Source organism: Streptomyces sp. NPDC058195, from assembly GCF_042883525.1.
Taxonomy (GTDB): Bacteria; Actinomycetota; Actinomycetes; order Streptomycetales; family Streptomycetaceae; genus Streptomyces.
In genome coordinates this window covers 120975-178027 of record NZ_JBHVVM010000008.1, presented here as the reverse complement: position 1 = coordinate 178027, position 57053 = coordinate 120975, and the positions used below count along the sequence as shown (strand labels likewise).

At 71.7% G+C, this 57053-nt stretch carries 51 protein-coding genes and 1 pseudogene (2 of these 52 cut by a window edge); 24 read left to right on the top strand and 28 right to left on the bottom strand.

Going from position 1 to position 57053, the window contains the following annotated elements:
- From ACFVWY_RS13110 to ACFVWY_RS13090, 5 genes are all read left to right on the top strand, one after another.
- Positions 1–685, top strand: the 3' portion of a protein-coding gene (locus ACFVWY_RS13110; RefSeq protein ID WP_389870679.1) for a zinc-binding alcohol dehydrogenase family protein. Its footprint begins 320 nt before the window's first position; the window shows 685 of its 1005 coding nt (coding positions 321–1005); its start codon lies off the left edge, out of view; the stop codon is at positions 683–685.
- Positions 682–1896, top strand: a complete 1215-nt coding sequence (locus ACFVWY_RS13105) for a class I SAM-dependent methyltransferase (protein WP_389870676.1) — start codon at positions 682–684, stop codon at positions 1894–1896. The genes ACFVWY_RS13110 and ACFVWY_RS13105 overlap by 4 nt, the downstream gene beginning before the upstream one ends.
- A gap of 16 nt (positions 1897–1912) precedes the next feature.
- On the top strand, positions 1913–2470 hold the full coding sequence (locus ACFVWY_RS13100; RefSeq protein ID WP_389870673.1) for an AAA family ATPase: 558 nt from the start codon (positions 1913–1915) through the stop codon (positions 2468–2470).
- 64 nt (positions 2471–2534) lie between these two features.
- Complete coding sequence (locus ACFVWY_RS13095; protein WP_389870670.1) at positions 2535–3158, top strand: hypothetical protein; 624 nt, start codon at positions 2535–2537, stop codon at positions 3156–3158.
- Positions 3159–3342: 184 nt separating this feature from the next.
- Positions 3343–4890, top strand: coding sequence for an SDR family oxidoreductase (locus ACFVWY_RS13090; protein ID WP_389870668.1), 1548 nt, complete (start codon positions 3343–3345; stop codon positions 4888–4890).
- A 63-nt stretch (positions 4891–4953) separates the two neighbouring features.
- Here ACFVWY_RS13090 and ACFVWY_RS13085 read toward each other — a convergent pair whose 3' ends face one another.
- Genes ACFVWY_RS13085 through ACFVWY_RS13070 form a run of 4 tightly spaced genes read right to left on the bottom strand, consistent with a single transcriptional unit; the run spans position 4954 to position 8847 of the window.
- Positions 4954–6216 (bottom strand): FAD-dependent monooxygenase, encoded by a 1263-nt coding sequence (locus ACFVWY_RS13085; protein WP_389870666.1) that lies wholly within the window; start codon positions 6214–6216, stop codon positions 4954–4956.
- An 11-nt stretch (positions 6217–6227) separates the two neighbouring features.
- Entirely contained in the window at positions 6228–6860 is a 633-nt protein-coding gene (locus tag ACFVWY_RS13080; protein ID WP_389870664.1) for a maleylpyruvate isomerase family mycothiol-dependent enzyme, read from the bottom strand.
- Positions 6857–7684 (bottom strand): fumarylacetoacetate hydrolase family protein, encoded by an 828-nt coding sequence (locus ACFVWY_RS13075; protein WP_389870661.1) that lies wholly within the window; start codon positions 7682–7684, stop codon positions 6857–6859. The genes ACFVWY_RS13080 and ACFVWY_RS13075 overlap by 4 nt, the downstream gene beginning before the upstream one ends.
- A gap of 2 nt (positions 7685–7686) precedes the next feature.
- Positions 7687–8847: a cupin domain-containing protein gene (locus tag ACFVWY_RS13070; protein WP_389870658.1), complete on the bottom strand. Its 1161-nt coding sequence runs from the start codon at positions 8845–8847 to the stop codon at positions 7687–7689.
- A gap of 68 nt (positions 8848–8915) precedes the next feature.
- On the opposite strand from ACFVWY_RS13070, the gene ACFVWY_RS13065 reads away from it, so the two are divergent.
- Positions 8916–9689 (top strand): IclR family transcriptional regulator, encoded by a 774-nt coding sequence (locus ACFVWY_RS13065; RefSeq protein WP_389870656.1) that lies wholly within the window; start codon positions 8916–8918, stop codon positions 9687–9689.
- 83 nt (positions 9690–9772) lie between these two features.
- Here the strand turns inward: ACFVWY_RS13065 and ACFVWY_RS13060 are convergent, their stop codons facing one another.
- Complete coding sequence (locus tag ACFVWY_RS13060) at positions 9773–10432, bottom strand: TetR/AcrR family transcriptional regulator (protein ID WP_389870653.1); 660 nt, start codon at positions 10430–10432, stop codon at positions 9773–9775.
- A 184-nt stretch (positions 10433–10616) separates the two neighbouring features.
- On the opposite strand from ACFVWY_RS13060, the gene ACFVWY_RS13055 reads away from it, so the two are divergent.
- The 11 genes and pseudogenes from ACFVWY_RS13055 to ACFVWY_RS13005 all read left to right on the top strand — a co-directional run.
- Positions 10617–12164, top strand: a complete 1548-nt coding sequence (locus ACFVWY_RS13055; RefSeq protein WP_389870650.1) for a bifunctional 3-(3-hydroxy-phenyl)propionate/3-hydroxycinnamic acid hydroxylase — start codon at positions 10617–10619, stop codon at positions 12162–12164.
- A 35-nt stretch (positions 12165–12199) separates the two neighbouring features.
- Complete coding sequence (locus tag ACFVWY_RS13050) at positions 12200–13141, top strand: VOC family protein (RefSeq protein ID WP_389870647.1); 942 nt, start codon at positions 12200–12202, stop codon at positions 13139–13141.
- A complete protein-coding gene (locus tag ACFVWY_RS13045) occupies positions 13141–13998 on the top strand; it encodes an alpha/beta fold hydrolase (RefSeq protein WP_389870644.1) in 858 nt (285 codons plus the stop codon). Before ACFVWY_RS13050 ends, ACFVWY_RS13045 begins: the two co-directional genes overlap by 1 nt.
- A gap of 662 nt (positions 13999–14660) precedes the next feature.
- A complete protein-coding gene (locus tag ACFVWY_RS13040) occupies positions 14661–14933 on the top strand; it encodes a hypothetical protein (RefSeq protein WP_389870642.1) in 273 nt (90 codons plus the stop codon).
- Positions 14934–15632: 699 nt separating this feature from the next.
- Positions 15633–16616 (top strand): alpha/beta hydrolase, encoded by a 984-nt coding sequence (locus ACFVWY_RS13035; protein ID WP_389870640.1) that lies wholly within the window; start codon positions 15633–15635, stop codon positions 16614–16616.
- 11 nt (positions 16617–16627) lie between these two features.
- On the top strand, positions 16628–18139 hold the full coding sequence (locus tag ACFVWY_RS13030; RefSeq protein ID WP_389870638.1) for a peptidoglycan DD-metalloendopeptidase family protein: 1512 nt from the start codon (positions 16628–16630) through the stop codon (positions 18137–18139).
- Between the two features lie 110 nt (positions 18140–18249).
- Positions 18250–19632 carry a hypothetical protein gene (locus ACFVWY_RS13025; RefSeq protein ID WP_389870930.1) on the top strand — a complete coding sequence of 461 codons (1383 nt, stop codon included), beginning with the start codon at positions 18250–18252 and terminating at the stop codon, positions 19630–19632.
- A 29-nt stretch (positions 19633–19661) separates the two neighbouring features.
- Positions 19662–21689 (top strand): family 43 glycosylhydrolase, encoded by a 2028-nt coding sequence (locus ACFVWY_RS13020; protein WP_389870636.1) that lies wholly within the window; start codon positions 19662–19664, stop codon positions 21687–21689.
- Positions 21690–22004: 315 nt separating this feature from the next.
- Entirely contained in the window at positions 22005–22784 is a 780-nt protein-coding gene (locus ACFVWY_RS13015; protein ID WP_389870634.1) for a serine/threonine protein kinase, read from the top strand.
- Positions 22785–22793: 9 nt separating this feature from the next.
- Entirely contained in the window at positions 22794–24500 is a 1707-nt protein-coding gene (locus ACFVWY_RS13010) for a serine/threonine-protein kinase (RefSeq protein WP_389870632.1), read from the top strand.
- A gap of 265 nt (positions 24501–24765) precedes the next feature.
- A pseudogene (locus ACFVWY_RS13005) lies at positions 24766–25401 on the top strand (lipase family protein); the annotation flags it as partial.
- 239 nt (positions 25402–25640) lie between these two features.
- On the opposite strand, the gene ACFVWY_RS13000 reads toward ACFVWY_RS13005, so the two are convergent.
- The 4 genes from ACFVWY_RS13000 to ACFVWY_RS12985 all read right to left on the bottom strand — a co-directional run bounded on the left by ACFVWY_RS13000 (position 25641) and on the right by ACFVWY_RS12985 (position 31387).
- The gene (locus ACFVWY_RS13000; RefSeq protein WP_389870629.1) at positions 25641–26969 is read right to left on the bottom strand and encodes a class I SAM-dependent RNA methyltransferase; all 1329 of its coding nucleotides are present in this window, start codon (positions 26967–26969) and stop codon (positions 25641–25643) included.
- Between the two features lie 114 nt (positions 26970–27083).
- The gene (locus ACFVWY_RS12995; protein WP_389870627.1) at positions 27084–29132 is read right to left on the bottom strand and encodes an APC family permease; all 2049 of its coding nucleotides are present in this window, start codon (positions 29130–29132) and stop codon (positions 27084–27086) included.
- A gap of 208 nt (positions 29133–29340) precedes the next feature.
- Positions 29341–30369, bottom strand: coding sequence for a 1-aminocyclopropane-1-carboxylate deaminase (locus tag ACFVWY_RS12990; RefSeq protein ID WP_389870928.1), 1029 nt, complete (start codon positions 30367–30369; stop codon positions 29341–29343).
- 352 nt (positions 30370–30721) lie between these two features.
- Positions 30722–31387 (bottom strand): GntR family transcriptional regulator, encoded by a 666-nt coding sequence (locus ACFVWY_RS12985; RefSeq protein WP_389870624.1) that lies wholly within the window; start codon positions 31385–31387, stop codon positions 30722–30724.
- Positions 31388–31651: 264 nt separating this feature from the next.
- Here ACFVWY_RS12985 and ACFVWY_RS12980 point away from each other — a divergent pair, with 264 nt between their 5' ends.
- Both ACFVWY_RS12980 and ACFVWY_RS12975 read left to right on the top strand, forming a co-directional pair.
- The gene (locus ACFVWY_RS12980; RefSeq protein WP_389870622.1) at positions 31652–32320 is read left to right on the top strand and encodes a potassium channel family protein; all 669 of its coding nucleotides are present in this window, start codon (positions 31652–31654) and stop codon (positions 32318–32320) included.
- Positions 32320–32997 carry a potassium channel family protein gene (locus ACFVWY_RS12975; RefSeq protein WP_389870619.1) on the top strand — a complete coding sequence of 226 codons (678 nt, stop codon included), beginning with the start codon at positions 32320–32322 and terminating at the stop codon, positions 32995–32997. The genes ACFVWY_RS12980 and ACFVWY_RS12975 overlap by 1 nt, the downstream gene beginning before the upstream one ends.
- Before the next feature lie 76 nt (positions 32998–33073).
- Here ACFVWY_RS12975 and ACFVWY_RS12970 read toward each other — a convergent pair whose 3' ends face one another.
- From ACFVWY_RS12970 to ACFVWY_RS12915, 12 genes are all read right to left on the bottom strand, one after another.
- Entirely contained in the window at positions 33074–33829 is a 756-nt protein-coding gene (locus ACFVWY_RS12970) for a DUF3159 domain-containing protein (protein WP_389870617.1), read from the bottom strand.
- A gap of 3 nt (positions 33830–33832) precedes the next feature.
- Positions 33833–34249 carry an OB-fold nucleic acid binding domain-containing protein gene (locus tag ACFVWY_RS12965; RefSeq protein ID WP_389870614.1) on the bottom strand — a complete coding sequence of 139 codons (417 nt, stop codon included), beginning with the start codon at positions 34247–34249 and terminating at the stop codon, positions 33833–33835.
- A gap of 120 nt (positions 34250–34369) precedes the next feature.
- Entirely contained in the window at positions 34370–35062 is a 693-nt protein-coding gene (locus ACFVWY_RS12960) for a response regulator (protein ID WP_389870613.1), read from the bottom strand.
- A 99-nt stretch (positions 35063–35161) separates the two neighbouring features.
- The gene (locus ACFVWY_RS12955; RefSeq protein ID WP_389870610.1) at positions 35162–37705 is read right to left on the bottom strand and encodes an ATP-binding protein; all 2544 of its coding nucleotides are present in this window, start codon (positions 37703–37705) and stop codon (positions 35162–35164) included.
- Between the two features lie 251 nt (positions 37706–37956).
- Positions 37957–38706, bottom strand: a complete 750-nt coding sequence (locus ACFVWY_RS12950) for an ABC transporter ATP-binding protein (RefSeq protein ID WP_389870608.1) — start codon at positions 38704–38706, stop codon at positions 37957–37959.
- 135 nt (positions 38707–38841) lie between these two features.
- Entirely contained in the window at positions 38842–39510 is a 669-nt protein-coding gene (locus ACFVWY_RS12945; RefSeq protein ID WP_389870605.1) for a potassium-transporting ATPase subunit C, read from the bottom strand.
- A gap of 23 nt (positions 39511–39533) precedes the next feature.
- Complete coding sequence (gene kdpB / locus ACFVWY_RS12940) at positions 39534–41660, bottom strand: potassium-transporting ATPase subunit KdpB (RefSeq protein WP_389870603.1); 2127 nt, start codon at positions 41658–41660, stop codon at positions 39534–39536.
- Positions 41657–43321: a potassium-transporting ATPase subunit KdpA gene (gene kdpA / locus ACFVWY_RS12935; RefSeq protein WP_389870601.1), complete on the bottom strand. Its 1665-nt coding sequence runs from the start codon at positions 43319–43321 to the stop codon at positions 41657–41659. The genes kdpB and kdpA overlap by 4 nt, the downstream gene beginning before the upstream one ends.
- Positions 43322–43328: 7 nt before the next feature.
- Positions 43329–43418: a K(+)-transporting ATPase subunit F gene (gene kdpF / locus ACFVWY_RS12930; protein ID WP_078075662.1), complete on the bottom strand. Its 90-nt coding sequence runs from the start codon at positions 43416–43418 to the stop codon at positions 43329–43331.
- 397 nt (positions 43419–43815) lie between these two features.
- Entirely contained in the window at positions 43816–44583 is a 768-nt protein-coding gene (locus tag ACFVWY_RS12925; RefSeq protein WP_389870599.1) for a DUF3710 domain-containing protein, read from the bottom strand.
- Between the two features lies 1 nt (position 44584).
- Positions 44585–45118, bottom strand: a complete 534-nt coding sequence (dut, locus tag ACFVWY_RS12920) for a dUTP diphosphatase (RefSeq protein WP_389870596.1) — start codon at positions 45116–45118, stop codon at positions 44585–44587.
- The gene (locus ACFVWY_RS12915) at positions 45118–45702 is read right to left on the bottom strand and encodes a PaaI family thioesterase (protein ID WP_389870594.1); all 585 of its coding nucleotides are present in this window, start codon (positions 45700–45702) and stop codon (positions 45118–45120) included. The genes dut and ACFVWY_RS12915 overlap by 1 nt, the downstream gene beginning before the upstream one ends.
- A 57-nt stretch (positions 45703–45759) precedes the next feature.
- On the opposite strand from ACFVWY_RS12915, the gene ACFVWY_RS12910 reads away from it, so the two are divergent.
- A complete protein-coding gene (locus tag ACFVWY_RS12910; protein ID WP_389870591.1) occupies positions 45760–46215 on the top strand; it encodes a DUF3093 domain-containing protein in 456 nt (151 codons plus the stop codon).
- A 185-nt stretch (positions 46216–46400) separates the two neighbouring features.
- Here the strand turns inward: ACFVWY_RS12910 and ACFVWY_RS12905 are convergent, their stop codons facing one another.
- The 4 genes from ACFVWY_RS12905 to ACFVWY_RS12890 all read right to left on the bottom strand — a co-directional run bounded on the left by ACFVWY_RS12905 (position 46401) and on the right by ACFVWY_RS12890 (position 50024).
- Positions 46401–47420, bottom strand: coding sequence for a hypothetical protein (locus ACFVWY_RS12905; RefSeq protein ID WP_389870589.1), 1020 nt, complete (start codon positions 47418–47420; stop codon positions 46401–46403).
- 12 nt (positions 47421–47432) lie between these two features.
- Entirely contained in the window at positions 47433–47729 is a 297-nt protein-coding gene (locus ACFVWY_RS12900) for a DUF4193 domain-containing protein (protein ID WP_003965732.1), read from the bottom strand.
- 405 nt (positions 47730–48134) lie between these two features.
- Entirely contained in the window at positions 48135–49364 is a 1230-nt protein-coding gene (locus tag ACFVWY_RS12895; protein WP_389870586.1) for a sensor histidine kinase, read from the bottom strand.
- 6 nt (positions 49365–49370) lie between these two features.
- Positions 49371–50024, bottom strand: coding sequence for a response regulator transcription factor (locus ACFVWY_RS12890; protein WP_389870583.1), 654 nt, complete (start codon positions 50022–50024; stop codon positions 49371–49373).
- 343 nt (positions 50025–50367) lie between these two features.
- Here ACFVWY_RS12890 and ACFVWY_RS12885 point away from each other — a divergent pair, with 343 nt between their 5' ends.
- Positions 50368–50556 (top strand): hypothetical protein, encoded by a 189-nt coding sequence (locus ACFVWY_RS12885; RefSeq protein ID WP_389870947.1) that lies wholly within the window; start codon positions 50368–50370, stop codon positions 50554–50556.
- 239 nt (positions 50557–50795) lie between these two features.
- On the opposite strand, the gene ACFVWY_RS12880 is transcribed toward ACFVWY_RS12885, so the two are convergent.
- Both ACFVWY_RS12880 and ACFVWY_RS12875 read right to left on the bottom strand, forming a co-directional pair.
- Positions 50796–51614 carry an inositol monophosphatase family protein gene (locus ACFVWY_RS12880; RefSeq protein ID WP_389870581.1) on the bottom strand — a complete coding sequence of 273 codons (819 nt, stop codon included), beginning with the start codon at positions 51612–51614 and terminating at the stop codon, positions 50796–50798.
- Between the two features lie 23 nt (positions 51615–51637).
- A complete protein-coding gene (locus ACFVWY_RS12875; RefSeq protein ID WP_389870579.1) occupies positions 51638–52765 on the bottom strand; it encodes a ferrochelatase in 1128 nt (375 codons plus the stop codon).
- Between the two features lie 152 nt (positions 52766–52917).
- On the opposite strand from ACFVWY_RS12875, the gene ACFVWY_RS12870 reads away from it, so the two are divergent.
- Together ACFVWY_RS12870 and ACFVWY_RS12865 are read left to right on the top strand one after the other, a co-directional pair.
- Positions 52918–54159 carry an MFS transporter gene (locus tag ACFVWY_RS12870; protein WP_389870925.1) on the top strand — a complete coding sequence of 414 codons (1242 nt, stop codon included), beginning with the start codon at positions 52918–52920 and terminating at the stop codon, positions 54157–54159.
- Positions 54122–55438, top strand: coding sequence for a D-arabinono-1,4-lactone oxidase (locus ACFVWY_RS12865; protein WP_389870576.1), 1317 nt, complete (start codon positions 54122–54124; stop codon positions 55436–55438). Before ACFVWY_RS12870 ends, ACFVWY_RS12865 begins: the two co-directional genes overlap by 38 nt.
- 6 nt (positions 55439–55444) lie before the next feature.
- Here ACFVWY_RS12865 and ACFVWY_RS12860 read toward each other — a convergent pair whose 3' ends face one another.
- Positions 55445–56296: a hypothetical protein gene (locus tag ACFVWY_RS12860; RefSeq protein ID WP_389870573.1), complete on the bottom strand. Its 852-nt coding sequence runs from the start codon at positions 56294–56296 to the stop codon at positions 55445–55447.
- 496 nt (positions 56297–56792) lie between these two features.
- Here ACFVWY_RS12860 and sepH point away from each other — a divergent pair, with 496 nt between their 5' ends.
- Positions 56793–57053: the 5' portion of a septation protein SepH gene (gene sepH, locus ACFVWY_RS12855; protein ID WP_389870569.1), read on the top strand. The gene runs 789 nt beyond the window's last position; 261 of the gene's 1050 nt are visible here — the first part of the coding sequence; it begins with the start codon at positions 56793–56795; its stop codon lies beyond the right edge, outside the window.

The window sequence follows — 57053 nt, the reverse complement described above, 5'->3', positions numbered from 1 at the left end:
TGGCACCCTCGCCGAGTACTTCGCCGCTCCTGCGGAGAGCCTGCTGCCCGTCCCTGACCATCTGTCCTGGGAGGAGGCGGCGTGCCTGGTGTGCACCTGGCTTCCCGCCTACCGGATGCTGTTCACGAAGGCGGCGCTGCGCCCCGGGGACACCGTGCTCGTCCAGGGCGCCGCGGGCGGCCTGTCCACCGCGCTGATCAGCCTGGCCTCGGCGAGCGGGGTGCGTACGTGGGTGACCGGCCGGTCCGCCGCGAAACGGGCCCTGGCCCGTCGCCTGGGCGCGAGCGCAGCCTACGGGCCGGGGGCCACGCTGCCCGAGCCGGTCGACGCGGTGATCGACAGCGTGGGCAGGGAGACGTGGACGCACACCCTGCGCAGCGTCCGGCACGGCGGCACGGTGGTGGTCGCGGGCGCGACGACGGGCGATGTGCCGCCCGCCCGGCTGCACCGGATCTACTTCCACCAGATCAACGTCGTCGGCTCGTTCAGCGGGACGCGGGAGGAGTACGGGCGGATGCTCACGCTGATGCGCGCCACCGGCATCCGGCCCCTGGTGGACGACGTGCTGCCGGTCCAGGAGGCGCGCGCGGCGCTCAAACGGCTCGCGGACGGCGATGTACGCGGCAATCTCGTCCTCACCTGGCCGGATCACACCGGTCCGGCCGACGGCGGGGCCGCCCGGTGAGCGCCGCGATCGAGATCGTGCGCGAGGCGGGCGACGGCGCCGCCGTCCCGCCGTGCGACCGCCGGTTCCACTACGTCCCGCCGTGGCGGGCCGCGACGCTGACGGCACTCGCCCGGCAGATCCTGCCCCCGGTCGCCGAGGTGGCGGCCCGGTACGCCTCCGGCGCCCGGCCGGACGCCCCGGTCACCGCGAAGGAGACGGCGACGCTGATCGCGGCGTGCGCGTACGTACGGCTGCGGGGCGCGCGCGACGGCTGCGCCCTCGCGTTCGGCGGGCTGCCCCCGGAGCTGGCGGGGTACGCCCGCACCGAACGGATGACGGTGCGGGCGGCGCTGGAGTGCGTCGCCTGGTTCAACGCCAACCAGCGCCCCCTGACCCGGGTGGACCTCGCTGCGGACGGCCTCGCCGGGGCGCCGCTCACGGACGGCGCGCTCTACGGGCCGGAGCTGGCACGGCGGTACGCCCCGGCACGGCCGGTGACCGAGCGGTTCAACGCCGTGCTGCGCGGCTTCGCCACGGACTTCCTGGGCTCGCTGCGCGTGCTGGAACTGGGTACGGGCACGGGCAGGCTGGGCCGTAACGTGGCGCCGTTCGCGGGCTCCTACACCGGGATCGAGGCGTCGCGCGCGATGATCGACGCGGGGCGCAGGGACGGTCTGGACGTGCGGCACGGCGACATGATGGCGATGCCGTTCGCGACGGGGTCGTTCGACGCGGTCGTCGAGCACGAGAGCATCGACTTCTGCACGGAGCCGTTGCTGGCGGCCGCCGAGGTCGCCCGGGTCCTGGCGCTGGGCGGCAGGTTCTACCGCGTCGAGCTGGAGACCTCGCCCGCCGCCGGGATCGGCCGCCTCCAGGAGGCGGTCACCGCCCGGCTGGCGGACGTGTCCGGCGGGGTCTTCCCGTACTGGACCAAGGGGCAGCGGCAGCGGCTGCACGGGTGGCTGCTGCGCCGCGGCTTCGTGCACCGCAGGATCGAGCTGGCGCGCTGGGAGGAGACCCGGACGCTGAGCGGCTGGCTGCAGGGCCTGGTGAACGCCAGTTACCCGTCCTTCTCCGGCATCGACGAGCGGACGGCGCGGTCCGTCTGCGTGGAGCTGGCGCACACCGCCGCGCTGGGAGACCTGGACAGCCGGTGGCCGGGACGCGCCGGTGTGGTCCTGCACGTATACGAGCCCATCGACCGCTGCTGCCCGAAGCACCTCCCGTAACAGGCAGGAGAGAAGCATGCTGGTATGGATCAACGGCCCGTTCGGCGCCGGTAAATCGAGCGTCACCGAGCAGCTGACACGGCTCGCCGACCGCGTCATCGTCTTCGATCCGGAAGAGGCCGGCTTCCACCTCCGCGCCTGGGTGCCGATGCCGGAATCGGGGGACTTCCAGGACCTGGCGTGCTGGCGCGACGTCGTGGCCCGGTCGTGCGCGGCGTTCGTCCGGCACTACCCCGACCACCTTCTCGTCGTCCCGATGACCGTGCTGAACGACGCCTACCGGCGGGAGATCTTCGACATCGTCCGCGAGGACACCGACGACCTCCTGCACGTCTGGCTGTCGGTCGGCCGGGAGCTCCTCGCGCGACGCATCACCGCCCAGGTCGTCCACCCGGACGACCCGGTGCGCGACGCCGGGGTGCGGGCCTGGCGGCTCGCCCGGATCGACAGCGCGATGGCCTGCGAGGAGCGCCTGGCCACGGATACGGGCACGGTCGTCCTGCCGACCGACGACGCGAGCCCCCGGCAACTGGCCGAACGGATGATGCACCCGGAGATCACGTGCTGGATATGACAGGATCGGGCGCTGTGAGGACGCTCCCCGTTCAGTCCGCCGCAGCCCCCCTTACCGCCGCCCGATGACCAGCGAAGACCCCGCGCGCGAGATCGACGCGGGGCAGTTGCCCGAGGACGTCGTGGCGCTCGTCGACGCCCTCGGCCCCGGCGAGGACCTGGTGATCACCCGGGACGGCGCACCCTTCGCGCGGATCTCCGCCCTCACCAGGAACGTCCTCGTCGGCACCGTCATCCCCCCGTCGGACGCCCCCGGGACCGAACCACCGCCCGACGGCCCGTCGGTCACGGTCGTCGTCACGGCCATGGAGCTCTCCGAGTCGGCCCGCAACGCGCTCTCCGACCAGCTCGGCCCGGACTACATCGTCCTCGACATACACGCCGCTCCCCGGTCGGCCGATGTCCTCCTGGTCCCCCCGATCAGCCCCCAGCTGATCGGATCCCTGCGCTCGGCGTTCCCCGACGCCCGGGTCGTCGTCACCGAGATCGAGGATCCCGAGCTGGGGGTCGACTACCAGGGCCCCGTCCGCCGCCTCCTCGACGCCGGTGCCGAGGCCTACCTCCCTCCGGCCACCGTCCCCCGTCTGGCCCAGCATCTGGCCCACACCCTCACCCACCAGCCCCGCTCCCCCGCCCCTTCCCTCGGCCCCTCCGCCACCGGGGAACTCGGCCCCGCCGAAGAGCCCTGAGCCCGGAGCACCGCCGGGCGAAGCCGCACCGCGACACCGCGCGCACCGCGCGACCCGCCCGCCCCGCCCGGCGCGCGCACCCGCACGCGAGTGCGCAGTATCGGTCGAAGGCGGGAAGTCACCGGCGCGGCACGCGCGGCCGTCCGGTGCGACGGCCGGACAGCCGGAGGGAGGAGTCGGAGTCATGGAGAGGACGGCGGACCGGCCCCTGTGCCTGGTGACCGGGGCCAGCGGGTACATCGGCGGGCGGCTCGTGCCCGAACTGCTGGCCGCCGGGTACCGGGTGCGCTGTATGGCCCGCTCCCCCGGGAAGCTGCGTGACTACCCCTGGGCCGGGGAGGTGGAGGTGGTCCGGGGCGATGTCACCGACCCCGTCTCGGTCGGGGCCGCGATGCGGGAGACCACCGTGGCCTACTACCTGGTGCACGCGCTCGGCACCGGACGCGGCTTCGAGGAGACCGACCGCGAGAGCGCCCGTGTCTTCGGCGCGCAGGCCGCCGAAGCCGGTGTGCGCCGCATCGTGTACCTGGGCGGGCTGACCCCGTCCGGGGTGCCCGAGCGCGAACTGTCGCCGCACCTGCGCTCCCGGGCCGAGGTCGGGCACATCCTGCTGGAGAGCGGGGTGCCCACCACGGTGCTGCGCGCCGCAGTGATCATCGGCTCGGGTTCGGCCTCCTTCGAGATGCTGCGCTACCTGACCGAGCGGCTGCCGGTGATGGTCACGCCGAGCTGGGTGCGCACCCGCATCCAGCCGACAGCGGTCCGCGACGTGCTGCGCCTGCTGGTGAGCAGTGCGCGGATGCCCGCGGAGGTGAACCGCGCCTTCGACATCGGCGGGCCCGACGTACTGACGTACCGGGACATGATGCTGCGCTACGCGGCGGTCGCCGGGCTTCCCCGGCGCGTGATCCTGCCGGTGCCGGTGCTCACGCCCGGTCTGTCCAGCCACTGGGTCGGCCTGGTCACCCCGGTCCCCTCGTCCATCGCCCGGCCGCTGACGGAGTCGCTGCGCTACGAGGTGGTGTGCCGGGAGAACGACATCACCCGCTACGCCCCCGACCCGCCCGGCCACCCCATCGGTTTCGACGAGGCGGTACGGCTGGCCCTCAAGCGCGTGCGCGACGCCGAGGTCGCCACCCGCTGGTCCTCCGCCTCGGTGCCCGGCGCCCCCAGCGACCCCCTGCCCACCGACCCCTCCTGGGCGGGCGGCAGCCTCTACACCGACCGGCGGGACCGCCCGGTCGACGCCCCTCCCGAGACCCTGTGGCGGGTCATCGAGGGCATCGGCGGGGAGAACGGCTGGTACTCCTTCCCCCTGGCCTGGTCCGTCCGCGGCTTCGCCGACCGGCTCATGGGGGGTGTGGGACTGCGCCGCGGACGCCGCGACGCGCACCGGCTGCGCGTGGGCGACTCGGTCGACTTCTGGCGGGTGGAGGACATCGAGCCCGGCCGGCTGCTGCGGCTGCGCGCCGAAATGCGCCTGCCCGGACTGGCCTGGCTGGAGCTGCGCGCCGACACGGACGACACCGGCCGCACCCGCTACCGTCAGCGCGCCCTGTTCCACCCGCACGGACTGCTGGGCCACGCCTACTGGTGGAGCGTCTCCCCCTTCCACGCCGTCGTCTTCGGCGGAATGGCCCGCAACATCGCCCGCACGGCCGAACAGACCGCCCGCCGCCCCGGGAAGAGCGGTACCCGCCGGGCCGCCCCGGACTCCCCCGACGGGCCGTAGGCCCTGTCTCCGGACCGCGCCGACGGGGGTGCGGCGCGGTCCGGACGGCGGGGCGGGCGGCGATCAGGCCGCGCCGGTCTCCGGGGCCCCGGCGTACAGCGGGGGCAGGGGGACCGGTGTGAACATGGGCGGTTCCTGGTCCGGTGTCAGGGCGGTCGGGCCGTACAGCCAGTCGACGAACGCGTAGTCGTAGGTGTCGCGGGCGCGCAGCAGGGCGTTGCGCCGCTCGCGCTCCGGGCCGTCGAGGTGCCACAGCTCGCCCCAGGCGCGGGAGGTGGTGAGGACGCGGCGGCAGTGCTCCGGGCGGACGGCCTCGTAGGCGGTGAAGACGGCGGTCCAGTCGACCGTGCCGTCGGCGGAGCGGTTGCGGGCGACGTGTTCGGCGAGCACCCAGCCGTCCTCGATCGCCATGATCGCGCCCTGCGCGATGTACTGGAGCGGCGGGTGCGCGGAGTCACCCAGCAGTGCGATCCGGCCGTGGACCCAGTTCATGACCGGGTTGCGGTCGAACATGCGCCACCACTTGTCCCGCCACATGAACGGCAGGCCGTCCTGGACGAAGTCGCAGGTCCCGGCGAAGGCGGCGTCGAGTTCGTCGGGCGTGCCCCAGTCCTGCTGTCCGGCCAGCGCCTTGGGCGACTCGAAGACGGCGACCTGGTTGACGAGCTCGCCCCCGCGCAGGGCGTAGTGGACGAAGTGGCAGGCGGGCCCCACGTGGACCACGACCTCGCTGAGATCGGCCGACCGCGCCCGCGGCAGCTCGGCGGGCACGGTGCCGCGGTAGGCGACGTACGCGGAGGAGACGGGCTCGTCGTCGACGAGCAGCGTGCGGGCGACGGAGTTCAGCCCGTCGGCCGCGATCACGACACCGGCCTCGTGGGTCTCGCCCGAGGCGAGGGTCACACGGGCACCGCCGTCGGTGTTCTCGTACGCGACCGCCTCCGCGCCGGTGATCAGCTCGACACCGGCCCGTTCGCAGGCGCGCAGCAGCAGGCCGTGCAGGTCGCTGCGGTGGATGACCAGGTACGGGTAGCCGTAGCGCTTCTCCAGGTCCCGCAGGTCGAGCCGGGTCAGCTCGTCGCCGTCGACGGCGTCGCGCATGACCATCGCGTCCGGGACGACACCGAGGCGCCGGGCCTCTTCGAGAAGGCCGTAGTCGTCGAGGATGCGGGTGCAGTTGGGGGCGAGCTGGATGCCCGCGCCGACCTCGCCGAAGGCCGGGGCGCGCTCCAGCAGGCGGACGCTCAGGCCCTGGCGGGTCAGGGCGAACGCGGCGCCGAGGCCGCCGAGGCCGCCGCCGACGACGATCACATCAGGGTGGGACATGAGTCGACTCCTCAGAGCCACGGGCCGAGCGCGGGGGCCTCGGCGATCGGGTGCGGGCGGCCGGAGAGCCAGGCCGCGAGCTCCGGCAGGGGGCGGCCGGGCAGGCCGGTCAGTGCGCGCTTGTCGCGGATCTCGTCGACCAGTGCGGCCAGGAAGCCTTCCGGCAGGTCGGCGAAGGTGGCGCCGGTGGCCAGGTCCACGGCGTGGACGCACACCTCGCGGGCCCGCATCCACGGCAGTTCGGCGGCGGGGACCGTGCGGCCCTGGGCGGTGACGACCTCGTGCCGCCACTGCTCGTCGGTGAGCCCGTCGAACCCCTCGGCGAGCCGGTGCGCGGAGGCGGTGAGCCAGGACCGCAGCTCGTCGGCCGAGAGGGCCGGGCCTCTGGCGATGCCCTCGGCGCGCTCCTCGGCGGAGGCGTACATGGGGGTCTCCTCACCGGTGACCGCCCAGTGCACGAGGTTGCCCAGGGCGTCGGCGTTCGCCGCGACATGCGCGGCGACGTGGGCCCGGGTCCATCCGGGGAGCGCGGTGCTGGCCGAGAAGCCGGTCCCGTCGAGGTCCGCGACGGCGTCGAGCATCAGCTCCGTGCCCGTGCGGGCCCAGGCACGGGCGTCGGCGACGGTCCGTACGGTGCCGGTCATGCCTCGACCACCCTGTTGGTGCAGGTGCCCAGGCCGGAGATCTCGGTGACCACGGTGTTCCCGGGGCGCAGGAAGACCTTGGGGTCGCGGGCGTTGCCCACACCGGCGGGGGTGCCGGTGGCGATGATGTCGCCGGGGCGCAGGGTGGTCACGGTGGAGATGTACTGCACCAGGAACACCGGGTCGAACAGCAGCGTGCCGGTGTCGTCGTGCTGCATGACCTGCCCGTCCACGACCGTCCGCACCTCCAGCGAGGGCCGGACGCCGCCGACTTCGTCGGGCGTGACGACGTAGGGACCGACCGGGGTGGAGGCCTCCCAGATCTTGCCCTGGGTCCATTCGATGGTGCGGAACTGCCAGTCGCGCGCCGAGATGTCGTTCATGACGGTGAAACCGGCGATGGCGTCGGCGGCCCGCTGTTCGTCGGCGCGGCGTACCGCCCGGCCGATCACGACGGCCAGCTCGACCTCCCAGTCGAGCGCGTCGGTCTCGGCCGGCTTGACGATGTCGTCTCCGGCGCCGAGCAGGGTGTCGGCGAACTTCGGGAAGAGGGTCGGGTAGTCGGGCAGTTCCCGGCCCATCTCCTTGATGTGGTTGGTGTAGTTGTGCCCCACGCAGATGATCTTGGAGGGGTTGGGGACGACCGGCGCGAAGTCGGCGCCCTCGACGGGGCGGGAGGCGCCGGACGCGGCGGCGGCCCTGTCCTGCCAGTCGGCCTCGGCGAACAGTTCGCCCAGGTCGGCGTACCCGAGGTCGACCAGGCGATCCCCGTCGAGACGCACCGCCCGGGTGCCGTCGGTGGTGCGGATGGTGGCGAGCTTCATGGTCAGACGTCCTTACGGGTGCGGTGGAGCCGGAGCGCCTCGAAGACGGGCGCGTCGGAGAAGCGGAAGAGGTCGAGGGATCCCTCGTCGGAGTCGGTCGTACCGGCCTCGGACCTGGCGGTGAACGGCTGCCAGGACGGGACGGCGAACAGGTCGCCGCGGGCCACCGTCCAGGACGTGTCGCCGACGGTCACCACACCGGAGCCGTCGAAGACCTGGTACACCGACGAGCCCGTCTCGCGCACCGGCGCCGTCTCGGCGCCCCGGGCGACGCGGTGGAACTCGGCGCGGAGCGTGGGCAGGACGTCGGAGCCGTCGTACGGGCTGGTGTAGCGCACCGCTGCGTGGCCGGGCTCCACGGTGCCGCCGAAGCCCTCCTTCTCCAGCAGCAGCTGGTCGCGGAGAGCGGCGTTGGTGTGTTCCCACTTGTACGACAGCAGCGGACTGCCCGGGGCGGACGGGGCGGCCGAGAGCGGGCGCAGGCCGGGGTGGCCCCACAGCCGCTCGGAGCGCGACCGCTCCGGGGTGATCCGCTCGGCGTCGCTGATCGAGTCGCGGCCGAACTCGAAGAACTGCGCCTCGGTGACGTACTGGAAGGGAATGTCCAGGCCGTCGATCCAGGCCATCGGCTCGGCGGCGGCGTTGTGGTGGGCGTGCCAGTTCCAGCCGGCCTGCGGGAGGAAGTCGCCCCGGTTCATGGGCACCGGGTCGCCGCCGACGACCGTCCACACGCCCGAGCCCTCGACGACGAAGCGGAAGGCGTGCTGGGTGTGCCGGTGCTCGGGGGCGTCCTCACCGGGCATGAGGTACTGGATGGCCGCCCACAGGGTCGGGGTGGCGAAGGGCCGCCCGCCGAGTGCGGGATTGGCCAGCGCGATGGCCCGGCGCTCGCCGCCGCGGCCGACGGGGACCAGGTCCCCGGCCTGTTCCGCCAGCCTTCGCAGCCGTTCCCAGCGCCACAGGTGCGGCACGGCGTGCGAGCGCGGGTGGGACGGCATCAGGTCGCCGATCTCGGTCCACAGAGGGACGAGCAGTTCCTGCTCGAACCCCCGGTAGAGCTCTTCGAGTGCCGGGGTGACCTCGGGCTGCCCCTCCGCGGCAACAGCCCGGAGGCGGACCGGGGTACCCGTGACGGCGTCGTGGGAAAAGGAGATCTCAGTCACGGACTCAGCGTGCGGCGGGTCTGCCGGGTGAACATGGAGATTCTGGAGAGCAGAATCAGAGGACCGTCATGGACAAACCGCTGAAGACACCGCCGCCCTACCCGGTCGCCAGCGTGGACCACGCGCTGCGCGCGGCCGCCATCCTGCAGCTGGAGGGCGGCTCGACCGTCTCGCAGATCGCCGAACGGCTGGGCGTCGCCCGGTCCACCGCCCACCGGATCCTGGCGATGCTGGTGTACCGGGACTTCGCCGTGCAGGACGAGGACCGCCTCTACCGGGCGGGACCGGTGCTGGAGCTCGCCGCGCACTCCCAGTCCCTGGTCTCACGGCTGCGCGCGGCGGCCATGCCCCATCTGCACCAGGTCGTCGGCCTGCTCGACGAGACCGCGAACCTGACGGTGCGCACCGGCGGCACGGTCCGGTTCATCGCCAGCGTCGAATGCCGGCAGGCCCTGCGGGTCGGCTCCCGGGAGGGCATGGTGTTCCCGGCCCACCGCACCACGGCGGGGCTGCTCCTGCTCGCCGACCTCCCCGACGAGGAGCTGGACGAGCTGTACGCGCCCGAGCGCCGTGACCATCCGGCCGACGGACCCGACCTCGCCCGCCTGCGCACCGAGGTGAAGCGGCTGCGGCGCAACGGCTTCGCCGTCAACAAGGAGCGGTCCGAGCGGGGCCTGATCGCCGTCGGCGTACCGGTGCGTGACCAGGACGGCACCGCCCTGGCCGGCCTGTCGGTGTCGATGCCCAGCGTGCGCTACGACCCGCACCGGCTCCCGTCCCTGGTCACAGCTCTGAACGCCACGGCGCGCGCCCTGGCGGACGACCTCGCCGAGCGCCGCTGACCCGGCCCGCACCACGACGGGCTCCGCCACCGCGCGGCCCGGTCCGGCCGCGCGGGAACGCCCCGGCGGCCGTACCGCCCGCCTCAGGAACGCAGACGCGCCGCGACGGACGCGCCGAGGGCCGCGACCGCGTCGGTGAGCAGTTCCATCGCCTCCTCCATCGAGCGGGAGGGATCGGCCTGCCAGGCGACGAAGGCCCCGTCGAACCCCGCGATGGCGAAGTAGTCCAGCTGGTCGGCCACGGCCTGCGCTGCCTCGGGCCCGTACGCGGCGAACGAGTCGGCGATCATGTGGTTCATGTGCGCACGGCCGTCCCGCCGCACCCGTTCGAGGATCCGGTCGATCTCCTCGGCCTCCGAGTCGTGAGCGGCCTCGGCGTTCATCACCAGGATGAAGTGCAGCCGCAGGAAGTCCGGGTTGGCGAGAAAAACCTCCCCGGTGCGCTGGAGGTACCAGCCGAGCCGTTCCCGTACGTCCTGCCGCGGCGGCGGATGCTCCTGCGCGCGCGCCATGTCCCGGAAGAAGGCGTAGGCGCCGTGCTCCATCACCGCGCAGAGCAGCCCGCCCTTGGACCGGAAGTGGTGGTAGACCGCGCTCTTGGGCAGCCCCGACTCCCGGCTGAGCTCCGACAACGTGGTCGCCGCGTATCCGCGTTCGGCCATCAGGCGTGAGGCGACCTCAAGGATCTCGTCCCGGGAGCGCCGCCCTCTGCGGTTGCCGGTCATGTCGCGCCTGGGTTCCACGCCCTGAAGCATACCCGCGCACGGCCGAGTGGATCTTAGGCGGCCCGAGGCGGAACAGCGGCTGATTCTGCTGTGCGGAATCCGCGTTGCACCCTCTTGACCTGCATTTTCAGTCGTGTGACAGTCCGCACTATTGGACTGAACGACCGGTCCAAAACTTGGCACGACCGGCAAGGAGGCCGCCATGCCCCAGAACTTCGACGCGGACGTCGCCGTCATCGGCTACGGCCCCACGGGCGTCGTCGGTGCTCTGACCCTCGCCCAGCAGGGCGCGCGAGTGATCGCCTTCGAACGGGACCGGGACATCTACCCCCGGGCCCGCGCGGTCACGGTCAACGACTGGACCATGCGGATCTTCCAGAGCCTGGGCATCGGCGAGCGCGTCGAGAAGGTGATCGACCCGCAGCGCGCGCTGCGCTGGGTGACGTACGACGGGCACGAGGTGATGCGCATCGAGCATCCGCCGTCGACACTCGGGGCGGGACCGCGCTTCTACAACATCTACCAGCCGATCATGGAGGCTGAGCTGCGCTCGTGCGCGCAGGAGCGCGAGGACGCGATCTCGGTGCGCTACGGCGCCGAGGTGACCGAGATCGAGCAGGACGACTCCGGGGTCACGATCACCACCACCGACACGGCCACCGGCGAGGTGAGCCGCTACCGCACCCGGTACGCGATCGCCGCGGACGGCGGCAGCAGCGCCACCCGGCAGCGCCTCGGCATCGAACTGCTCGGCGACACCAACGAGGTCACCTGGGTGGTCATCGACTGCCGGGTCAAGCGCTGGTGGCCCGACCGCAACTTCCTCACCTTCTGGACCGACGCCGAGCGGCCGGTCGTCGACATCGCGCTGTCGGCTGGCAACCACCGCTGGGAGATCCCGCTCAAGCCGCACGAGACCGAGGCCGACTTCCCCACCAGCGCCGAGGTGTGGCCCCTGCTCAAGGCGCTGGGCGTGAGCGAGGACGACGTCGAGATCCACCAGCACGCCTTCTACCGGCACCACGTACGGTCGGCCCGGACCTGGCGCTCCGGACGGGTCTTCCTGGCCGGTGACGCCGCGCATCTGATGCCGCCGTGGGCCGGGGCCGGGATGCAGACCGGAATGCGCGACGCGCACAACCTGGGCTGGAAGCTCGGCCGGGTACTGGCCGGACAGCTGCCCGAGTCCTGGCTCGACACCTACGAGGCCGAGCGCCGCCCCAACGCCGACTTCTACACCGGCCTCGCGGTGCAGCTCGGCCGGGTGATCAAGCAGGAGGCGTCCGAGGAGGAGCGGGCCGCGCTGTCCGCCCCGCCGCCGGAGGGACGCGTCACCCCCTTCGAGCCGCCGCTGATCGCGCCGCCGGTGCTGGAGGCAGGCTGGCTGCGCGGCCCGCTCGGCGACGCCAGCATCGTCGGCCGGATGGTGCCGCAGCCCGTGGTCGGCGACACCGTCGGCCGGATGGCGCGGCTGGACGAGCTGCTCGGCGACGCCTTCGTCCTGCTGGGCGACGATGTCGATCCCTCGACGCTGCTGACCGAGGAGGAGCGCGGTCAGTGGGACGCGCTCGGCGCCCGCTACCTCGCGGTCCGTCCGCAGAACGCCTACACCCAGGGGCCCGACGAACTCGTCGACCTGGAGGGCGTGCTCGGCTCCTGGCTGCGCCGGTACGGCGTGCGCGCGGTGGCCCTGCGCCCCGACCGCTTCGTGGCCGCCGCCGACACCAGCGGCCTCGGCGTCCCCGCCTGACCGCCCGTCCATCTGTCTTCAAGGAGGGATCTCCCATGAGCGGAGTCAAAGAACTCGCCTACGTCGTCTACGAGGTCGGCGATCTCGCCGACTGGGAGCGCTTCGGAGTCGAGCTGCTCGGCATGCAGCCCGGCGAGCGGGGTGACGACTGGTTCAGTCTGCGCCTGGACGAGAAGGCGCACCGCTGGATCGTGACCCGGGGCCCGGCCGACGACCTGGCCGCCAGCGGGTACGAGATCGGGAGCGACGCGGAACTCGACGCGCTGGTCGAGCGGTTGCGGGCCGCGGGGCTCCAGGTCGACGAGGGGGACGCGGCGCTCGCCGCGGCCCGCCGGGTGGAGCGGCTCTTCGCCACCACCGACCCCATGGGCAACCGCGTCGAACTGGTCACCGGCCTGGCCGACGCCCCCACCCCGTTCGCCTCCCCGGGCCTGCTCGGCGAGTTCGTCACCGGGGCCGGTGGCGCCGGACACCAGGTGCTGCTGGCCCACGGGGTGAGCCGCGAGGAGTACCTGGGCTTCTACCGCGACCTGCTCGGCTTCCGGATCAGCGACATCATCGTCGAGGAGCTGGCCCCCGGCATCGTCGCCGACCTGATCTTCCTGCACTGCAACGGCCGCCACCACACCGTCGCGTTCGGCGACATGCCCTCCCCCAAGCGCACCCACCACTTCATGGTCGAGGTCACCGACATCCGGGACGTGGGCCTGGCCTACGACCGCTGCATGGACGCCGGGCAGCCGTTCGAGATGACGCTGGGGATGCATCCCAACGACCACATGTTCAGCTTCTACGTCTTCACCCCCTCCGGCTTCTCCGTCGAGTACGGCTGGGGCGGGCTCATCATCGACGACGCCACCTGGCAGGTGCGCACCCTCGACCGCCTGCACAGCTGGGGCCACCGCCCGCCGGGCGTGGTGGCCGGGCTGCTGGCCGCCGCGCCGTCCCCGCTGGATTCCGAAGGAGGAGAGGGCTGATGGCACTCGACAAGGAACAGATCACGCGCTCGGTCCAGACCCGCGACTGGTCGCTGCGCTACTACGAGGCCGGCTCCGGCCACCCGCTGGTGCTGCTGCACGGCAGCGGCCCGGGGGCGACCGGCTGGAGCAACTTCAGCGGCAACATCGAGGCACTCGCCGAGCACTTCCACGTGTACGCCGTCGACATGCCCGGCTGGGGCGAGTCCGACCCGGCCACGGTCGACCGGCTCGACCACGTCGACGCCGCGATCCAGTTCCTCGACGCGCTGGGCATCTCCCGGGCCGCGTTCGTGGGGAACTCGATGGGCGGCCAGACCTCTCTGCGCCTGGCCACCGAGCACCCGGAGCGGATCAGCCACCTGGTGACCATGGGGCCGCCGGTCGGGCGCATGCCGAGCCTGTTCGGGGCCGGTGACGGGCCGTCCGAGGGCCTGAAGGTCCTCATCGAGGCCTACCAGGACGCGAGCCCGGAGAACATGCGGCGACTCGTCGAGATCATGTGCTACGACAAGGCGCGCTTCGCGACGCCCGAGCTGTGCGAGGCCCGCTCGCAGGCGGCCCTCGCCCGGCCCGAGCACCTGTCCAACTACGTGGCGGGGCTGCCGCAGGGGGCACCGCTGCCGCGCTGGGTGGACCCGGCCCGGCTGAGCGGCATCACGGTGCCCACGCTGCTCATCCACGGCCGCGACGACCGGGTGGTCCCCTTCGAGAACTCCCTGTTCCTGCTGGCGAACATCACGGACTCCCGGCTGGTCCTGCTCAACCGGTGCGGGCACTGGGCGATGATCGAGCACGCCGAGGAGTTCAACCGGCTGGTCATCGACTTCGTCCGCGGCAACTCCGGCGCACACTGACGACGCGCTCTTCGCACGGAAGGAACTCCCGTGCGAAGAGCGCGGACTCGCGCGGACGCCCTACTTCACCGGCGCCAGGATGGCGACGCACTCCACGTGATGCGTCATCGGAAAGGTGTCGGCCTGGACGGCTGTACACGAAACAGCAGGTCAGGCAAGGGTCAGCCGGTACAGGGTCCGCGACCGCCCGACCCGCCGGGCGAGGCGCACCGTCCGGGGCGGCCATGCCTGCGCGGGGCCCGCTCCAGCAGGTCGCCGGGGAGCCGTCTGGCCGTCACGGCCCCGGCGGGCCAGCCCGCCACCGCCAGCAACCGGCCCAGACTGCCCAGACGGGCCGCCGCACACCACCGGCCGCCTCCGCCACGGGCACCGGCTCGCCCACCTCGGCCCCTACCCACGGGCGGGCCCAGAACGGCTCGGCCGATCCGGTCGTACGCGGTTCCACGAGCCGGGCCCGCTGAACGACGGCTCCCCGCAGCACGACCCGGATGACCATCCCGGCCGTCTGGCCGACCGGCCGTCTGACCGGCCGACCGGTCAGACGGCCAGACGCGGCCCCAGCGACACGTGCGGGCGGTCCAGCGTCAGACCGTCGCGGTCCTCACCGGGCTCCTCCATCGGCAGGCCACCGGCATCGCCATGCCGTCACCGCCGTGGGCCGCGTGGCTGGCGTGTCCGGCGTGGTCGCCACGGCTGGTCTGGTTCCCGCGGCCTGCCTGGCCGTCGTGACCGGTGTGGTCAGACTGGCCGGTGTGATCGGGATCGCCCTCATGACCGGTGTGGTCAGACTGGCCGGTGTGATCGGGACCGCCCTCACGACCGGTGTGGCCTCCGTGTTCTGTGTGATCCTCCTGGTCCTCCTGACCCGCATGGATTCCAGGGTCCGCATGGCTGGTGTGGCCGTCGTGACCAGCACGGCCGGAACGGTCCACTGACCGGTGGCGTCGATGGGATGTTCCGTCACGGCCAGCCGCGCGCGGCCGGTCTCCAGGACCGTGGCCACCTTCCCGGCCATCGCCGCGGACAGGCGTGCGCGAGGGCGGGGCACGTCCGCCCACAGCCGGTCCGGCGCCGCTCCCAGCTCCCGGCGCTCAGGGCCAACGACCAGTGCGGCTCACGGCAGAGGGAGCGTGATTCCGGCAGCCGGCGTCCGCTCGTCCCGGCCCCTGCTCCACCCGTGCCATCCGCCGCCCTTCCCTTCCCGTCGCGCACACCGCTCCCGTGACATCACGTACACCGCTCCCGTCACACCGCGTACGCCGCGTACGCCGCGCGCCCGCCGGGGATACGCGGAATCCGACGGGTCACCGGAGGGCCGTCGCCCGGCGGCGCCCGGGGGCCCGTTGGCCGCTACGGCCACGGTGGCCGAGTCTCGCGCGTCGGCACGACAGCGGGCGGCGGCAGACGGGCGCGGGCGGCAGACGGGTGAAACACGCCGGTCGCGGCCGAGACGGCCGTGGCCGAACACGTGACGCAAGGATCGATCCCGTTCGTCTTGTACCGCGGCCGGGCCGTGCCTGTCAGTCCGTAAGGTTCCGGGTTCTCCGCCGGGGAGACGCATCGCTAGCTTCCGAACCGCCTGTCACGCGGCCGTCGGACAATCCGGCGCGGCGTCTTTTCCCCAGGAGGCTACGTTGACCTCGCACCAGCCCACCCGCAGAAACATCCTCAAGACCGCTGGCGGCGCCACCGCCGCCCTGGCCCTGGGCGCCGGAGGCGTGCTCGCGGGGGCATCGTCCGCCGCGGCCGTCGGAGACGGCTTCGGCCTGCACATCGTGGAGCGCGACGAGAGAGACCCCCGGATGCGGTACTTCCGGTTCCAGACCAGCGCGATCGGCTGGAACCCCGGTGTCAACGTGCTGCTGCCGGACGACTACCACTGGAGCGGCCGTACCTACCCCGTCCTCTACCTCTTCCACGGCGGGCTCCAGGACTTCGTCACCTTCGACCACGAGGGCGTCCGCGCCTGGACCGCCGGCAAGCCCCTCATCGTCGTCATGCCTGACGGCGGCCACACCGGCTGGTACTGCAACCCCGTCAGTTCCAACGTCGGTCCCCGCAACTGGGAGTACTTCCACATCAACCAGTTGCTGCCGTGGGTCGAGGCCAACTTCCGTACCTACGCCGAGTACAACGGCCGGGCCGTGTCCGGATTCTCCATGGGCGGCTTCGGCGCGCTCAAGTACGCGGCCAAGTACTACGGTCACTTCGCCTCGGTCAGCGCCCACTCCGGCCCGGCCAGCCTGCGCCGCAACTTCGGCCTGGTCACCCACTGGGCCAACGCGACCTCCGCCGCCGTCGACCTGGCCGGCGGCACCGTCTACGGCGCGCCGCTGTGGGACGAGGCCAGGGTCTCCGCAGACAACCCGGTCCAGCGCATCGAGAGCTACCGCAACAAGCGGATCTTCCTCGTCGCCGGCACCAGCCCCGAACCGATCGACTGGTACCAATCCGTCACCGAGGGGGAGGTACTCGCAGGACAGCGTGAGTTCCGCGGGCTGCTTTCCCAGGCCGGCATCCCTCATGAGTATCGCGAGGTGGACGGCGGGCATAAAATCCGCGCCAACCAGATGCAGGATGACATCAACGGCATCATCGCCCGCCTGCGCAAGGCGTGAAAGGGCGTCACATGTCGTTCCCTCTCCCCCGACGCGCGCTGCGCGTCCTGCTCGCCGCGGCCGCGGCCGTGGCACCCGGACTGCTCCTGGCCTCTCCGGCCGCCGCCCAGGCCACCGGTTTCACCGCGGCATGCCCGGCCGCCGGCTACGTGTCCCAGCACTACGGCAACGGCCACAACGGCGTCGACATCGCCAACGCCATCGGCACTCCGATCTACGCCGTGGGCGACGGCGAGGTGATCGACTCCGGCCCCGCCCAGGGCTACGGCCAGTGGATCCGCATCCGGCACCCCGACGGAACGATCTCCGAGTACGGGCACATGTACCAGCGTGACGTGTTCGTCGGCGACCACGTCGTGGCCGGTCAGCGGATCGCCCTGATGGGCACCGAGGGCGAGTCGACCGGTCCGCACCTCCATCTGCGCATCTGGGGGTACCCGTCCACCCCGTACGGCATCGATCCGGAGCCCTACCTCGCGGAACGCGGCGTGGTACTGCCCTGCACCCCCGGCTCCGGGCCCCGTCCCACCCCGCTGGTGTATCCGGCGGAGTCGGGCCGGGTGGTGTCGGCGCGGGGCGCGGACGGACGCCTGGAGGTCTTCGCGGCCGGGCCCGACGGCGTCCACCACGCCTGGCAGACCAGCGTCAACGGAGGCTGGTCCGACTGGGAATCCCTCGGCGGCCCCGGCGGCGCGGAACTGGCGATCGGCCCGAACCAGGACGGACGCCTCGAACTCTTCGCCCTCAACGGCAACGTCTTCCAGCACCTCTACCAGCTCTCACCCTCGGGTAAATGGTCGGGCTGGGAGAACTTCGGCACCGGCGGCAAGGACATCGCCGTCGGCGCCAACGGCGACGGACGCCTCGAAGTCTTCGCCTCCGGACCCGTCGGAATCTTCCACAAGTACCAGACCGCCCCCAACGGCGGCTGGTCCGACTGGGAACCCACCGGCGGCGGCCCCGCCAACAGCCGGATCGAAATGGAGAAGTCCCCCGACGGACGCCTCGAAGTCTTCGCCCTCAACAACGACACCTTCCAGCACCTCTTCCAGACAGCGGTCAACGGCACCTGGTCACCCTGGGAGAACTTCGGCGGCGGAGGCCGCGACCTGACCCTCGACCACAACCAGGACGGACGCCTCGAAGTCTTCGCCTCCGGACCCACGGGCGTCTTCCACAAGTACCAGACCAATGCCACCAGCTGGTCCGCATGGGAACCCACCGGCGGCCCCGCCGACTCCCAGCTCACCAGCCAGCGCACCGCCGACGGCCGGGTCGAAGTCTTCGCGATCAACAACAACACGGCCCAGCACATCTGGCAGAACGGAGTCAACGCCCCCTACGGCCCATGGGAGAACTTCGGCACCGGCGGCACAGAAATCACCGCCACCGCCAACGCCGACGGCCGCATCGAAGTCTTCGGCACCAACAACACCGGCACCTACCACAAATGGCAGACCGGCTTCACAACCTGGTCCGACTGGGCCTGGCTCAACACCACCTCCGGCCCACCCGTCAACTGAGGAGACAGCAGGTGACCAGTGAAAAGGTGAGCACCGTGCGGCGGGCCCGAAGAGCGCCCCACCGCGTCGTCCTGTCGACACTGGCCTCGTTGCTGCTGACCGCGGGGGCCATGCTCGGCGCCTCGCCGGCCCACGCCGCTTCGAGTGACCTGTGCGCCGAGGTCGGCTACAACGCGGGCTTCCGCGGCGACGGCCTGGTGACCGCCATCGCCGTCGCGCTCGCGGAGTCCGGCTGCGATCCGTCGGTGACCAACACCCAGAACAACACGCCCCCGTCCCGGGACCGCGGCCTGTGGCAGATCAACGACTACTGGCACCCCGAGGTCAACGACGCCTGCGCCTACAACGCCCAGTGCAACGCCAATGCCGCCTTCGCGATCTCCTCCGGCGGAACGGACTGGCAGCCCTGGTCCACCTACAACGCGGGCCTGCACTGGAGGCACATGGATGCGGCGCGGGCCGCGGTGGACCGGCTCGGCCACCACGAGCCCGGCCCCGGACCACTGGTGTATCCGGCGGAGTCGGGCCGGGTGGTGTCGGCGCGGGGCGCGGACGGACGCCTGGAGGTCTTCGCGGCCGGGCCCGACGGCGTCCACCACGCCTGGCAGACCAGCGTCAACGGAGGCTGGTCCGACTGGGAATCCCTCGGCGGCCCCGGCGGCGCGGAACTGGCGATCGGCCCGAACCAGGACGGACGCCTCGAACTCTTCGCCCTCAACGGCAACGTCTTCCAGCACCTCTACCAGCTCTCACCCTCGGGTAAATGGTCGGGCTGGGAGAACTTCGGCACCGGCGGCAAGGACATCGCCGTCGGCGCCAACGGCGACGGACGCCTCGAAGTCTTCGCCTCCGGACCCGTCGGAATCTTCCACAAGTACCAGACCGCCCCCAACGGCGGCTGGTCCGACTGGGAACCCACCGGCGGCGGCCCCGCCAACAGCCGGATCGAAATGGAGAAGTCCCCCGACGGACGCCTCGAAGTCTTCGCCCTCAACAACGACACCTTCCAGCACCTCTTCCAGACAGCGGTCAACGGCACCTGGTCACCCTGGGAGAACTTCGGCGGCGGAGGCCGCGACCTGACCCTCGACCACAACCAGGACGGACGCCTCGAAGTCTTCGCCTCCGGACCCACGGGCGTCTTCCACAAGTACCAGACCAATGCCACCAGCTGGTCCGCATGGGAACCCACCGGCGGCCCCGCCGACTCCCAGCTCACCAGCCAGCGCACCGCCGACGGCCGGGTCGAAGTCTTCGCGATCAACAACAACACGGCCCAGCACATCTGGCAGAACGGAGTCAACGCCCCCTACGGCCCATGGGAGAACTTCGGCACCGGCGGCACAGAAATCACCGCCACCGCCAACGCCGACGGCCGCATCGAAGTCTTCGGCACCAACAACACCGGCACCTACCACAAATGGCAGACCGGCTTCACAACCTGGTCCGACTGGGCCTGGCTCAACACCACCTCCGGCCCACCCGTCAACTGACCCGCCCGGGTCTCCTCCGAAGAGGCGTCATGCATCCGATCAGCAGGCGGCACCTGCTGCGTACGGCCGGAGCGGGAGCGCTCGCGCTCCCGCTCCTGGGCCGTGGCGCCGCCTTCGCCGCCCCCCTCCCGCCCCACCAGTGGATCGGCTCCGGCCCGTTCGCCCCCGTGTACGACCCGTCCGTCCCCGGCCGGCGCCGCTACCTCAACGACCACACCCTGATCCGGACGAACGGCAGCTGGCACCTGTTCTCCATCGTCGGCGACAGCGCCGCGCCCGGCGAGGCCCCGGACAGCGCCGCCGAGGCCGCCTTCGCGCACGCCTCCGCCCCCGGCCTGCACGGTCCCTGGACCACCCATGCCGACGCGCTGACCGTTGATCCGGCGTACCACGGTGAGGAACACCTCTGGGCGCCGCACGTCATCGAGGCGAACGGCACCTACTGGATGTTCTACGCCGCGGGCGGCCGCGACGGGGCCGCGATCAACCTGGCCACCTCCACCGACCTGTTCACCTGGACCCGGCTTCCGTCCGGTCCCCTGTTCCGGGGCCCCGCGGCGCGCGACCCCATGGTGGCGCGGATCGGCACCGAGTGGGTCATGTACTACACCGAGCAGTCCGCCGTCGACGGGCGCCACCTCGTCTGCCACCGCCGCTCCACCGACCTGCTGAACTGGAGCGCGCCCGGTATCGCGTTCGCCGACGAGAGCACCACCGCCGACGGCGTGTCCGTCACCGAGTCGCCGTACGTCGTCGAACGGGAGGGCTGGTACTACCTGTTCATCGGGCCGCGCGGTGGCTATCAGGGCACCGACGTGCTCGCCTCCCGCGATCCCTTCCGCTTCGCCCTCGACGGGTACGCGGGCCACCTGCCGGGTCACGCGGTCGAACCGGTCACCGACGGACAGGACTGGTACGCGAGCGCCGCCGGCTGGTTCTGCCGCGGGCTCTCGCTGGCGCCCCTGCACTGGCAGGACACCCCACCCGTGTGGCAGAGCCCGGACAACCCGGTCGCCGCCCTGGACGTCCACGACCGCCTGACCGTGTTCGCGCTCGACGCCGTGGACCGCTCGATGCTGCGGCGGGTCCAGCTCGACCCGGACACCGACACCTGGTCGGAATGGGAGCCGTTCGGCGGCCCGGCGGGCGCCGTCCCCACGCTCGGCCGCAACACCAGCGGCCGTCTGGAGGTGTTCTCGCTCGCCCCTGGCGGTGTCCATCTGCGTCACAGGGTCCAGCGGCCGGACGGCAGCTGGTACGACTGGGAGGAGTTCGGCGGCCCGGCCGGCGCCGCGCCCGCCGTCGTCCGCAACGCCGACGGCCGCCTGGAGGTCTTCGCGACGAGCCCCGGCGGCGCCCTCGTCACGCGCCGCCGCCAGTGGTCGCCCGGCTCGCTGACCTGGGATCCGTGGGACGCGGGCTTCGGCGGCCCGGTCGGCGCACCGCCGGTCGTCGGGGTCAACGCGGACGGGCGCCTCGAGGTCTTCGCTCTCGCGCCCGGCGGTGCCGCGCTCCTGCACCGCTGGCAGGGGACGCCGAGCGGCAGCTGGGCCCCGTGGAACCGTTTCGGCACCCCGGCCGGCGCGGCCCCGCGCGTGACCCGCGACGGCAGCGGGCGGCTCACCGTCTCCGTGATCGCTCCCTCCGGCGTGGCCGCCTTCCACCGGCGCCAGTCGGTCCCGAGCGGCGGGTGGGACGACTGGCAGCCGCTGTTCGGCTGGTCGACGGCGGCCCCGCTGCTCGTCCCCAGCGCCGACGGCCGACTGGAGGGCTTCACGCTCGCCCCCGGCGGCGAGCGGCTCGACCACCGCTGGCAGCTCGCGCCGGGCGGCACCTGGAGCGCCGGGGAGGACTTCACCGAGCCCGGCGTCGTGCTCGCCGCCAGCCCGTCAGCCGCGGCCGACGCCACCGGCCGTCTCCACCTGTTCGCGGTCACCGCCGACGGGCGGGTGCGCACCCGCGTCCAGGAACAGCCCAGCGGCGCCTGGCGGCCCTGGACGGCGTTCGGCGGGCGCGCCGTCGCGGCCGTCTTCTCCGGCGCCCGGGCCCGGCCCTGACCACTCCCCGCCGTCCGTTCTCCGCCGTTCGTCTCCCGTCCCTGCCCCGGTCTCGCCGAAGCGAAGGAGAGCCGTCCACCCTGACCCAGCGTCATCCGAGACCCCGCCACGGCGCGGCACCCGCCCGCCACCAGGCGCGAGGGGAGCATGAGAGATCGTCGCGGGCAGACCGGCGCCTGCCGCCCCGCTGATCCGGCTCCGCCTCCGTCCCCGGCTCCCGCGGAGTGGCCCGGGCAACTTCGTGAATCACCGCGCACACAGGGGTAACGTTCGACCGTTGAGCAACGGTGGTCGGCGCGCGGGATGGGGAAGACAATGGGTGGAATTGTCGTGCACCTGCCGGAAGGGGACGGCGGCGGTGCGGTGACCCTGCGGCTCGGCCCCGGGGAGCGTGTCCGGTTCGGCCGCGGATCGGCGCACACACCGGTCGAACTCCGCCTCGCCGACGAGGCGGTGTCCCGGCTGGCCGGGGAGATCCGCGCCACGGACGACCACTGGCAGCTCAGCAATCTCAGCACCACCCACGGCTACCTGGTGGAGAACCCGGAGGGCGCGGGCGAGTACCTGCGCGTCCCGCCGCGCCGGGTCGGAGCGCCCATCCCGTTCGAGCTCTCCCGGGTGGTGCTGCCGTCCCGCAGCGACACCCCGGTTCTCTTCCAGGTGTTCGCGCCCGACCACGTCTACCTGGACCCGCAGGCGATCGGCGACGGATCGTGGGAGAGCCGTACCCTCACGGCCTACTCCCTGAACGAGACCGCCACCTACTTCCTGGTTCTGGTCGCGCTCTGCGAGCCCTGGCTGCGTGATCGTTCGCCGGTCGCCGTGCCGACCACGCCGGAGGTCGTCGAGCGGCTCCGGGGCCATGCCGGCTGCGCCAGGCTGACGGCCCGCGCGGTCAGTGCGCACATCGACTACCTCGCCGACGAGAAGCTGCGGATCGGCGCTCCCTCCGCCACGGACGGGGCGGCCCGCGCCGACCGCCGCAACGGCAAGCGCGAGGCCGTCGTCGGGATCGCGCTGAAGTTCGGGCTCGCACGGGAGGAGCACCTCGCCCTCCTGCCGCCGCGCGCCGAGCCGGCCAAGCGCGACCGGTAGGGCGGAGCGGTGACGGTGCACGACCGGCCTGCGCCGGGGAACAGTGGCGGACCGGAACTCCTGCCGCAGGGCCACCGGATCGGCCCCTGGGTCGTCGGCGAGCCGATCGGTGCGGGCGGCTGGGCCACCGTCTACGCCGGACGCGCGGCGGACCGGACGACGGACCGCGCCACCGACGGGCCTGCGGACGAGGCAGACCCTGCGGCCGACCGGCCGACGCACCCGGCGGACGGGGACGAGGTCGCGCTCAAGGTCATGCCGACCGCCGGACTCGCGCCCCGACAGGCCCGCAGCGTGGCCGAGGCCGCCCGCCGGGAGATCGATCTCAGCCGCAGGGCCGGCCATCCCCGGCTCGTCCGGCTCCTCGACTCCCTGGTCCTCAGCGCTCCCGACCAGCCGTCCTTCGACCACGCGATCGTCCTCGTCATGGAGCGGGCCCGGTGCAGCCTGCGCGAGCTGCTCGCCACCGGCATCACCGAGGACGAGGGCACCCGGCTCGTCACCGGCATCGTGGAGGGCCTCGCCCATCTGCACCGCAGCGGCTGGGTGCACACCGACCTCAAGCCCGAGAACATCCTCATCGGGCGGGACGGCAAGGTACGGCTCTCGGACTTCGGCCTCGCCATCGAACTGACCGGCACCCACGGCTGGTCCGGCCCGATGGGCACCCTCGACTACCTCCCGCCCGAGCGGTGGCGGGAGCCCCTCGCGGAGCGCGGCGTCCAAGTGCGGACCAGTGCCGACATCTGGGCGTTCGGCGTCATCGTCCACGAGGTGTTCGCGCACGGCGCCTTGCCGTTCCCCGGCGCCACGCCGACGGCGCGCAGGGCCGCCGTGCAGGAGTACGCCGCAGGCGGGGCGCCCCTGCGGATGGACAGCGCCGTCCCCGCCTTCTGGCGCGCCCTCGCCGCCGACTGCCTGGCCCCCAGCCACACAGCCCGCGCCCCGCACACCGCCGAACACCTCCTCGAACGCGTCCGGGCCCACGAGGCCGGTCTCCCGACTCGCCGCCCCGGCCCCCGTATCCGTCTCCGCGACCGCCTCCGCGACCGCTCCGGTGCCCGCCTTCGGGCGCGCGCCCTCGTGCTCGCCCTCACCGGGTGCGCGGCCGCCGCCGCGCTCTGGGCCTACGCGGTGAGGAAAGAAACCGGCCAGGATCCCGCGGCCTTCCATGACCTCCCCGAAAACCCCGCCCGGGTCCGGGTGTTCAATGCCGAGCGGGACTGCCAGGACCGCCGCGACCGCGACCTCCGCTGCAGTCTGGGCCTCGCGATCGACCCGCGGCGGCCCTACACCACCGAGAACGTCGTGGACACCCGGGTGTGGCACGGCGACATCCTGACGGCGGAATGCCGACTGGCCTCCGGGCTGCCGATCCTCGACGAAGAAGACCGCCGGTCCACAGTCTGGTTCCGGATCCGCGTCCCCGGCACGAAGGTCTTGGCCACGGCCTGGCTGCCCGCCGTCCGTACGAAGGACCACCCGGCTCTCCCCGACTGCGGCCCGCCGCAGTCCAGCGAACCGCGCGCGGCCGGGCGGCACTCCCCCAGGGGGCAGCGGGGCAGGCCCTCCGAAGCCGCGCACAGCACGGCGGGCTCTTCCCGGACGACGCACACAGACGCCTTGTCACTGACCGCCCCACAGACCTACGCCGCCGCACGTGCCCGGCACGTAACCATGCGGTTCCGCGCAACACCTGGCGCGCATCGCCCCTGACGGACGAGTTCGGGCGGCATCGGTCACCAAGGACCTGTCCCGCCTGGGCAGTTCGGACGACCACATCGATCGGACGGCACCCCGCCCCCTCTCCAGGGGCCGCTCACACCCATTCCCCGCAGGCGCACGCTCTGCTCGCCGGTATCGCGGAACCGACCGCCGCAAGCGTGTTCGCCGCCGTGGCCGAACGGGCCGGGGCCGCCATCGCCGGGCACCGCATCGCCACGGCCCCCTCGCTATCCGACTGTCGAACGAGGAACACACCATGAGCCGTGAGAGAACCCGTTCCCGCTCCAGCCGCACCACCGGCACGGCGACCGGCCGTGGCAACCGGGCGGGACTGCGCCTGCTGGCCGGGGTCGCCGTCGCCGCCACGGTCCGCGCGGGCCTGCCGGCGGCACGGTACGCGGCGGGCCTGCCGGCGGCAACCGGCCTCCACGGCCGCACCGGAACCCGTCGTCTCCCGCGGGGCCACCATCCCCGCCTTCTCCACCCTCCAGCCGAACTTCCCTCCGCCAACGCCGTGTTGATCCACACCGAGGGAGGCACTGCCGCCCGGTCTGAGCATCCCCGGCCCGGACGGCCGCCCGACGCCGGACACCGCGACCCGCCTGATGCACAAGTCCACCAACTCGCCCGGACAGCCGGTGGGCCTGATCAGTGCCTACATCGAGCCACCGACCGCCCGCACGCCTACGCCAACCGCCTCGACCAGGCACACGCCCTGCTGGACGCCGCCCGTGCCGCACCCCGGCGCCCCTCGGTCACCGCACCGTCCCGCACCGGCCTGAACGGCTACAGCCAGGGCGGCGGCGCCAGCGCCGCCACCGCGGAACTCCAGCCCCCTACGCACCCGACGTGTCCGCTCTCCGGAACCTACGTCGGCGCACCCCCGGCGGACCGGCCGCCTTGACCGTGGATGCAGCGGGAGACGAAGCACGATGGGTGTCCGCACAGCAGAAAAGCCGCCCTCCCAGCCCGGATGTCATGCCGGTGGGGAGGGCGGCTTTCCACTACTGACGGCACGTCAGCAAACAAGCCAGGCGTGCGTCAAACGTGTGTCACGTGTGTCAGATATGCGTCAGGATATCGCCCGTAACGCACGTAGCGCCTATCCCGCGCACTCAACAAACCCGCAGGTCAGGCACCCTTGTCCGCAGGCTCCAGAATCGCCACGCACTCCACGTGGTGGGTCATCGGGAACAGGTCGAACGCCCGCAGCGTCCGCACCCGGTATCCGCCGTCGCGGAAGTACGCCAGGTCGCGGGCGAGGGCGGCCGGGTCGCAGGCGACGTAGGCGATGCGGCGGGCTCCGAGGGTGGCGAGGTGCTTGACCGTGGCCTTGCCGGCGCCCGCGCGGGGCGGGTCCAGAACGATCAGGTCGCATTCGGTGATGCCGGTGCGCGGGAGGACCTGGTCGACCTTGCCGTGTTCGATGCGGACCCGGTCCAGGTCCTTCAGGTTGTGGCGGGCGTCCTCCACCGCGCGCTTGCCGGACTCGATGCCGAGGACGGCGCCCTTCTCCCCGATGCGCTGGCCGATGGCACCGGCGAACAGGCCGACGCCGCAGTAGAGGTCGAGGGCCGTGTCGTTCTTGCGGGGCAGCAGGCCCTGCATGACCGCGCGCACCAGGGTGTTGGCGGCCTGCGGGTGGACCTGCCAGAAGCCGCCGGAGCCGACCCGGTAGGTCCGGTCGTCGGCGCGCTCACGGACGAAGGCGCGGCCGTGCACACGGTGGACGCCGCCGTCGCGTTCGTCGACGCGCATCACGGAGACCGGCTTGTCCAGCTCGACGAGCGGGAGCCGGGCCCCCGGACGCGGGGTGAGGATGACCTGGCGGTCATGGGAGCCGGTGGCGGCGATGGCCTCCACCGAGGCCATGCCGGGCCACTCCCGCTTCTCGATGCCCAGCTCCGTGACCCCGGGCGCCGCGATCAGGCAGCGCTCGACGGGCTCCACGTCGTGCGAGCGGTGCCTGCGCAGGCCGACCCGGCCCTCCTCGTCGATGGCGTACTGGACCCGGGTGCGCCAGGCGGGCACCTCGCCCGCCGGGAGCTTGTCGCCCTCGGCCGGCATGACCGTGCCGTCCCAGCCCGCCTCCTCCGGGGTGAGGCCCGCGAGGCGCTGGAGCTGTTCGGCGATGACCTCGCCCTTGAGGCGGCGCTGCGCGCCCGGCTTGGCGTGCTGCCAGTCGCAGCCGCCGCACTTGCCGGGTCCGGCATAGGGGCACGGCGCCTCGACGCGGTCCTTGGACGCCTCGATGATCCGTACCGCGTCGGCGCGCAGGAAGCGGGAGTCGCTGTCGCCGTCGGTGACACGCGCGACGACCTTCTCGCCGGGGAGCGTGTGCCGTACGAAGAGGACCTGGCCCTCGCCGGTACGGGCGATGCAGTGGCCGCCGTGTGCGACGGGGCCGACCTCGACCTCGTACTCCTCCCCGACCAGCGACGACGTGGGTTCGTTCTGCATGAGGGGGTGGCTCCAGAGATCAAGGGGAAAACGGCCGGACAACAACCCACGAGTCTACGTGGGTGTCGTCCGGCCGTTCACCACGAGCGGGCGGGCGGGGGTGGGCGGGGCAGGTCAGCCCTTGCCGCTGGGTTCCTTGGGCCTGCGCTCCACGGGGCCGCGGCGCACCGAGCCCGGCGCGTTCCATTCGGCGCGCTTCCTGGCCCGCTTCTTCGCGGCCTCGGAGGACTCCAGCTGGTACGGCACCGAGGTCACCATGACGCCCGGGGTGAACAGCAGACGGCCCTTGAGGCGCAGCGCGCTCTGGTTGTGCAGCAGGTGCTCGTACCAGTGGCCGACCACGTACTCCGGGATGTACACGCTCACCACGTCGCGCGGGCTCTCCCGGCGCAGGCCCTTCACGTAGTCGATGACCGGCCGGGTCACCTCACGGTACGGGGAGTCGAGGATCTTCAGCGGGATGTCGATGCCGCGCCGCTCCCAGTCGTCCTTGAGCGCCTTGGTCTCAGCCGGGTCGACGCTGATGGACAACGCCTCCAGCCGGTCGGAGCGGATCAGCTTGGCGTAGGCGAGGGCGCGCAGGGTGGGCCGGTGAAGCTTGGAGACCAGGACGATCGAATGGACCCGGGAGGGCCTTATCGTCTCGTCGGACGGGGTCTCGTCGGCGGCGATCTCCTCGGCGACCCGGTCGTAGTGGCGGCGGATCGCGGTCATCGTGCCGTAGAAGATGACCATGCCGAGGAGGGCCACCCAGGCGCCGTGGGTGAACTTGGTCGCGAGCACGACGACCAGCACCAGGCCGGTGAAGAAGGCCCCGAAGGTGTTGATCGCGCGGGAGCGCTTCATGCGGCGGCGCTTGGCCGGGTCCTTCTCCGTCTTCAGGTGACGGTTCCAGTGCCGGACCATGCCGGTCTGGCTGAGCGTGAAGGAGACGAAGACGCCGACGATGTAGAGCTGGATCAGGCGGGTGGAGTCCGCCCCGTAGACCCAGGTCAGCAGGATCGCCGCGCCCGCCAGCAGCACGATGCCGTTGGAGAAGGCGAGCCGGTCACCGCGGGTGTGGAGCTGACGGGGCAGGTAGCGGTCCTGCGCGAGGATCGAGCCGAGCAGCGGGAAGCCGTTGTACGCGGTGTTCGCGGCGAGGAAGAGAACGAGCGCGGTGGCGGCGGCGAGGAGGACGAAGAGGAGGCTGCCCTTGCCGAAGACGGCAGCCGCGACCTGTGAGATCACCGGGTCCTGAACGAAGGAGGAGCCGACCGGGATGCCGTGGTTGATCAGGTCCCGGGCCGGGTTCTCGGCCATTTTCACATCGGTGGCCATGGCCAGGGTGATGATGCCGCAGAACATGGTGACGGCCAGCAGGCCCATCATCGCGAGCGTGGTCGCGGCGTTCTTGCTCTTCGGCTTGCGGAACGCGGGTACGCCGTTGCTGATCGCCTCGACGCCGGTGAGGGCGGCACATCCGGAGGAGAAGGCCCGCAGCAGCAGGAAGACGAGCGCGAATCCGGCGAGCCCCTGGTGTTCCGCCTTGATCTCGAAGCCGGCGGTCGGCGCGCTCATGGTGTCGCCGAGAACCAGTCCCCGGAACGCACCCCAAGCGATCATGATGAACACACCGGCCACGAAAAGATACGTGGGGATGGCGAAGAGTTTTCCGGATTCCTTGACGCCACGCAGATTCATCAGCGTCAGAAGCACGATGGCGACGGTCGCGCACACCGTCTTGTGTTCGACGACGAACGGGATCGCGGAGCCGAGGTTCTCCACACCGGAGGCGATCGACACCGCGACGGTCAGCACGTAGTCGACCAGCAGCGCACTGGCCACGGTCAGTCCGGCCCTGGGGCCGAGGTTGGTGGTGGCGACCTCGTAGTCACCGCCACCGCTCGGATAGGCATGCACGTTCTGCCGGTACGAAGCGACGACCGTGAACATCAGCACCGCGACCGCGAGCGCGATCCAGGGGCTGAAGTGGTAGGCCGACACGCCCGCGACGGAGAGCACCAGGAGAACTTCTCCTGGTGCGTACGCCACCGAGGACAGCGGGTCGGATGCGAAGACGGGAAGTGCGATGCGCTTGGGAAGGAGCGTTTCTCCCAGCTTGTCGCTGCGCAACGCCCGCCCGATCAGAATCCGTTTGGGCACGTCGGTCAGTTTGGACACGCAGAGGATCGTAAGCGCTTCGTCCGGAGGGTTCGGACGCATCACCGCCACGGCCCCGCAATCTCCTGCACTCGGCCGAAAAAACCACGAAATCCTTAACGAAATCCTTGCGCTTCCACCGGCCCGAGGCGGGTCTTTCGAGGATCCCTTCGAAGATCCCTTCGTCGACCCCCTCGGGGGCTCTCCCGGGACTCTCCCGGGGGTTGTCTCAGGAGTCCGAGAAAAGGGCGCTGTATCCGTTGAGCGCGGGCTGTCCGCCGAGATGCGCGTAGAGAACGGCGGAATCGCGGGCGATCTCGCCGCGTTCCACGAGGTCGATCATTCCCGCCATCGACTTCCCCTCGTACACGGGGTCGGTGACCATGCCCTCGGTGCGGGCGGCGAGCCGCATCGCGTCGAGGGTGGTGTCGTCGGGGAGGCCGTAGGTGCCCGCGTGGTACCGCTCGTCCAGCTCGACGTCGTCCACGGTGAGCTCCCGGCGCACCCCGATGAGCCGTGCGGTGCCCGCCGCGATCCGGGCGATCTGCTCGCGGGTGCGGGCGGGCTCGGCGGAGGCGTCGATTCCGAGCACCCGGCGGGGGCGGGCGCCCGCCTCCTCCAGCGCGGCGAAGCCCGCGACCATGCCCGCCTGGGTGGAGCCGGTCACCGAACAGACCACCACGGTGTCGAAGAACACGCCGAGCGCGCGTTCCTGTTCGGCGACCTCGTACGCCCAGCCCGCGAAGCCGAGCCCGCCCAGCGGGTGGTCGGAGGCACCCGCCGGGATGGCGTACGGCTTGCCGCCGCGCTCCTCCACCTCGCGCAGTGCCTGCTCCCAGCTCTCCTTGACGCCGATGCCGAATCCGGCGCGCACCAGCCGCACGTCGGCGCCCGCCAGTCGGCTGATCAGGATGTTGCCGACCTTGTCGTAGACGGCGTCGGGCCACTCGACCCAGCTCTCCTGGATGAGTACACAGGCGAGACCTGCGCGGGCGGCGACCGCCGCGACCTGGCGGGTGTGGTTGGACTGGACGCCGCCGATGGACACCAGCGTGTCGCAGCCCTGCGCGAGGGCGTCGGCGACCAGGTATTCGAGCTTGCGGGTCTTGTTGCCGCCGTAGGCGATGCCGGAGTTGCAGTCCTCCCGCTTGGCCCAGACCTCGGCGCCGCCGAGGTGCTCGGTCAGGCGGTCGAGCCGGTGCACCGGGGACGGACCGAAGAGCAGGGGGTAGCGCGCGTGTCCGGGGAGGGACGGCACGGCGGACGGGTACGGGGAGGAAGCGGAAGGCTGCGGAGAGGACGGCGAGGTGGGCGTTGCGGCGGTCACGAGGGCTCCCTGGCTGGTGCGGATAGGGGGTGTTGCTCTGCTGCCTGACTCGGGGGATAGGGCTGCCTGGCTCGGAGGACACAGAGGTACGGCGGGGGCGGGACGGGGCATCGCCACGCCTGCGCGCCGGGCACGTCCGGATGGCGCGCCGGACGTGCCCGGCTACGTGCCCGGCTACGTGCCGGACTCGTTCGGCTGCGCGCGCGGCGTGCCCCGCCGCACGTGCGGATCGACCGGCTGACTACGCACACGGACCGACCGGCTACGCGTGTGGCCCGTCCGGCTACGCGTGTGGATCGTCCGGTTCGTCGGCGAGTTCTTCGAGTGCCTGCCAGATCTCGGCGGTGATCCGGGCCGCCGCCTCGGCGTCGCGGGCCGCGCACGCCTCGATCAGCCGCTCGTGCAGCTCCGCGGAGCCGTGCGCGGTTCCGGCCGTGCCGAACCGCCGCCACTCCAGACGCCGGATCAGGGGGGTGTAGCGCTCGATGGTGGCGGTCACCGCGCGGTTGTCGCAGGCGGCGACCAGGACGTCGTGGATCAGGTCGTCGTGGTGCAGCGCGGCCGCCACGTCACCGCGGTCGACGGCGGCCCGGAAGTGGCGGTTGGCCGTACGCATCACGGTGAGGTCCGCGTCGACGAGGTGGGGCACCGCGGTCCGGGCGGCCAGCTCCTGCATGGCGCGTACGACGGCGGCCGCGTCCCGGACGTCGCGCGGCACCAGCCGGGTCACCCGGGTGTAGCTCTGTGGCTTGGATTCGACGAGCCCTTCCGCGGAGAGCCGGGCGAGGGCGTCGCGGACCGGGGCCCGGGAGAGCCCGAGCCGTTCGGCGAGATCGGCGTCGCGGACGGGGGCGCCGGGCGGGAGGTCGCCGCGGACGATGGCGTCGCGGATCGCCTCGTAGGCGGTGTCCCGCAGCAGCGTCCGCCGGACGGGTCGCAAGGTCTCCATGAACTGACATGTTAGATGTCTGTTGGCTCGGTACTCAAGAGCCGGCCCCGGGGGAATCTTCTGCCGGCTCCGGACCGCCGCCCGCCGGCCGGGGCGCGTCGAAAGCCCACTCGGATGAGGCCTCGCATCCCGGTCCGCATAAGCTCATCCTGGGCAACGGGACACACCGTTGCCCCGTTGTTTGCCCGGCAAGCTGAGAAAGAAGTGTGAGCAGGGTGTTTTCGCAGGTCAGCCGGACGATCAGGACTGCGAGGTAGGCGCAAGGTGCACATCGTCATCATGGGCTGCGGGCGAGTGGGGGCCGCTCTCGCGCAGACCCTGGAGCAGCAGGGGCACACGGTCGCCGTCGTCGATCAGGACCCCACGGCGTTCCGCCGCCTCGGGTCCGGCTTCGGCGGGCGGCGCGTCACGGGGGTCGGCTTCGACCAGGACACCCTCCGCGAGGCGGGCGTCGAGGAGGCCGGTGCCTTCGCCGCGGTGAGCAGCGGCGACAACTCCAACATCATCGCCGCACGGGTGGCCCGCGAGATGTTCGGCATCGAGAATGTCGCGGCGCGGATCTACGACCCCCGCCGCGCCGAGGTCTACCAGCGGCTCGGGATTCCCACGGTCGCCACGGTGCGCTGGACGGCGGACCAGATGCTGCGGCGGCTGCTGCCCTCGGGCGCCGAGCCGCTGTGGCGCGATCCGAGCGGTGGGGTGCAGCTCGCGGAGGTGCACACCACCCCGTCCTGGATCGGGCACAAGATCAGCACGCTTCAGGAGGAGACGGGCGTCCGCGTGGCGTTCCTCACCCGGCTGGGCGAAGCCATACTGCCCACCTCGCAGACGGTGCTGCAGGAGGGTGACCTGGTCCACGTGATGATGCGTACGGACGAGGTCGAGAAGGTCGAAGCGGCCTTCGCCGAAGGGCCTGAGGAGGGCGGTCACTGATGCGTGTCGCGATTGCCGGGGCCGGTGCGGTGGGCCGTTCCATCGCGGGCGAGCTGCTGGAGAACGGGCATGAGGTGCTGCTCGTCGACAAGGCGCCGACGGCCATCTCGGTGGAGCGGGTGCCGATGGCCGAGTGGCTGCTGGCCGATGCCTGCGAGATCACCTCGCTCGACGAGGCGGCGCTCCAGCGCTGCAACGTCGTGATCGCCGCGACCGGTGACGACAAGGTGAACCTGGTCGTCTCGCTGCTCGCCAAGACCGAGTACGGCGTGCCGAGGGTCGTCGCCCGGGTCAACAACCCGAAGAACGAGTGGCTGTTCAACGAGGCCTGGGGCGTCGATGTCGCGGTCTCGACGCCGCGCCTGATGTCGGCCCTGGTCGAGGAGGCGGTGAGCGTCGGCGATCTGGTCCGGCTGCTGCGCTTCAGCCACGGTGACGCCAACCTCGTCGAGCTGACGCTGCCGCCGGAATCGGCGCTGGCGGGCACCCAGGTCGGCGAAGTGGCCTGGCCGGAGGACACCTCGCTGGTCACCATCATCCGGGGGCAGCGGGTGCTGACGCCCAGCACCGAGGAGACCCTGGAGGCCGGTGACGAGCTGCTGTTCGTGGCCGCGCAGGCGCGCGAGGAGCAGTTGGAGGACCTGCTGTCGGTGCGCCGGAGCGACACCGAGAGCTGAACCGGCCGGAACCGCGAAGGGGCCCGCGACCGTATGACACGGTCGCGGGCCCCTTCGCACGGCTCGGTGGCGGCGCTCAGAACTCCTGGTCGCGCGCCGCGGCGGCGGCCTTGCGCTCCTTCTCGGCCTGCTCCTCCGCCTCCATCTCGGCGAAGACGTCGATGGGCGGCGGCGCCTTCGCGAGGAAGACCCAGGTCAGGTAGACCGCCAGCAGGAACGGGGGGATCTTCAGGGCGACCAGGACCCAGCCGAGCTGGGTGGTGTCGGCCCACCAGTACAGCGGGAAGAGGATCGCGCACTTGGCGAGGAGGATCAGCCCCCAGGCGTAGCTGGCCTTGGCGTACGCCTTCTTGCGGCCCGGGTTACGGGTGCGCCAGGAGAGGTTCTCCTTGAACACCGGCCCCAGGATCAGGCCGATCAGCGGCATCCCGGCGAGTGTGGTGATCAGATAGGCGAGGGCCAGGCCGAGCGTGTAGAGCATGCCCGGGAGGTAGAAGTCCTTGGCGTTGCCCGTCATCATCGCGAAGACCACGCCGAAGGCCACGCCGAAGACGCCGCTGAAGGCGTGCTTGACGGTGTCCTTGCGGATCAGCCGTACGACCACCAGGACCAGGGAGACCACCAGGGCCGCGATGGCCGAGGTGTGGAGGTTCTTGTTGATCGTGAAGATGGTGACGAACAGCAGCCCGGGAACGACCGTCTCCACCATGCCCCGGACACCGCCGAACGCCTCGAAGAGCGCTGCCTCGGTGACCGCCTTCGCGTCGGCTTCCTGCTGGTCGGTGCGGGTGGTGCGGTCCGTGTCGGACGTCGGCTTGTCGAGGGACGTCACCGGCTACTCCTTGCCGAGCGGTCGGAGTTCGTATGTGGGATTGAACAGCACCCGACGCCCGTGGCTCATGGCGATGCGCCCGGAGGCGATGAGCCGGCGGCCCGGTTCTATGCCCACGATGGAGCGTCGGCCCAGCCAGACGACGTCGAGCGGCTCGGTACCGTCGAAGAGCTCGGCCTCCAGGGCGGGCACTCCGGCGCGCGGCCGCAGGGTGACGGTCCGCAAGGTACCAGTCACCTTCACGATCTGGCGGTCGGTGCAGTCGGAGATCCGGGTGCACCCCGACGCCTGCGCGTCCTCCTGCAGCTCCTCGGACTCCAGGTCCTCCTGGGAGCTGGACAGCCTGTCGAGCATCCGGCGGAAGCGGCCCGACGGCTTATCCGCCTTGCCGGGCCTGTCGGATCGTGGAACAGCACTCATACCCGAAGGGTACCGGTCCCGGCTACTCCGGGCGGGTGGCCCTGGTCTCACTCGGACGAGTGACCGGGGTACGGCCGGCGCGGTCCCGGCCCGGGGCGGACTCCGGGCCCCGCGGTCCGTTCAGCCGCGCTCGAAGCGATAGCCCATGCCCGGTTCGGTGACGAAGTGCCGGGGGTGCGAGGGATCGGCCTCCAGCTTGCGCCGCAGCTGGGCCATGTAGACCCGCAGGTAGTTGGTCTCGGTGCCGTACGAAGGACCCCAGACCTCCTGGAGCAGCTGCTTCTGGCTGACCAGACGGCCGCCGTTGCGGACCAGCACCTCCAGCAGGTGCCACTCGGTGGGGGTGAGCCGTACGTCCCGGCCCCCGCGGTGCACCTTCTTCGCCGCCAGGTCGACGGTGAACCCCTCGGTCTCGACCACCACGACGTCGTCGCTGCCCTGCTGCCCGACGGGCTCGGCGCGGCGGACCGCGGCACGCAGCCGGGCCAGCAGCTCGTCCATGCCGAACGGCTTGGTGACGTAGTCGTCGGCCCCGGCGTCCAGGGCCTCGACCTTCTCGTCCGAGGTGTGACGGGCGGAGAGCACCAGGATCGGCACCCGGGTCCAGCCGCGCAGCCCCTTGATCACCTCGACGCCGTCCATGTCCGGCAGCCCGAGGTCGAGAACGACGACGTCGGGGTGGCGGGCGGCGGCGAGCTGGAGGGCGGTCGCGCCGTCGGGCGCCGCGTCCACCTCGTACTTGCGCGCCTTCAGGTTGATCACGAGGGCGCGTACGATCTGCGGCTCGTCGTCGACCACAAGCACCCGGGTCATGGGGGCCCTGCCTTTCTGCTGTACGGCGATCTCCCGGGGCGTTCCGGTGATCATGGGGATCATGAGGTGACCTGTGCGGTCATGGGACGGCCCGTGCGGTCATGAGATGACCCGCTCGGGCAGGTCGGGGCTGACGGGAACGTACCCCGCTGCCGCCCTGAGGGTCAGCACCATGGTGAGGCCGCCGCCGGGGGTGTCCTCGGCGTCCAGCGTGCCGCCCATGGACTCGACGAAGCCGCGGGCCACCGCGAGCCCCAGTCCGACGCCCGCGCCGCGCGGGGCGTCGCCGTAGCGCTGGAAGGGCTCGAAGATGCGTTCCTTGGCCTCGTCGGGCACGCCGGGGCCGCGGTCGGCCACCCGCAGCTCGACGCGTTCGCCGAGCGCGCTGGCGGCGACGGTGACGCGTTCGGCGCGGCGGCTGTACTTCACCGCGTTCTCGACGATGTTGGCGACCGCCCGCTCCAGCAGCCCGGGGTCGACCGCGACCATCGGCAGGGTCTCGGGGATGTCCAGGTCGACGCTGTCCTCGGGGACGCCGCCGAGCGCCATCGGGACCACCTCGTCGAGGTCGATCTCACGGATCAGCGGGGTGACCGTGCCGGTCTGGAGCCGGGACATGTCGAGGAGGTTGCCGACGAGGTGGTCGAGGCGGTCGGCGCCGTTCTCGATGCCCTCCAGGAGTTCGGCCTGGTCCTCCTCGGACCAGGCGACGTCGTCGGAGCGCAGGGAGCTGACCGCGGCCTTGATGGCGGCGAGCGGAGTGCGCAGATCGTGGCTGACGGCGGCGAGGAGCGCGGTCCTGATCCGGTTGCCCTCGGCGAGGCGGCGGGCCTCCTCCGCCTCGCCGACCAGGCGCTGCCGGTCCAGTACGACGGCGGCCTGCGCGGCGAAGGCGCCGAGCACCCGGCGGTCCTCGGCAGGCAGCACCCGGCCGGAGAGCGCCAGTGCCATGTGGTCCCCGACCGGCATGTCCACGTCCGCGTCCTCGGGCCGGGCCACCGGACCCGGCCCGACGCTGCCCGCGCAGGTCCACGGGTCCACGTCGCTGCGGCGTTCCAGCAGGGCGACGGACTCCATGCCGAAGGTCTCGCGGACCCGGTCCAGGAGCGCGTCCAGCGTCGTCTCGCCGCGCAGCACGCTGCCCGCGAGGAAGGAGAGGATCTCCGACTCGGCGCGCAGCCGGGCCGCCTGATGGGTGCGTCGGGCCGCGAGGTCGACCACCGAGGCGACCGAGACCGCCACCGCGAAGAAGATCACGATGGCGACGAAGTTCTCCGGGTCCTGCACGGTCAGGGTGTGGGTCGGCGGGGTGAACCAGTAGTTCAGCAGCATCGAGCCGACGGCGGCCGACGCCAGGGCGGGCAGCAGTCCGCCGAGCAGCGCGGCGATCACGGTCAGGAAGAGGAAGAGCAGGACGTCGTTGGCGAGCCCGGGGCCGCTGTCCACGCAGGCCAGGAGCAGGGTGAGCAGGGCCGGGCCGCCGACACCGGCCACCCAGCCCCAGATGATCCGGGCCCGGCTGAGCCGGGCGCCCCGCGCGATGGGCAGGCCGCGCCCCTTGGCGACCTCTTCGTGGGTGACGATGTGGACGTCGAGGTCGGGCCCGGACTCCCGGGCGACGGTGGCGCCCACGCCCGGTCCGTAGATGTACTGCCAGGCCTTGCGGCGGCTGGAGCCGAGGACGATCTGGGTGGCGTTCACCCCGCGGGCGAATTCGAGGAGCGCGGAGGGTATGTCATCGCCGATGACGTGGTGGAACGTACCGCCGAGGTCCTCCACCAGGGTGCGCTGGACGGTGAGTTCCTTGGGCGAGGCGGAGGTCAGGCCGTCGCTGCGGGCGATGTAGACGGCGAGGATCTCACTGCCCGAGCCCTTGGCCGCCATCCGGGCCGCCCGGCGGATGAGCGTACGGCCCTCGGGGCCGCCGGTGAGGCCGACGACGATGCGTTCGCGGGCCTGCCAGGTGGTGCGGATGTTGTGCTCGCCACGGTACTGCTGGAGGTACTCGTCGACCCGGTCGGCGACCCAGAGAAGGGCCAGCTCGCGCAGGGCGGTCAGGTTGCCGGGGCGGAAGTAGTTGGACAGTGAGGCGTCGATCCGGTCCGGCTTGTAGATGTTGCCGTGGGCCATCCGGCGGCGCAGCGCCTGCGGCGACATGTCGACCAGCTCGATCTGGTCGGCCCGGCGGACGACCTCGTCGGGGACGGTCTCGCGCTGCCGGACGCCGGTTATGGACTCGACGACGTCGCCGAGCGATTCCAGGTGCTGGATGTTGACGGTGGAGATCACGTCGATCCCGGCCTGGAGCAGCTCTTCCACGTCCTGCCAGCGCTTGGCGTTGCGGGAGCCCGGCACGTTGGTGTGGGCCAGCTCGTCCACCAGGGCGACGGCGGGGGCACGCTCCAGCACCGCGTCGACGTCCATCTCGGTGAACACGGCCGAGCGGTACTCGATCTCGCTGCGCCGGATCTGCTCCAGGCCGTGCAGCATGACCTCGGTGCGCGGCCGGTCGTGGTGCTCCACGAAGGCGACGACGCAGTCGGTGCCCCGCTCCACCCGCCGATGGGCCTCGGAGAGCATCGCGTACGTCTTGCCGACGCCGGGTGCCGCCCCCAGGTAGATCCGAAGCTTGCCGCGTGCCATGGCCCCATTGTCTTCTCTTGAACCGGCCGCGTCCGATGCGGCAGCCGCTTCGAAGCTACCTCGCGGAACGGGGGCGAAGAGGACGGGGAGGGGGATGGAGGGACCGAATTGACAGGATTCTGACGCCCCGGGCGACGCGCCGGGGCATCAGGGGCCTCGGCACGCCGGGGCGTTTGTCCTCGGCACGCCGGGATGCCGGGGAAACGGGAACGCGGCCCCCGCAGGGCTCTTCAAGGGCCCTGCGCCGGGTGCTACGCGTACTCGACGATGTGGCCGTCGCTCAGTTCGAGGACCCGGTCCGCCAGCCCCAGCAGCTGGCTGTCGTGCGTGGCCACCAGCGCGGTGACACCCTCACTGCGCACCACCGCCCGCAACAGCTCCATCACCGCGAGTCCGGTCTCCGCGTCGAGCTGGCCGGTCGGTTCGTCGGCGATCAGCAGGGCGGGGCGGTTGGCGAGCGCGCGGGCGATCGCGACGCGCTGCTGCTGTCCCCCGGAGAGCTCGCCGGGGCGTTGGGCGGCGTGATCGGCGAGGCCCACCAGGGCGAGCAGCAGCGCCACCCGCTCCTCGCGCTCGCGCGGGTCCGCCTTGCGCAGCCGCATCGGTACGCCGACGTTCTCCGCCGCCGTCAGGATCGGGATCAGGCCGAACGACTGGAAGATGAAGCCGACCCGCTCGCGGCGCAGCTCCAGGAGCCCGTTCTCGCCCAGTTCGGCGAGGTCCGTGCCGTCGACGACGATCCGGCCGGCGTCGGCGGTGTCGAGCCCGCCGAGCAGGTTGAGGAGGGTGGTCTTGCCCGAGCCGGAGCGCCCCTTGAGCGCCACCAGCTCGCCGCGCGGCACGTCGAAGGAGACCCCGCGCAGCGCGTGCACCGCGCCGGGGCCCGAGCCGTACGAACGGCGCAGGTCCTCGACCCGCACCATGGGGCCGCCGCCCGGTTCCCCGGCGACCGCGACGCCGCCCTGGCCCTCGGTGGCCGTGCGGCCCGTGCTCTCGGTCATGTCTCTCCCCGAACGTGATCGATCCCGTGAACCGACAGTATGGGTAAGGCGCCCAGGATCGGACAATGGCCGCGCCCCGTACTGCCTGCGCACCACGGCGGGGTACGAGGCGTACGGGGCGCGGCACGGGTGCCGTCAGGTCCGGTCGGTCAGCTGCCTCAGCGCGACGTTGAGCTGGAGGACGTTGACCGTGGGCTCGCCGACGAAACCGAGGATCCGGCCGTCCGTGTGCCGCTCGACGAGCTTCTCCACCCGGTTGACGGGCAGGTGGTTGCGCTCGGCCACCCGGCGCACCTGGAGCTGCGCGTACGCCGGGGAGATGGCCGGGTCGAGACCGGAGCCGGAGGAGGTGACGGCGTCGGCGGGAACCTGCGAGGGCCTGACCGGGTGGCCGGGGACCGAGTTGTCCTTGACCACGGCGGCCTTGGCGGCGGTGACCCAGTCGATGAGTTCCTTGTTGTCGGCGGAGCGGTTGGTCGCGCCGGAGAGGATCAGCTTGTACTGGGTGTTGACGGTGTTGCTGCCCAGGCCGTTGGAGGGGCGCGGCTGGAACCACTTGAGGTCCGGGGCGGGGGTCTCCTCCCCCTTCTTCAGCGGCAGGTCGTAGCGCTGGCCGATGAGTTCGGAGCCGACGACCTTGCCGTTCTCGGTGATCTCGGAGCCGTTGGCCTTGCCGGGGAAGACTCCCTGGGCCACCCCGGTGACGGCCAGCGGGTAGAGCACGCCGCAGACGACGGTGAGGACGAGCAGGGCGCGCAGCCCGGCCCAGAGCAGCCGGGTGGTGTTCGCTACGGAGTTGTTCATGGCGGGTCAGCCGCTTCCTGGATTCAGTGCAGACCGGGTATGAGGGAGATGATCATGTCGATGATCTTGATGCCGATGAACGGGGCGACCAGTCCGCCGAGCCCGTACAGCCCGAGGTTCCGCCGGAGCATCGAGTCGGCGCCGCTGGGCCGGTAGCGCACGCCCTTCAGGGCCAGCGGCACCAGGGCGACGATGATCAGCGCGTTGAAGATGACCGCCGACAGGATCGCGGACTGCGGGGAGGACAGCTGCATGATGTTCAGCTTGCCCAGGCCCGGATAGACCACGGCGAACATGGCGGGGATGATCGCGAAGTACTTCGCGACGTCGTTGGCGATCGAGAACGTCGTCAGCGCGCCCCGGGTGATGAGCAGCTGCTTGCCGATCTCGACGATCTCGATCAGCTTGGTGGGGTTGGAGTCCAGGTCCACCATGTTCCCGGCCTCCTTGGCGGCCGAGGTGCCGGTGTTCATGGCCACGCCGACGTCGGCCTGGGCGAGCGCCGGGGCGTCGTTGGTGCCGTCGCCGGTCATCGCGACGAGCTTGCCGCCCGCCTGCTCGCGCTTGATGAGGGCCATCTTGTCCTCGGGGGTGGCCTCGGCGAGGAAGTCGTCGACGCCCGCCTCCTCGGCGATGGCCTTCGCGGTCAGCGGGTTGTCGCCGGTGATCATGACCGTACGGATGCCCATCCGGCGCAGTTCGTCGAACCGTTCCCGCATGCCCTCCTTGACGACGTCCTTGAGGTGGATGACACCGAGGACCCGGGCGCCGTTCGCGTCCTCCCGGGCGACCAGCAGCGGTGTACCGCCCGCCTGGGCGATCGTGCCGGTGAGCGCCGCCACGTCCTGCGGGACGGTGCCGCCGCGCTCCTGCACCCAGGCGACCACCGATCCCGAGGCGCCCTTGCGGACCCTGCGTCCGTCCACGTCGACGCCGGACATCCGGGTCTGGGCGGTGAAGGCCACCCACTCGGCACCGGCCAGTTCGCCCTGGTGGCGCTCGCGCAGCCGGTACTTCTCCTTGGCGAGGACGACGATCGAGCGGCCCTCGGGCGTCTCGTCGGCCAGCGAGGAGAGCTGGGCGGCGTCCGCCAGTTCGGCCTCGGTCGTGCCCTTCACGGGGACGAACTCGCAGGCCTGGCGGTTGCCGAGGGTGATGGTGCCGGTCTTGTCGAGCAGCAGCGTCGACACGTCTCCGGCGGCCTCCACCGCCCGTCCCGACATCGCGAGCACGTTGCGCTGGACCAGGCGGTCCATCCCGGCGATGCCGATCGCGGAGAGCAGCGCCCCGATGGTCGTCGGGATCAGGCAGACCAGCAGCGCGGTCAGCACGATCATCGACTGCCCCTGCCCGGCGTAGAGCGCGAAGGGCTGGAGGGTGACGACGGCGAGCAGGAAGACGATCGTGAGCGAGGCGAGCAGGATGTTCAGCGCGATCTCGTTGGGCGTCTTCTGCCGGGCGGCACCCTCGACCAGGGCGATCATCCGGTCGATGAAGGTCTCGCCGGGCTTGGTGGTGATCTTGACGACGATCCGGTCGGAGAGCACCTTCGTGCCGCCGGTGACGGCGCTGCGGTCGCCGCCGGACTCCCGGATGACGGGCGCGGACTCGCCGGTGATGGCGGATTCGTCCACACTGGCGACGCCCTCGACGACGTCCCCGTCGCCGGGGATGATGTCGCCCGCCTCACAGACCACCAGGTCACCGACGCGCAGGTCGGTGCCGGGTACGTGCTCCTCGTCGCGGCCGGTCAGCCGCCGGGCGACGGTGTCGGTCTTGGCCCTGCGCAGTGTTTCGGCCTGGGCCTTGCCGCGCCCTTCGGCGACCGCCTCCGCCAGGTTGGCGAAGACCGTGGTCAGCCAGAGCCAGGCCGCGATCGCCCAGCCGAACCACTCCCCCGGGTGCAGGCAGGCCAGCACGGTCGTGAGGACCGAGCCGATCAGCACCACGAACATCACCGGGGACCTGACCATCGCCCGGGGGTCGAGCTTGCGCAGGGCGTCGGGGAAGGAGCGGATCAGCTGCTTGGGGTCGAACAGGCCGCTGCCGACGCGTCCTTCGCCCTGGTGGCCGGCGGGCGCGTCCTGGTGCGGTGCCCGGGTGGGGGTGACAGTGGACATCGAGTCCTCTTGCTCCGTACGAGTGGTCATGACGCCAGTCCTTCGGCCAGCGGGCCCAGTGCCAGGGCAGGGAAGAAGGTCAGCCCGGTGATGATCAGGATCGTGCCGACCAGCAGTCCGCTGAAGAGCGGTCGGTGCGTGGCCAGGGTTCCCGCGGTCGCCGGAACGGGCTTCTGCTCGCTGAGCGAGCCGGCCAGCGCGAGGACGAACACCATCGGCAGGAACCGGCCGAACAGCATCGCCAGACCGATCGTGGTGTTGAACCACTGGGTGTCGGCGTTGAGCCCGCCGAACGCCGAACCGTTGTTGTTCGCGCCCGAGGTGTAGGCGTAGAGGATCTCGGAGAATCCGTGCGCGCCGGTGTTGGTCATCGAGTGCGGCGGGGTGGGCAGCGCCATCGCCAGGGCGGTGAAGCAGAGCACCAGGGCCGGGGTGATCAGGATGTAGCAGGCCGCGAGCTTGATCTCGCGGGTGCCGATCTTCTTCCCGAGGTACTCCGGCGTACGGCCGACCATCAGCCCGGCGATGAACACCGCGATGATCGCCATCATCAGGATGCCGTAGAGGCCGGAACCCACTCCTCCGGGCGCGAGCTCGCCGAGTTGCATGTCCAGCATCGTGATCCCGCCGCCGAAGCCCGTGTACGAGTCGTGGAAGGAGTTCACGGCGCCGGTGGAGGTGAGGGTGGTGGCCACCGCGAAGAGCGACGATCCGGCGATCCCGAAGCGGGTCTCCTTGCCCTCCATCGCCCCGCCCGCGATCTGGTACGCGGGCCCGTGATGGGCGAATTCGGTCCACATCATCAGGCCGGTGGCGCCGATCCAGATGACGCCCATCGCGGCGAGGAGCGCGTACCCCTGCTTGAGCGAGCCGACCATCCGGCCGAAGGTCCGCGTCAGTGCGAACGGGATGACCAGGATCAGGAAGATCTCGAACAGGTTGGACAGGCCGTTGGGGTTCTCGAAGGGGTGGGCCGAGTTGGCGTTGAAGTAGCCGCCGCCGTTGGTGCCCAGCTCCTTGATGGCCTCCTGGGAGGCGACGGCGCCGCCGTTCCACTGCTGCGTCCCGCCGAGGAACTGCCCGACCTCGTGGATGCCCGCGAAGTTCTGGATCGCCCCGCAGGCCACCAGCACCAGCGCGCCGACCGCGGCGATCGGCAGCAGGATGCGTACGGTGCCGCGCACCAGGTCGGACCAGAAGTTGCCCAGTTCGCCGGTGCGGGACCGGGCGAAGCCGCGCACCAGGGCCACCGCCACGGCCATGCCGACGGCGGCCGAGACGAAGTTCTGCACCGCGAGACCGCCGGTCTGCACGACGTGGCCCATGGCCTGTTCGCCGTAGTACGACTGCCAGTTGGTGTTGGCGACGAAGGAAGCCGCGGTGTTGAACGCCTGGTCGGGGTCGATCGAGGAGAAGCCGAGCGAACCAGGCAGGACGCCCTGCAGCCGCTGCAGCAGATAGAGGAAGAGGACGCTCACCGCGGAGAAGGCGAGCACCGCGCGCAGATAGGCGGGCCAGCGCATCTCGGTGTTCGGGCGGGCACCGATGGCCCGGTAGATCCACTTCTCGACGCGCAGGTGCCGGGTCGAGGAGTAGACACCGGCCATGTAGTCGCCGAGCGGTCGGTACACCAGGCCCAGCGCCACGAGGAGCGCGAGCATCTGGAGCACACCGGCGAGGACAGGACTCATATCGCGCTCAGAACCTCTCCGGGTAGAGGAGGGCGAGGACGAGGTAGCCCAGCAGGGCGACGGCTACGACCAGGCCGACGATGTTCTCGGCGGTCACAGCTTCGCCACCCCCTTGGCGACGAGGGCCACCAGCGCGAAGACCGCGATCGTGGTGACGACGAAGGCCACGTCGGCCATCGTGTGCTCCTAGATGAGGTACGGATTCTCGGACCTCTTGAGCAAACCTCCCGTTACGACCGTTCTGGCCTGCGTTGATGGCTTCCATACGGGGAGCGGCCCGCCCTTGACGGCGCGCATACGTGCCTCATACGCGCCCCATACACGCCCCGTCGCGCACGCCGTCACCGAACCTGTCCGGAATCCGCCCCTCGCCCGCCCTCAGGGGCCTGCGGCCCCTTGCCGGACGCGCAAACGGCCGGTGGGCCGTACTCCTCGGAGAGGAGTACGGCCCACCGGCCGGAAAAGAACCACGCCGGGCGTCCGCCCGTACCGGCTCAGCGCACCTCGGTGATCTCGGGACCGCGCTGGAGCTGGCCCATGCCGCCGGAGAACCGCGAGTTCTCCTGGCTCTCCTGCTGGACGCCCTCGGGCACCATCTGGGCGTCGTCGGGCAGCTTCAGGACGATCGGGTCGCGCGGGGCCATCGGGCCCTCGCCACGGACCACCACGGTGTCCCGGAAGATCGTCTCCAGCAGCCCCGCGGCCTCCGGCTGCACCGCGCCCTGGCCGGAGATCACTCCGCGCAGGAACCAGCGGGGCCCGTCGACGCCGACGAAGCGCACCAGCTGCACGCCGTTCGTGCCGTCCGGGAGCTGTACCGGGACCTGGGCCCGCAGCTCCCAGCCCAGCGGGCCCTCGACCTCGTCGATGATCCCGCCCTGCTGGGTGATGCCCGCGGCGATCTCCTCGCGGACCTCGCCCCAGATGCCTTCCTTCTTCGGCGCCGCGAACGCCTGGAGCTGGACGGCGCTGTCGTGCAGCACGACGGTGGCGGCGACGATCGCGTCACCGGCCACCTCGACCCGCAGCTCCATGCCCTCGACACCGGGCACGAAGATGCCGCCCAGGTCGACCCGGCCCTCACCGGGCTGGGAGACCTCGGAGACGTCCCACGGCCCGTCCGGCCGCGGCGCGGGCGGAAGATTCACCCGGCGTGCGCCGGCACCGTCGGCGTCATCGAGCTCGTCGACGACCTGCTCGGCCTCGCGCGCTTCGTCCGCCACGTCCTCGGCGGAACCACTCTTCTTGCGACGTCCGAACACGTCACTGTCCTTCCCGGTCGGGTACGACCGAAGCGTAGCTGTTCCCGCCCTGGGTAATCCCGCCCCTGACGCCATCGGCATCACCGGATCCGTGTCCCCCGGTGGATCCGAAGCCCCCCTCGCCGCGGGCCGAACCGGGCAGCTCCGACACTTCGTGGAACCGCACCTTCTCGACCTGCTGGACGACCAGCTGGGCAATCCGGTCGAACCGGTCGAACCGCACGGGCTCGCGCGGATCGAGGTTGATGACGATGACCTTGATCTCTCCACGGTACCCGGCATCGACCGTCCCGGGGGCATTCACCAGCGCGACCCCGCAGCGCGCGGCGAGACCGGAGCGGGGGTGCACGAACGCGGCGTACCCGTCGGGCAGCGCGATCGACACTCCGGTGGGCAGCACGGCCCGCTCACCGGGAGCCAGCTCGACGGCCTCGGTGGTGACCAGGTCGGCCCCGGCGTCGCCCGGGTGCCCGTAGGCCGGGATCGGCACGTCCGGGTCGACCCTGCGGATCAGCACGTCCACGGGCCGCCGCATCAGGGGTTCACCTCGAAGGCGCGGGCCCGCCGGATCTGGTCCGGGTCGGCCATCGCGGCCCGGATCTCGGCCGGACGCCCGTTCTCGATGAAGTGGTCGACCTTGACCTCGATGAAGAGCGCCTCGGCCCGGACCGCCACGGGCCCGTCCGGGCCGCCGGTCCGGCCGGTCGCGCGGGAGTAGATCTTCCGCCCGTGCACCGCGGTGATCTCGGCGTCCAGGTGCAGCACGGTGTCCACCGGCACCGGGCGGACGAAGTCGGTCTCCAGCCGCCCGGTCACCGCGATCACCCGCAGCAGCCAGTTCAGCGAACCGAGCGTCTCGTCCAGCGCGGTGGTCAGGATGCCGCCGTGCGCCAGCCCCGGGGCGCCCTGGTGGGCGGCCTGCACGGTGAACTCGGCGGTGACGCTGACACCCTCACCGGCCCGTGCCTGGAGGTGCAGCCCGTGCCGCTGTCCGTCGCCGCAGCCGAAACAGTGCTCGTAATGCGCGCCGAGGAGTTCCCCGGGGGCCGGGGCGTCGGGGTGCCGGACCGGTTTCACCGCGTCGGCCGGGGGCTTCAGGGCCTCAGATGTTCCACTCACAGGCGCAGACCTTACCCGCGCGGCTGTCCGCGGGTCGCGCCGTGCCAAGCTTGGGGCATGCAGCCTTCCACACCGCCCTTCGACGAACGACTGACCGCGCCGCGTTCCTGGTGGTTCATCGCCCTTCTGATCGGCATCGCCTGTGCGCTGATGCTGCTGCCGCTGGGCGGGCTGCCCCTGCTGGCCGGCCTGGTGGGCGGTACGGCCCTGGCGGCGGTCGCGGTCAGCTCGTACGGCTCGGCCAGGATCCGGGTCGTGTCGGGCGCCCTGGTGGCCGGGGACGCCCGTATCCCGGTGACGGCGCTCGGCGAGGCCGAGGTGCTGGAAGGGGAGGAGGCGCGGGCGTGGCGCACGTACAAGGCGGACACCCGCGCGTTCATGCTGCTGCGGAGCTACATCCCGACAGCGGTCCGGGTGCCGGTCACCGACCCGCAGGACCCGACGCCGTACCTCTACCTGTCGACGCGCGAGCCGCAGGCCCTGGCCGCGGCGCTCGAAGCCGGACGCGCCTAGGGTCTTTCGTTTGGATCAGGCTGGATCAGGGAGCGGGGGCTGGTGCGTGCAGCTGCAAGGCGGAGGAAGGAGCCGACGCGGAGCGTCGGTGACTGACGACAACGCGGCAGATGTGCGTGCCGGCCCCCGCGAGCCCGGCATGATCCAAACGAGAGGCCCTAGCACCGGCCCAGCGGCCCCTCGGGCTACGCCTCCAGCTCGCCCGGCGGGTTCTCCAGCTTGCGCAGCAGGCCCTGGCGCAGGCCGGGCTGCCGTTCCAGCGGGGGCAGCTCGGGAAGCCGGTCCCAGGGCACCTGGCGCCTTCGCAGGTCCTTCCTGATCCGTCCGGCGAGCTTCTTGGTGTCACGCCGGTTCATCAGCGCGCCGACGGCGGCGCCGACCAGGAACGGGGCCAGGCTCGGCAGGTCGCGCGCCATGCGCTTCATGATCTGCTGGCGCAGCTCGCGCTTCATCTGGCCGCCCAGCGCGGCGTTGACCGTCGTGGGCTGGGAGACGTCGATCCCGCGCTCCTCCGTCCAGGACGTGAGGTAGGCGGTGGAACGTCGGCCGAGGCCGCCCGGCGGGCGCAGCCCGTAGACCTCGTGCAGCTCGGCGACGAGCTTCATCTCGATCGCGGCGACGCCGGTGACCTCCGCCGCCAGCTCGGCGAGCATGGCGGGCGGTACGGGCATCATGGCCGCCGCGCCGATCCCGGCGCCGACGGTGGCGCTGGCCCTGCTCGCCCCCGCGACGAGCCGGTCGGCGAGCTCCTCCGGACCGAGCCCGGGGAACTGCCTGCGCAGAGTGGCGAGATCACGCACAGGGATGCGGGGAGCGTTGTCGATGATCAGGTCGGCGATCTGACCTATCGCCGCCTTGGCACTCTCCCCGCCCTTGCGTACGCCCCGTTTCACTGAACTCAGACGGCCTGCCCCGGTCACGGGCTCCGTCCTGTCGACCTGTCCGGCCCTGTCGGCCGCGTCGACCTCCACGGCTGTCGCCGCGTTCTGTCCGGCCGCTGCCGCTGCTTCGACTGCTGCCGCGGCCACCGCTTCGAGCGAGGCCGACCGGCCCCGCTCGCCGTCCCGATCACCCGGGGAGGGTGACAGGGCGGACCGCTCGGCGGGCGCTGTCGCGTCCTGTGCCGAGCCTGGGCCGCCCTGATACGCCTCCGACGACTTCTTACGCCGGAAGCGCCGCTTCCGGGACGGTGTGTCGCCTGTCACGGCCGGCCCTGCCTAGTCGCAGTCGCGGCAGATCGGCTGGCCGTTCTTCTCCCGTGCCAGCTGGCTCCTGTGGTGCACGAGGAAGCAGCTCATGCACGTGAACTCATCGGCCTGCTTGGGCAGGACCCGTACTGCCAGCTCCTCGTTGGACAGGTCCGCGCCGGGCAGCTCCAGGCCTTCGGCCGCGTCGAATTCGTCGACGTCGACGGCCGAGGCCGTCTTGTCGCTCCGACGAGCCTTGAGCTCTTCGAGACTGTCCTGATCGACGTCGTCGTCGGTCTTGCGTGGGGTGTCGTAATCCGTTGCCATGTCGCTCTCCCCCTCTGGGTGTCTGCGGGTGTCTCAGCGCACGTAACGCGTGAGAGGCCGGACTTGTGCCCGACCTGAGGCGGAGATTTTGCCTCACATCAAGGTCTGTTACTCAATCGACACCCAAGAGGACCGCTCGAGAGCGGCCCGCTTGGGTGGCGATGGGGACCGTACACGGTCCCGGCGTCGCGCTCCACGGGCGCCACCCCGTGTACTTCCCGTGATGCTCGACCCCGAAAACCCCGACTTTTACGGGCTTTCCCCTGGGGTTGGCGATCACGGAGCGTTGTTGGCGGGAAATTCGTTCTTGTGATCGATCACACACGGATCACCCTGGTTCAGGTCCCGAAAATTCCGCCCAAAGCGAACAATCCCGTGCCCCGCCGAATCGCTCCGTCCGACCTCTCACACCGGGAGTGAGACACGCATCACAAGGCCACCGCCCTCGCGGGGCTCCGCGATGATACGGCCGCCGTGGGCACGCGCCACGGACCGGGCGATCGACAGGCCGAGCCCGACCCCCTTGTCGCTGCCCGTTCGCTCCGTACGCAGGCGCCTGAAGGGCTCGAAGAGGTTGTCGATCTCGTACGCCGGCACCACGGGGCCGGTGTTCGCGACCACCAGCAGGGCCTGACCGCCCTGGAGCTCGGTGCCGACCTCCACCCAGCCGCCCTCGGGGACGTTGTACCGCACGGCGTTCTGCACCAGGTTCAGCGCGATCCGCTCCAGCAGGACGCCGTTGCCCTGGACGACGGCGGGGCTCCGCTCACCGCGGATCGCCACCCCGCGCTCCTCCGCCTCGCCGCGCGTCTGGTCGATCGCCCGGGAGGCGACCTCCGCGAGGTCGACCGGTTTGCGCTCCACGATCTGGTTGTCGCTGCGGGCCAGCAGCAGCAGGCCCTCCACCAGCTGCTCGCTGCGCTCATTGGTGGCCAGCAGGGTCTTGCCCAGCTGTTTGAGCTCCGGCGGGGCCTGGGGGTCGGAGAGGTGGACCTCCAGCAGCGTGCGGTTGATCGCGAGCGGTGTGCGCAGCTCGTGCGAGGCGTTGCCGACGAACCGCTGCTGGGCGGTGAAGGCCCGCTCCAGGCGGTCCAGCATCTCGTCGAAGGTGTCGGCCAGCTCCTTGAGCTCGTCGTCCGGGCCGTCCAGCTCGATCCGGCGGGACAGGTCCGTTCCAGCCACCCGGCGGGCGGTACGGGTGATCCGGCCCAGCGGCGAGAGGACCCGCCCGGCCATCGCGTATCCGAAGGCGAAGGCGATGACGCTCAGGCCGACCAGGGCCAGCAGCGAGCGGTTGAGCAGGGTGTCGAGCGCCTGCTGCCGCTGGTGGTTGACGCAGGAGTTCATCGCCGCGTTGAAGGTGTCCGGCGACGCCTTCTCCGGCAGATTGCAGACCGTGCTGGTGACCTGCCCGTTGACGATCTCGAACGGCAGTTCGCTTCCCACGTGCAGGGCCTGTGCGGCCAGCATGTAGATGATCGACAGCAGCAGGATGCCGGCGATCAGGAACATGCCGCCGTAGAGCAGCGTGAGCCGTATCCGGATGGTCGGGCGCAGCCAGTAGGGGGGCTCCTGCTGCTTGGGCTCCCAGGTGGGCTTCGGAGGCGTCGCGGGCGGCGCGGGGACGGCGGGCACCGGCCGTCAGATCCGGTAGCCGGAGCCGGGCACGGTGACGATCACCGGCGGCTCACCGAGTTTGCGGCGCAGGGTCATGACCGTCACGCGGACGACATTGGTGAACGGGTCGGTGTTCTCGTCCCACGCCTTCTCCAGCAGCTGCTCGGCCGAGACGACCGCGCCCTCGCTGCGCATCAGGACCTCCAGCACGGCGAACTCCTTCGGCGCGAGCTGGACCTCCGCCTCACCCCGGAAGACCTCGCGCCGGTTCGGGTCGAGCCGGATGCCGGCCCGCTCCAGGACGGGTGGCAGCGCCACTGTCGTACGCCGCCCGAGCGCCCGCACCCGTGCGGTGAGCTCGCTGAAGGCGAACGGCTTGGGCAGGTAGTCGTCGGCGCCCAGCTCCAGGCCCTCGACCCGGTCGCTGACGTCCCCGGAGGCGGTGAGCATCAGCACCCGGGTGGGGATGCCGAGCTCGACCACACGGCGGCAGACGTCGTCGCCGTGGACCAGGGGAAGGTCGCGGTCCAGCACCACGACGTCGTAGTCGTTGACCTCGATGCGCTCCACGGCCGCCGCGCCGTCGTACACGACATCGACGGCCATGGCCTCACGGCGCAATCCGGTGGCCACCGCATCGGCGAGCAGCTGCTCGTCCTCCACGACGAGTACGCGCACGGCGCTGTCCTTCCCTAGAAACTTCAGAACGTGACGGATAGCCCACGGTCCGTGTCCGGGACGCTCGCAGGCATGTCTGTGCGGCTCCATCCTGCCCGCAACACGCATAAACCGGCGGTAAGGCGACGCTGCCCCACCTGGGGCTCAAGGGAATTCACCGGATTTTCCGCCCAGTTGAGGTTTCTTTGGACCAAGGCCCGGGGAGGACGAATGCACACCCGAGATCACGCCTTGAATGTGGCGTACCACAGGCCACTCCGTCCCCGGAGAGCGCGTGATCACCCGCCCTACCGCTACCGCGCGGAGGGAAACCCCGGGCACACCCCCGTGCCACCGACCCACGATGAGGGGGCGCATTATGGACGCGTTCACCGCAGGTCTGCTGCAGCGGATCCGGACCACCGAGCACGACCTCACCCGGGCCCGAGAGACGGGCGACGACTTCCTCGCGGACGTCGAGCAGAGCGAACTGGACGACCTTCACCGCCTCGCCGCCGAACACGGCGTCGAGATCGGCGCCAGCAGCGTCTGAGCACGTCGGCGGGCAGGGCCCCGATGCCGTTGAACGGCGTCGGGGCCCTGCCCGTGTGCGGGACACCCGCCTGACGCGGGCCAGAGGCGCCCGCACGCATGCGTGCGGGAGAGGGGCCCGGTTCCCGCGCCCACAAGGCGCCGGAGCGCCCTCGTGGCACAGCCGCTCGGGCGGTCCCGCGACGCCCCACGCGTACGTACCGCACCCCGCGACGCCGCAGGACGGTGCCAAACACCCCCTCAGTCGCGCCAGGCGCCGTACTCCTCCAGGAGGGCCTGGAGCGGCTCGAAGACACCCGGGGAGGCGGCGACCGTCAGATCGCCGTCGGCGGGCAGGCCGGGGCGTCCGCCGGTGGACGCGCCCGCCTCGCGGGCGATGAGGTCACCGGCCGCCAGGTCCCAGGGGTGCAGCCCGCGCTCGTAGTAGCCGTCGAGGCGCCCCGCGGCCACGTCGCAGAGGTCCACTGCGGCGGATCCGCTGCGGCGGATGTCGCGCAGCCGCGGGATGAGCCGCCGCGCCACCTCCGCCTGGTGCGTGCGGACGTCGGCGACGTAGTTGAAACCGGTCGAGACGAGTGCCTGGTCGAGCGGGGGCGCGGGGCGGCAGCGCAGCGCGGTCTCCTCGCCGTACACGCCGCCCGCGGCGTGGGCACCGCCACCGCGCACCGCCCAGTAGGTCTCCCCGCGCATCGGGGCCGCCACGACGCCCACCAGCCGTTCGCCGTCCCGCTCGACGGCGATGGAGACGGCCCAGGTGGGAAGGCCGTAGAGGTAGTTCACCGTGCCGTCGAGCGGGTCGATGACCCAGCGGACGCCGCTGCGCCCCTCGGTGCCGCCCCCTTCCTCGCCGAGGACGCCGTCGTACGGGCGGCGGTCCCGCAGGAAGCCGGTGATCAGCTTCTCGGCGGCGATGTCCATCTCGGTGACGACGTCGATCGGACTGGACTTGGTCGCGGCCACGCCCAGATCGGCCGGGCGGCGGTCGCGGAGCAGCGCGCCCGCGCGGGCGGCGGCGTCCAGGGCGAGGTCGAGCAGTACGTCCAGATCGTGTTCGCTCACGGTTCTCCAGAGGTAGTGGGCTCTTACGCGTACGGACTGTCGGCGCCCGCGGCGGCGGGCCTGGCGGTACGGGCCGGGCAGCAGCCGGCCGGGCAGAGGTCGTGGGACGGCCCCAGCGCGCCCAGCGCGCAGCGCTCCACGCGCTGTCCCCGCTCGGTGGCGGCCCGCTCCAGCACCAGCTCGCGCACGGCGGCGGCGAACCGCGGATCGGCGCCCACCGTCGCGGACCGGCGCACCGGCAGGCCCAGCTCGGCGGCCTTCGCGGTGGCCTCGGTGTCGAGGTCGTACAGCACTTCCATATGGTCCGAGACGAAGCCGATGGGAGCCATCACCACGGCGGGCACCCCGTCCGCGTGCTGCGCCTCCAGGTGGTCGCAGATGTCGGGTTCCAGCCACGGGATGTGCGGGGCGCCGCTGCGCGACTGGTAGACGAGCCGCCAGGGGTACTCGACACCGGTCTCCTCGCGCACCGCGTCGACGATCAGCCGGGCGACGTCGAGGTGCTCGGCGACGTAGGCGCCCCCGTCGCCGTGCGTCTCCACGGGGCCGGAGGTACCGGCGGCGGAGACGGGGATGGAGTGCGTGGTGAACGCGAGGTGCGCCCCGGCCCGTACGTCCTCGGGGAGGTCGGCCAGCGAGGCGAGGACGCCTTCCGCCATGGGGGCCACGAACCCGGGGTGGTTGAAGTAGTGCCGCAGCTTGTCGACCCGCGGCACGGGCAGCCCCTCCTCCTCCAGTGCGGCCAGCGAGGCGGCGAGGTTCTCCCGGTACTGCCGGCAGCCGGAGTAGGAGGCGTAGGCGCTGGTGGCGAGGACCGCGATGCGGCGGTGGCCCGCGGTGGTCATCTCGCGCAGGGTGTCGGTGAGGTACGGCGCCCAGTTGCGGTTGCCCCAGTAGACCGGCAGATCCAGCCCGTTCTCCGCGAAGTCCTTGCGCAGGGCGTCCAGCAGGGCCCGGTTGTGGGCGTTGATCGGGCTGACGCCGCCGAACAGGAAGTAGTGCTTGCCGACCTCCTTCAGCCGTTCCTCGGGAATACCCCGGCCCCGGGTCACGTTCGCCAGGAACGGAACCACGTCGTCCGGGCCTTCGGGGCCACCGAAGGAGAGCAGGAGCAGGGCGTCGTAGGGGGCGGGGTCGCGCAGATCGGACATGCCGTCGATCCTGCCACTCCCGACGGGCCGCCCCTCCACCGACATCGGTTCCCGGCCGCCCCCGATGCAGGGCCGGTCTGCCCGACCGTAGGCTGTATCGGTTGAAAGCGCGCCGTTTCGACGCCTATGACCACGCCGCCCCGGAGCACCTCTTGCCCAGTCCCTACCGCGCGATATTCGCCGCCCCCGGCACCAAGGGGTTCTCGGCGGCCGGATTCCTCGGCCGGATGCCGCTGTCCATGATGGGCATCGGCGTAGTGACCATGATTTCCCAGCTCACCGGCCGTTACGGGCTGGCCGGGGCGCTGTCGGCGACGCTGGCGATGTCGGCCGCGGTGCTCGGGCCGCTGATCTCCCGGCTCGTCGACCGGCACGGGCAGCGCCGGGTGCTGCGCCCCGCCGCCCTCGTCGCGCTGACGGCGGTGGCCGGGCTGCTGGTCTGCGCGCAGCAGCGGCTGGCCGACTGGACGCTCTTCGTCTTCGCGGCGGGCGTCGGCTGCGTCCCCAGCGTCGGCTCGATGATCCGGGCCCGCTGGGCGGAGATCTACCGCGGTTCACCGCGGGAGCTGCACACCGCGTACGCCTGGGAGTCGATCATCGACGAGGCGTGCTTCATCTTCGGGCCGATCATCTCGATCGGCCTGTCGACCATCTGGTTCCCGGAGGCCGGGCCGCTCCTGGCGGCGGTGTTCCTGCTGGTCGGCGTCGTGTGGCTGACCGCGCAGCGGTCCACCGAGCCGGTCCCGCATCCGCGCGGGCAGCAGGGCGGCGGCTCCGCGCTGCGTTCTGCGGGGCTCAAGGTGCTCGTGGTGACCTTCGTGGCCACCGGGATGCTTTTCGGGGCCATCGACGTGGTGACCGTGGCCTTCGCCGAGGAGCAGGGCCACAAGGCCGCGGCGAGCCTGGTACTTGCCGTGTACGCGCTGGGATCGTGCCTGGCGGGAGCGGTCTTCGGGCTGCTCCATCTCAAGGGGCGGGCGAACATCCGGTGGCTGGTGGGCGTGTGCGCGATGGCCGTGAGTATGATCCCCCTCCAACTGGCCGGGAACCTGCCGTTCCTGGCCGTGGCGCTCTTCGTCGCGGGCCTGGCCATCGCACCCACGATGGTCACCACCATGGCTCTCGTCGAGCAGCACGTACCGCGCTCCGAACTGACCGAGGGCATGACCTGGACGAGCACCGGGCTGGCCGTCGGCGTGGCGCTCGGCTCCTCGGCCGCAGGCTGGGTGGTCGACTCCTCGGGGGCCGAGGCGGGGTACGTGGTGCCCCTCGTGGCGGGAGCGCTCGCGGCCGCGGTGGCGTTCCTGGGGTATCGCCGGCTCAGCGGGCCGGTTCCTAGTGAAGGGCGCGCGGAAGATGACCGACGCACGGACGAAGACGAACGCGTGGCGTAACTGGGCCGGGAATGTCACCGCCCGTCCGGTACGGGCCGTGTCCCCCGCCTCCGTGCCGGAGCTCGCCGAGGCGCTGCGCCGGGCCTCGGCGGACGGCCTGCGGGTGAAGCCGGTCGGCACCGGGCACTCGTTCACCGCGACGGCCGCCACGGACGGCGTGCTGATCCGCCCGGACCTGCTCACCGGCATCCGGAGCATCGACCGCGAGGCGATGACGGTGACCGTCGAGGCAGGCACCCCGCTGAAGCGGCTGAACGCCGCCCTGGCCCGCGAGGGCCTCTCGCTCACCAACATGGGCGACATCATGGAGCAGACGGTCGCGGGCGCCACCTCGACCGGCACCCATGGCACCGGCCGTGACTCGGCGTCCATATCCGCCCAGATCCGTGCCCTGGAGCTGGTCACCGCCGACGGCACGGTGCTGACCTGCTCGGAGCAGGAGAACGCCGATGTCTTCGCCGTCGCCCGGATCGGGCTCGGCGCGCTGGGCGTCATCACGGCGATCACCTTCGCCGTGGAGCCGGTCTTCCTGCTGACGGCCCGCGAGGAGCCGATGGGCTTCGACCGGGTCGTGAGCGACTTCGACGAGCTGGTCGCCGAGAACGAGCACTTCGAGTTCTACTGGTTCCCGCACACCGGGAACTGCAACACCAAGCGCAACAACCGCAGCGCGGGCCCCGCGGCCCCGCCCGGGAAGGTCAGCGGCTGGATCGAGGACGAGCTCCTCTCCAACGGGATCTTCCAGGTGGCCTGCTCCCTCGGCCGGGCGGTCCCCGCCACCATCCCGTCGATCGCCCGGCTCTCCAGCCGCGCCCTGTCGGCCCGGACCTACACCGACATCCCGTACAAGGTCTTCACCAGCCCGCGCCGGGTCCGCTTCGTGGAGATGGAGTACGCGGTGCCGCGCGAGGCGGCCGTCGAGGCGCTGCGCGAGGTGAGGGCGATGGTGGAGCGCTCACCGCTGCGCATCAGCTTCCCGGTGGAGGTCCGCACCGCCCCCGCCGACGACATCGCGCTCTCCACGGCCTCGGGCCGCGACAGCGCGTACATCGCCGTCCACCTCTACCGGGGCACCCCGTACCAGGCGTACTTCACGGCGGTGGAGCGCATCATGACCGCCCACGCCGGGCGCCCGCACTGGGGCAAGGTGAACACCCGCGACGCCGAGTACCTGGCCGGGGTGTACCCGCGCTTCGGCGAGTTCACCGCGGTACGCGACCGGCTGGACCCGGACCGGCTCTTCGGCAACGACTACCTGCGCCGGGTCCTGGGCGAGTAGGGCCGTTCACCGCCCGGTTCCGGTGCCCCCGGCGGTTGTGCCGCCCTGGGCCGGGGCCTCGCCGCCCGCGGGGGCCGGGGCGCCGGTGGTGCCGTCGCCGGACGGCGCCGGGGTGGGCGCGGTCTCCGGGGCCGAGGGGTTCGTAGCGCCGCCGGTGTCGCCGGACGCTGCGGGGCCGGGCGTCGGACCGGTGGAGGGCTGGTCGCCGCGGCCGGTGTCCGGGGTCCGGCTCGCGCCGCCCTGCGGGTCCGTCCCCGGCGTCGCGCCGCCCTCCCGGTCCGGAACCCCTTCCCGGCCGGTGCTCGTCGACGGTGCCGGGGTGTCCGTGCCGGAACCCCGGTCGCCGCTGCCGCGTACGACGGAACCGACGGTCGTGCCCCGGCCCCCGCTCAGGTCGCCGCCGGAGACCAGCTCGTACGTGGTGATCCCGGCCATGGCGAGCACGAAGACGGCCACCGCGCCGAGCGCCGAGCGCTTCCAGCCGCGCAGCCGGGTGCCGTGCGTGGTGGCCTCGGAGAACTCCCCGTCCGCCGCGGGCAGCACCGCGGTGGCGTCCACGGCTCCGCCGGGGGCCCGGTCCGGCACTCTCCGCGTCTTCGTCGTACCCGTCCCGCGCGCCTGTACGGTCACATCGCGGATCTGCTCCCCGGTACGCCGGAAGACGTGCTGGAAGACCGAGCCGCCGCAGGTGGCGACGATGCTCATCACCCCGGCGCCGAGGATCGTTCCGTACACCCCCAGCTGGGAGGCCGCCACCGCTGCCGCGACCGCCGCCACGGCACTGCCCGCCACTTGCGGCAGGCTCAGATCGATACGCCTTTCCTTGGGTTCTATGTCACTTTCCGGCTTCTGCACCATTTCCAGCCCTCTGTTGACATCGCTCCCACCATGCACCAGGAAGGGACAAATGAGCGAAGTGATTAGTTCCGTTTCGGGGGATTCTGTGAAGCAGGACACTCCGGGAGGGTCCGTCCAGCCGGTCCGGCGACCCAACTCCCGCACCTCACGAGAACTTCGACGGCGCGGCGCTCCACCCTCGTGGCCCGAATGGAGTACTGTGTCGAGCCCTGGGGCCGGACGCCCGTGCGGATGTTCCGGATCTTCAAAAAGGGAGCCGAAGGAGGCACTCGATCCGGCGGCGCTCGGCATCGCGCGGGGACTGGCTGCATGAAGTGACCATGGGTCGCTTCCTGTTGCGAAACGGGTCACCGTGTCACGTCGGCGATCAAGGGCTCACGCCCGACACACCGGGCAACACGACAATGTTGTGGCAGGCTGCACCCGGGCAGGCCACACTCGACTAGCGGAAGCAGCGACGCACGTGACGTCGGCAGGCACCACCCGGGAGGTCCCCATGCCCGAACTGCGTGTCGTGGCCGTCTCCAACGACGGCACACGACTGGTGCTCAAGGCTGCTGACAGCACGGAGTACACACTCCCGATCGACGAGCGGCTGCGAGCCGCCGTGCGCAACGACCGCGCACGCCTCGGCCAGATCGAGATCGAGGTGGAGAGCCACCTCCGCCCCCGCGACATCCAGGCCCGGATACGAGCCGGCGCCTCCGCCGAGGAGGTCGCCCAGTTCGCCGGGATCCCGGTCGACCGTGTCCGCCGC

Bases quoted from the DNA above. Each gene is read 5' to 3' on its own strand.
- ACFVWY_RS12955 (WP_389870610.1), bottom strand. From the start codon at position 37,705: ATGGCACGCGGCAAGCTTCGGATCTACCTGGGGGCGGCACCCGGCGTC.
- ACFVWY_RS12975 (WP_389870619.1), top strand. From the start codon at position 32,320: ATGCGTGTCGCGATTGCCGGGGCCGGTGCGGTGGGCCGTTCCATCGCG.
- kdpA (WP_389870601.1), bottom strand. From the start codon at position 43,321: ATGAGTCCTGTCCTCGCCGGTGTGCTCCAGATGCTCGCGCTCCTCGTG.
- ACFVWY_RS12950 (WP_389870608.1), bottom strand. From the start codon at position 38,706: ATGACCGAGAGCACGGGCCGCACGGCCACCGAGGGCCAGGGCGGCGTC.
- kdpB (WP_389870603.1), bottom strand. From the start codon at position 41,660: ATGACCACTCGTACGGAGCAAGAGGACTCGATGTCCACTGTCACCCCC.
- ACFVWY_RS13065 (WP_389870656.1), top strand. From the start codon at position 8,916: ATGGACAAACCGCTGAAGACACCGCCGCCCTACCCGGTCGCCAGCGTG.
- ACFVWY_RS12985 (WP_389870624.1), bottom strand. From the start codon at position 31,387: ATGGAGACCTTGCGACCCGTCCGGCGGACGCTGCTGCGGGACACCGCC.
- ACFVWY_RS12960 (WP_389870613.1), bottom strand. From the start codon at position 35,062: ATGACCCGGGTGCTTGTGGTCGACGACGAGCCGCAGATCGTACGCGCC.
- ACFVWY_RS13080 (WP_389870664.1), bottom strand. From the start codon at position 6,860: ATGACCGGCACCGTACGGACCGTCGCCGACGCCCGTGCCTGGGCCCGC.
- ACFVWY_RS12865 (WP_389870576.1), top strand. From the start codon at position 54,122: ATGACCGACGCACGGACGAAGACGAACGCGTGGCGTAACTGGGCCGGG.
- ACFVWY_RS12875 (WP_389870579.1), bottom strand. From the start codon at position 52,765: ATGTCCGATCTGCGCGACCCCGCCCCCTACGACGCCCTGCTCCTGCTC.
- ACFVWY_RS12860 (WP_389870573.1), bottom strand. From the start codon at position 56,296: ATGGTGCAGAAGCCGGAAAGTGACATAGAACCCAAGGAAAGGCGTATC.
- ACFVWY_RS13095 (WP_389870670.1), top strand. From the start codon at position 2,535: ATGACCAGCGAAGACCCCGCGCGCGAGATCGACGCGGGGCAGTTGCCC.
- ACFVWY_RS13030 (WP_389870638.1), top strand. From the start codon at position 16,628: ATGTCGTTCCCTCTCCCCCGACGCGCGCTGCGCGTCCTGCTCGCCGCG.
- dut (WP_389870596.1), bottom strand. From the start codon at position 45,118: ATGCGGCGGCCCGTGGACGTGCTGATCCGCAGGGTCGACCCGGACGTG.
- ACFVWY_RS13025 (WP_389870930.1), top strand. From the start codon at position 18,250: ATGCTCGGCGCCTCGCCGGCCCACGCCGCTTCGAGTGACCTGTGCGCC.
- ACFVWY_RS13090 (WP_389870668.1), top strand. From the start codon at position 3,343: ATGGAGAGGACGGCGGACCGGCCCCTGTGCCTGGTGACCGGGGCCAGC.
- ACFVWY_RS12900 (WP_003965732.1), bottom strand. From the start codon at position 47,729: ATGGCAACGGATTACGACACCCCACGCAAGACCGACGACGACGTCGAT.
- ACFVWY_RS13055 (WP_389870650.1), top strand. From the start codon at position 10,617: ATGCCCCAGAACTTCGACGCGGACGTCGCCGTCATCGGCTACGGCCCC.
- ACFVWY_RS13045 (WP_389870644.1), top strand. From the start codon at position 13,141: ATGGCACTCGACAAGGAACAGATCACGCGCTCGGTCCAGACCCGCGAC.
- ACFVWY_RS13085 (WP_389870666.1), bottom strand. From the start codon at position 6,216: ATGTCCCACCCTGATGTGATCGTCGTCGGCGGCGGCCTCGGCGGCCTC.
- ACFVWY_RS13050 (WP_389870647.1), top strand. From the start codon at position 12,200: ATGAGCGGAGTCAAAGAACTCGCCTACGTCGTCTACGAGGTCGGCGAT.
- ACFVWY_RS13000 (WP_389870629.1), bottom strand. From the start codon at position 26,969: ATGCAGAACGAACCCACGTCGTCGCTGGTCGGGGAGGAGTACGAGGTC.
- ACFVWY_RS12910 (WP_389870591.1), top strand. From the start codon at position 45,760: ATGCAGCCTTCCACACCGCCCTTCGACGAACGACTGACCGCGCCGCGT.
- ACFVWY_RS12945 (WP_389870605.1), bottom strand. From the start codon at position 39,510: ATGAACAACTCCGTAGCGAACACCACCCGGCTGCTCTGGGCCGGGCTG.
- ACFVWY_RS12965 (WP_389870614.1), bottom strand. From the start codon at position 34,249: ATGAGTGCTGTTCCACGATCCGACAGGCCCGGCAAGGCGGATAAGCCG.
- ACFVWY_RS12885 (WP_389870947.1), top strand. From the start codon at position 50,368: ATGAGGGGGCGCATTATGGACGCGTTCACCGCAGGTCTGCTGCAGCGG.
- ACFVWY_RS13020 (WP_389870636.1), top strand. From the start codon at position 19,662: ATGCATCCGATCAGCAGGCGGCACCTGCTGCGTACGGCCGGAGCGGGA.
- ACFVWY_RS13100 (WP_389870673.1), top strand. From the start codon at position 1,913: ATGCTGGTATGGATCAACGGCCCGTTCGGCGCCGGTAAATCGAGCGTC.
- ACFVWY_RS13075 (WP_389870661.1), bottom strand. From the start codon at position 7,684: ATGAAGCTCGCCACCATCCGCACCACCGACGGCACCCGGGCGGTGCGT.
- ACFVWY_RS13015 (WP_389870634.1), top strand. From the start codon at position 22,005: ATGGGTGGAATTGTCGTGCACCTGCCGGAAGGGGACGGCGGCGGTGCG.